Source organism: Rhodococcus sp. 14-2483-1-1 (assembly GCF_002259335.1).
Classification (GTDB): domain Bacteria; phylum Actinomycetota; class Actinomycetes; order Mycobacteriales; family Mycobacteriaceae; genus Rhodococcoides.
The window spans coordinates 1-56,933 of the sequence record NZ_NPFX01000027.1 but is presented as its reverse complement, the minus strand read 5'-3'; the positions used below and the strand labels follow the sequence as shown (position 1 = coordinate 56,933).

Sequence of the window (56,933 nt, the reverse complement as noted above, 5' to 3'; positions counted from 1 at the left end):
TGGCGGATGTCGAACTTGTTGGCGATGTGAAACAGCTCGCCTGCATGGGTTTTGTCCAGCGCGTCGGCTAGGACGTTCTTGCGGCGTGATTCGAGAACGTCGGCCAGGGATCTGGCGGCCGCGCGTTTGTCGTTTCGGGTGACACCTCGTCTGCGGAACTGTTCCACGCCGTGTTGTACGCGGTCGACGCTGGGCGTGGTCCTACTGGTGGTGGTGTCGATCAGGTCGTTGCGTGCGTCGTCCGTGGTGGTGACGAGACGGCCCTCTTCGGCGCCGTCCTCGGCAAGGCGGAGCCTGACGTCGTGTCGGTCGAGAAGCTTGTTGACGCGCCATCGATAGACGGCACGTCCGCCTGTCGAGTCGAACTGCTTTCCATGCCAACCGCATTCGTTGTGATTATGCTCCCAGCCGTCACGGGGGCGGGCGGCCGCGTCGTATAGAACTTCGACGACGTCGTAGAACAGATCACGATCTTCGATCAGCACACTCGAGTCGAGCGGCCATGCGAGATCTACAGTCAAGTGTTGATACAGGTACCGCTCAGGTTCGTGGCCGCGTTGATCGTCGACGCAGTCTTTGGTGAAGATACGGTCGAAGTAGCAGAGGGTGTCCAGGTCGTTGACCAGGTCTATATAGCGGGCAACCAATGTATCGAACGCCGCTGGAGACTCCGCAGACGTCGTGATGCCGCGGCGTTCTCGCCAAAGCGGCCGTCTGGCTGGCGGATCTTCGTTGAGCCGGTCGGCCTGCGACATGAGGTCGCGGAGAAAGCTCTGGCGGTACGAAAAGACGTTGTCATTGGGCTTGTTGCCCCATTGCCGGCCCAGAGTGCCGGGGAGCTCGTTCAAATCGTCAAGAGGCCCGCACGCCGGAAAATCCACGAACGCGTCGCGAAGCAGCATCTTGCAGCGGTCGTCCCAATTATCCTCACTAGCCCGTAGGTTGAGCAGCTTTGCTGCTTCCTGTACGAAAAGTTCTCTTGGCCAACGCAGTTGGTAGTCGGAGTCAGTTACTCGATCGATCATTTCGATTCTGCTCCTGATGCCGAATTGAGGTTGACGGGTTTCTGCGCAGCCTGCTCGAAGTGCCGATACAGCGTGCGTCTGCTGACTCCCAGCACTTCTGCGATATCTCCGATTGTTCTGCCCTGGTTGCGCATTCGGGTTGCTTCGCGCTTCTTGGTGACCGTGAGGGCGGGCGGGCGGCCGCCGACCTTCCCTCGTTCGCGGGCTGCGGCGAGACCTGCGTGTGTGCGTTCGCGGAGAAGTTGTCGCTCGAAGCTGGCGAGTGCACCGAAGATGTGGAAGACAAGTTCCCCGCCGGCGGTGGTCGTATCGATCTGTTCGGTGACTGATGCGAACGCCACTCCCCTGGCCTTGAGGTCTGCGATGAGCTCGATGAGATGGGGAAGGTTGCGGCCGAGCCGGTCGAGCCGCCAGACAGTGAGCACGTCACCGGGCAGAAGAATGCCGAGCAGTTCGGTCAGGGCCGGCCGGGTGGTTGTGGACCCGCTCGCAGTGTCGGTGAAGATGCGTTCGCAGCCGAAAGCGCTCAGAGCGTCGCTCTGCAGATCGAGGTTCTGTTCGGCGGTCGAGACCCTGGCGTACCCGTATTTGTGGCCCACAGCGACTCACTGTGCCACAACTCATCGGTCCGCCAGTTCTGACACGCCCAGGTTTAGCGTACGTTTTTGGCACTACTCGGCGACTGGTCGACGACTCGAAGTGATGTCAGTTTCAGAAGACGACTGCACTAGTTCAGAAGACGACTGCACTTACCCACCACACGGGAGCGCCGGTCAGTAGCATTCATCCCGCCGAGCTACGCGTACAACCACCATATAGAACAGCTTCTGTGATCGAAAAGTCCTCGATCTACCAGTGAACATGATTGCCCTCGACACGTCGTGTGTGTTCCCTTGGAGTCTTTGACTTTGACGTAGCTCGTCACCGGTATGTTGAGTGCGCTTGTGCGCCAGACGTTCTATGCGTTCGATTCGAAGTATCCCGATTCACTCTCGACCTACTGCAGTGGGGTTAAATTGGGTGGCGCAGTTCATGTTCGAGTGTGGTCTAGTCGACTGCGTGTCGATGCGGCGTGGCAATGAACCTCGGTTCCGAGCCTGGTGCCCGCTCTGAGTTCGACGACAATGCTGTGTTCGGCGAAATGTTCAGCGTCTTGGTGACGCCGTGTGCCACGTACCCGTGTTGAGAAGATCGCGGTGGTCGGCGGATCGGGAATACCGGGCTTGATACGCGAACACAGGTGTCCAATCCGACCCGTTGCACGGCCGGTGCCGTCGTGGCCGGTGCCGTCGTGGCCGTTAGTCGAGCTCAACAACCGGGTTCGGTTGTTGAGCTGCAGCGCTGGCACATAGACACCTCGGCCTGCTGACCGAGAATCTCGAACGTACATCGGATCTGCTTGGGTCGATCCCTGGTCAGGCTATAGTGGTGTCCGGCGATGGATCTCCGCCGAGACCGCCCCGTAGGGGGTTGTCTGAACCGCCCCAACCCTGGGGCTGATGGCTCCTTTCCCTGAGTGGAAGGAGTCTGTCCATGAACGGCCATCACGACCCGAATCCGACCCTACCGGTCGATCCCGACAGTGCGCCCCCAAGCCCGCTGCATGCGCGAGCGTCCGCGATCGCCGCCGTCGGTGTCGGTGGATTGGTCGGGGCCCCGCTCCGATACCAACTCGGACTGTGGTGTTCCTCTGCCGCGAGTGGCTGGCCGGTGACGACCTTCGCTATCAACATCGTCGGGGCGTTCCTGCTCGGAATGCTGCTGGAGGGATTGGCTCGCCTGGGCCCGGACACAGGGTGGCGGCAGCGGGTCCGGCTGTTGGTGGGCACCGGGATGCTCGGTTCGTTCACTACCTACAGCACACTGGCCGTCGATACCGATCTGTTTCTGCGCAGCCATCAGTGGTGGGCCGCCGGCAGCTACGCGGCCGGCACCGTACTGGTGGGTCTGGTCGCCACCACCGCCGGAATCGCGATCGCCGCGCGACTGCGGACACGGCCCGCGGAGGCAACACAATGACGACACTCTGGATCGCCTGCGCGGGCAGTGCAGGGGCGATCGTCCGTTTTGTGCTCGACGGGGCCATCAGGCACCGCCGGGCGTCGGATTTTCCCTGGGCGACAGCGATCATCAACGTGACCGGATCACTGCTCCTCGGATTCGTCACCGGACTGATCCTTTTCCACGGACTACCCCAGGAACTTCAGCTGATCGTGGGCATCGGTTTCTGCGGCGGGTACACCACCTTCAGCACCGCCAGTTTCGAGACGGTGCGGCTGATCCAACGTCAGAAGTACATCGCTGGCGTGTTGAACGCGGTCGGCACCCTGCTGGTGACTGTCGTCGCCGGCGGTGCCGGTCTCGTCCTGGCTTCCGTATGAGGAGAAAACAATATGAGGAGAAAACAATGACCGAGGACGATCCCAGCCACGCCTCCTGCGACGACCTAGGGGACTGGCGCGCTCCGCTACAGGTGGACGGCCCCGCCGCCTCGGTAGAACCGGTGTGCCACCTGGTCGTGGGGTTCGACCGGCACCCAGCAAGCCACGCTGCCTTGACCTACGCGATGGACCTTGCCGGTCGACTGAACGCGTTCCTGCATGTAGCGCACATCGTCGACACCGATGACCTGCCGATCGACCCGGACAGCGACGACTGGGAACAACGCATCGCCGACGCTGTCGAACAAGAGCGCCGCGAGGCATGCGCGATGCTGGCCGCCATCCCCGGGAACTGGGCGTTCTACTCGAGGCGGGGCAACCCGGCTCGACTGTTGACCACGATCGCCGACGCCAACGACGCCCTGATGATCATCATCGGTACCACCCGCGGCGGGATGATGTCACTGGTGGAGAGGGCCGTCGGCGAATCGGTGTCCGCGACACTCGCCCGCCACGCCCACCGCCCGGTCCTCCTCGTCCCCGCTACCGATAGGCAGCATAGTGACGCAGCCCAAACACGCCGGTGACCCATCCGCCGCACCGGGTTCCCGCCGCGCGCTTCCAGAAAGAAATCCACCGAACCGCCACGACCATCGATGGGGGGCGTGTCGGTTCGTTGTCGCGTTCGGGACGGTCAGCATGCTCGCGGACTTCGTCTACGAAGGTGCCCGCTCGATCACCGGCCCCCTCGCCTCGCGGGGGGCTACCGCCTTCGTCGTCGGGGTGTGGTCACCGCATCCGACGAGGTCGCAGCGCTGATGGTGCGCTCGGTCTCCGGCCCGGTGGCATACACCAAGCCGCCGCTTCTGGGCGTCGACGTTTCCGGTTACGCCCACCCCGTCATCGCCGTGCACTTCCTCTGGATCGCCGGCGCACTGGCGCGTCTGCGTTCTCGTGATCGACGAACGGAGCGGCAAAGCCATCCGTTCCCCAGCCGAAAACCGATCTGCTCTACGACATTCGATTCCCGCGTCGCTCACCGTCGTTCCCGCAATCCAGGTCATCGCAGTGGCCGCCCTACTCGCCACCGGTCGTCGCCGCACCTGGCACCCCACCGTCCATCCCACGCAACCCAACCAAGGAAAGTCACCTATGTTTCCTGCTCGTCCGTGGATTCGGCCGTTTGCCGCCGCTCTGCTCGCATTTGCCGCACTGCTCGCCGCCGGCACTCTCGCCTCCACCACTGCTGTGACAGAGGCGGGTCTGCGGTTCCACGACCGTATCGCCCTTCATCGCGCCGGCTGGGCCACTGCCCTCGCCGAATTTGTCACGGACTGCGCACAACCGGTCGTCGGAATCGTGGTGGCGATCGGTATCGCCGCATGGCTCACGTGGAGAGGCCGACGGGTCGACGCGGCATGGGCCCTGGCAGTGATGGCATCTACCCTCGTCGTGTCGACAATCGCGAAATACAGCATCCGCGAACCCCGTCCCCCGCAACGGTTCTGGCTGATTCCTCCCGACACCGTGTGGTCGTTCCCGTCTGGACATACAGCGGTGGCTGCGGCCATGATCGGGCTTGTGGTCCTGCTCACCGCTCGGGCGCACGTAATTGTCCGGCGGTTGGCCCGCACGACATCAGTGCTGTTCGCGCTCGCCGTCGCTGCCTCCCGGCTGTACCTCGGCGTACATTTCCCGCTCGACGTCGCCGCGAGCATTCTTGCCGCCAGCACTGCGCTCCTCGCACTGTGGACCATGTGGTCGATCCCTCCGGTCCGACACTGGGTCAATGTCCGGCTCGGACCGACCCCTCAGGCAGCCTCACCCGACTGATCGCGGACCCACTCCGACTCCGAGCACTACGTGACGGGAAGGTGAATACAAGTCCGCCGTCGACCGTCCGCGGCTGGTAGCGCAGGTGAGGATCGTTGCCCACAACTCGATACCCTCAGGTTGGTCAGCCGTTGAGAGCGTGCACGCCGACGGGGCCTTCATCTCGCTGAGAGGCGTCAGGTCTAGACGGATGAGCGCCCGGACGTCCGGGCGCGGTCTCGCTGGGAACATGGCCCGACGTTAGCCCCAGCACCTGCGTGGAAGGTCAAGGATTTGACCTTCCACCCGACTCGAAGGTTTATCCTCGTGCGCATGTCCGCTCTGCGCATTTCACAGCTGTCATCGGCGACCGGCGTCCCGGCGACCACGCTACGGTTCTACGAAAGCGAGGGCCTGCTCCCGGCGGACCGTTCGGCGAACGGTTACCGCGTTTACGACGACCGCGCTCGGCAACGCTTGGCGTTCATCACCGCCGCCAAGAGCCTGAACCTGTCGCTGCCGGAGATCAAACTTCTCCTTCGTGTCTGGGAGAAAGACTCCTGCGCAGCAGTCAAAGCCGAACTCGGCCCCGCCATCGAGTCCCACATCGCGCACGCCAACGAATCGATCGCTCAATTGACCGCTCTGCGTGAGAGTTTGACCGACGCGCTGGCCCGGCTCGGGGACACACCCGACGCGCCGACGCCATGCAATCCGGACTGCACCTGGCTGATCTCAGCGAACACCGCGGTGGGCACCGCATGAACATATCGAGCACCACCTCGGTGGTGGCGTGGCTGGAGAAGTTCCAGATCCCGCTCTACCTGCTGGCCCTGCTCATCGGTGGCGGTGTCGGTTTGGGTGCGCCGTCGTCGGCGCATGCGTTCGAGATTGCTATCAATCCGGTACTGATCGTGTTGCTCTACGCTACGTTCCTCGCGGTTCCGTTCTCCGCCATCGGCGCATCGCTGCGCGACGGCACATTCTTGCTCAGCGTCGTAGTACTGAATTTCGTGCTCGTTCCAATCGTCGTATTCGCTCTGACCCGGTTCGTTGCTGCTGATCAGGCGGTACTCGTCGGTGTGCTGTTGGTGTTGTTGGCTCCCTGCATCGACTACGTCATCGTCTTCAGTGGGTTGGCCGGTGCAGCGTCGGAACGGCTCCTCGCGAGCGCGCCGCTGTTGATGTTGTTGCAGATCGCGTTCCTGCCGCTCTACCTGTGGTTGTTCGTCGGGTCCGAGCTGGTGGAGATCATCGACATTGCACCGTTCGTCGAAGCGTTCGTGCTGTTGATCGTTGTTCCTCTGGTGTTGGCGGCCCTGACGCAAGCACTTGCGCGTCGTCGGCGTATCGGCACCCAGATCATGGATGTGATGGCCGCGGCGATGGTGCCGGTCATGATGGCCACTCTTGCCGTCGTCGTGGCGTCGCAGATCGACGCAGTCCGCTCCGAAGGCTCCCAGCTGTTTGCCGCGGTGCCGATCTTCGTCGCGTTCCTGGTCATCATGGCGGTTGTCGGATGGGCGACGGCCAGAGTGACCCGCCTGGACGTCCCGGACGCTCGGGCCTTGATCTTCTCCGGTGCCACCCGAAATTCGTTGGTCGTTCTGCCGCTGGCGCTCGCGCTGCCACCAGCACTGTCTCTTGCTGCCGTGGTCGTGGTGACGCAGACACTGGTGGAGCTGATCGGAATGGTCGCCTACGTCCGACTCATCCCCTGCCTTGTCCCAGCTCACGCTGCGAGAGCACCGGTGAAGTTCGAAACAACTCGCACGAACCAAGGCAATCCTGGGTGACGAGAACTGGATAAAAGCAGGTGGCGTCAGTGAGGGTGAACGAACCACGGGATCCAGTGCCGCGACCCCGTTCCACTTCCCGCGAGCATTGAGCATCGAATGGGGACTTTTCCGGCAAACGCGCCTGTGGGCTCCGCGCCCGCTACGACTGCAGTCTCTACGCTGGCACCGTGCCCCTGCCGACCCATGTGACCGACCTGATCAGCTACGAATTATTGCTGTCCGTCGCCGAGCTGGGAAGCATCGGACGCGCAGGGGAGGCGCATGACATGTCGCAGCCAGCGGCGAGCGCACGCCTGAAAGCACTCGAAAGCCGCATCGGGGTAGCACTCCTGCATCGCGGGCAGCGAGGTGCCACCCTCACCGCAACCGGCGAACTGGTCGCCGGCTGGGCCGAGCGCGTCATCGCCGAAGCCGCCGAGCTCGCCACGAGCATCGCAATGCTGCGCACCGACCGCCACAGCCACATTCGTATCGCCGCAAGCCTCACCATCGCCGAATACCTCATACCGCGATGGCTCATCACACTGCGCTCCCACGACACTTCCATCACACCGACTCTCACCTCCGGAAACTCTGTCGACGTAGCCGCATCGGTGCTCGACGGCCGCGCCGACATCGGATTCGTCGAAAGCCCCGATCTGCCCAGCGGACTCCACTCGAAGGACGTTGCCCGCGACGAACTCGTCGTCGTCGTCGCCCCCGATCATCAATGGGCTCGACGAACGATCACGGCGAGCGAACTGGCCGCGACACCGCTGGTCACCCGCGAACCCGGGTCCGGCACACGTCTCGCGCTCGAACGTGCGCTCCGGACTGCGGGCCCACTCGCCGCGCCACTGCTCGAGGTGTCCTCCACCACTGCCATCAAAGCTGCCGTCATCGGCGGCCTCGCACCGGCCGTACTCAGCTCCCTCGCGGTATCCGCCGAGATCGCCGCCGGAACGCTGGCCCGCGTTCACACAGAGGGGCTCGACCTGCGCCGGTTCCTGCGTGCCGTGTGGCCCGCGGGCCGTGAACTGCGAGGACCGTCGAGCGACCTGCTCGTCGTCGCCCTCAAATCCCCGCAGTCATAACCTGAGGTTGGGACCGGCCAGGTAATCGGTGTCTACCGGTGACGACTGTGTGCGAGGACGCTGGAAGTCATGACCACGACAGCTCTGCACCGCTCCTCCATCACGTCTCGGCGCGGCGACGATACCGAGCGGCCGCGCAAGTGGCCGGTGCTCTCCGACCTCGACCACCCGAGCCAGATCTTCGAACACATCACCCCCAACTGGTTCGCCTCGGTCATGGGCACCGGTATCGTCGCCAACGCCGCCGCCACCCTGCCCGCCCACATCCCCGGACTGCACGTGTTCGCAACGATCGTGTGGATCGCAGCGTCGGTCGCCTTGATCACACTCTCCGGTGCCTTCGCAGTGCACTGGATCCGACACCGGCAGTATGCGCGTGAGCACGCCGCGCATCCGGTGATGGTGCAGTTCTACGGCGCACCCCCCATGGCGCTGCTGACCGTCGGTGCCGGGACGATGCTGCTGGGCAAAGACGTCATCGGAGCGGCGCCCGCAACCGTGATTTTTGCCGTCCTGTGGACCGCTGGCACAGCCCTCGGGCTGATCACCAGCATTCTCGTGCCCTACCTGATGATCACCGCCCACGATCACCAGACCGCCGTCGCACTCCCGGCGTGGTTGATGCCCGTCGTACCGCCGATGGTGTCCGCCTCCACCGGTGCGCTGCTGCTCCCTCATATCGCGGATGGGCAATGGCGCCTGGCCATGCTGTCCGGTTGCTACGCGATGTTCGGGCTGTCACTGATCATCGGAATGCTGACCATGACGCTCATCTACGGACGGCTCGTCCACGGCGGAATCCCGCCGGTCCAGGCAGCACCGACGGTGTGGATCACCCTCGGCATGATCGGTCAATCGATCACCGCCGCGAACCTGCTCGGCAACGATGCACCCTTGGTGTTCACCGGCGAGACCGCCTCCGTCGCAACCGGCCTGCACGTGTTCGGCATTCTGTACGGACTGACGATGGGCGGCTTCGGCGTCTTGATGTTCACCCTCGCAACCGCCCTCACCATCCATGCCGCCCAGAAGGGACTGACATTCTCACTGACCTGGTGGTCGTTCACCTTCCCCATCGGCACCTGCGTCACCGGTGCCACTGCCCTCGGCGGCGCTCTGGGGTCGGCCGCGGTCGAGGCCCTTGCAATCGGACTGTATGCGGCCTTGCTCGCAGCCTGGGGCACAGTCGCCGCCCACACTCTCCGCGGCAGCGTGCAAGGAAAACTTTTTCAACCCAGCTGAACCGACCGCCGGGTAGTACCCACTCGGAACGCTGATACCGAACGAACAGCGTTGATCCAATCGACCACTGACCCCGGAAAGGACTCACGATCACGATGAACACACCGAATGCAGACACACCGACTTCCGATACCCCGAGACGGGGCAGCCGCGGACGCGTCTAGGCACGAGTCACCGAAAATTATCTGACCTGGCTGTTGCTGATGGCGGGAACAGCTGCTGCGGGGGCCTTTCTCACGGCCCTCGCCGGCGGGTTCGAGGGCTGGACCGTCGTCGCAGCGATCGTGACAGTGGTGCTGTTCGCGGGATGTTGGTTCTCATATCGAGACGGTGCACGCCGGGGTGCCGCCGAACCACACATCATCCAGTACCACCCCGACAGCCCGGACGAGGTGATCGACATCGACACCGACACCGGCGAACGCCAGCCCCACCAGGACTGACCGGTCGGAGGCAGCAGCAGCACGATCCGCCCTACCTCAGCACAGTGCGGGGTTCAGGTGCCTTCTCCAGGTGCGTTGCGACCGACAGTGCTGCGTTGATCAACCGCTGGCGAGCAGCCGCCGGTGCGTGTGCGTTGCGAGCCGAGGGGTGCGGTGCCGCTATCACCGGGAGGAGGCGGGTGGGAGCAGATGCAGTGATGACGCGCATGTAGCCATCGAGAGCCTTCGCACCAAGAACGAAAACCACCTCCAGTTTCGGCAGCAAGGCCATAAGCTCGCCGACATATGGGCCCGCCTCACCGAGAACGGATGCCGTCGGCGATACCGGATGACCGGCGTCATCGAGCACTGCCCACGGCACAATATTCCACTTGACGCACTGCACCCGGTCGATACCCGCGTCGGCGAACACCGATTTCAGCACGGGGTTCGTTCGATCTGGATTGTCGAACGAACACATGTTGGTCCCGCCCGGACGTATCGTTTTCGGCCCCGGAGACTCCAACAGCACCAGACAGCGAGCCGCGTCGCCGCCGTCGTCGGGATCGAACAGTGGAATGGACCGTGCAGTGTCGATCCTCCATCGCAACACCGACGCATTGAGTGAGCGGACCGGGGCATCGTGCGCTCGGGCGTGCTTTCCGGACCACACGTCATCATCTGTCATACGCCGCACTCACTGCTGACCCACGCCACACGTACTGCTGGCCATGGGGAAACGCACCGTGAGCCGTAGACGCCAGCTCTCGGTGGCTCGCCTCGACGACCACTGCTGAGCGTTTGACGACTCCGCTGCCTGAACACACCTATGAGATAACCACGACAGGCCGTGTGGTGCCTATTGCACCCGTCTTCTCATCGACTTCGATTCCAGATCAGGTCGGATACCCCCTAGGGTACTTACATACCCCCCTTGGTATATGCCACAGTGGGTACCGAACCGACCGAAAGTATGCACGACTTTTCTGGAATGAGTCCGGAAAACGAGCGACGGACCGATGCGGTGCGGCGAACGCAGAGCCAGCGCGTTCGGACTCGGATGTCGATCCGGGGTACGTCGTCAGCGTCCCGATCTCACTCGACCGCGGTCCAGCCGTTCGGGCGGCCACGCGACCGACACGCTGTCCGAGGCACCGCATCGAAACCTGCCCGTGTCCGTGACGACTCGGTCTCAGCGAGAGGCCCGCGCGATCGTGTTGCCCGCCGGATCGTCGATCACGATCGAGTGGATGTCCTCGACAGAAAGGGACGTTGCGCCGGTCACCGCTGCTGCTCGGCTCGCGGTGACCGACCATTGAGCTGCTTGTTGTCGAGTCCCGTCGTTGCCGACCACTTGCAGAGTGAGGATGCCTGCGCCGGGGAGTTGTTGAACGTCGACGTCGATCGATGTGCCCCAGGCTTTCGTGGTGAGCTCGAGGTCACCTGTGGCCCCGACGGTGCTCGACAGAACGAGCGGGCGGGCACCCGCATCGTTCACCGTTGTCGAATCGTCGGAGCGGGCGAGGGTACTGAGCGGGACGATCGCCGCAGCGACTCCCAGAACGAGGGTCGCCGACACCGCAGTCCACACTCGCCGCCGCCTCTTCTCGGAGGTCCGTTGATGCCTCATCGCGCTCAGCAGGTGGTCGAGTCGCTGGTCTGCACCGGCCGTCGAGTGCACCGGTGAGAGATCTGCTGGCTGCCTGCGACGTCGAAGCACTCCTGCGACGGGTGCCAGGACGTCGATTTCGGTTCGGCAGGCAAGGCAGTCGTCGAGGTGTCGTCGTACCGCTGCTCGGTCGTCGCGCTCGAGTCCGTCGAGTACGTACGCCCCGAGCAGTGGTCGGATCTCGTCGTGCGCTGAGCTCATGGAATCAATCCCAACTCGTCGAAGATCCGGCGTAGGGCACGCACAGCGTAATAGGAGCGGGACTTGACCGTGCCGACCGCGATATCGAGGTGCGCGGCCACTTCGGAGACGGTTCGACCCTCGTAGTAGATGAGCACGATGACTGCTCGATGCTCCTCGGACAACCGACGCAGCGACTCGTCTATGAGCCACCCGTCGAGGACCCCGCCCAATTCGTCGTCGATGCACTCGGCGGCGAGTGCGATCTGATCGTGGACGAGAGTCGGCCTGCTCGTGCTCGCCCGCCACTGATCGGTGAGTACGTTTCGCGCGATGGTCATGAGATAGGACCGCGTCGATGCTGCCGTCACATCGATGCGGTCGATCCCGCGCCACGCGCGCAACATCGTCTCCTGGACGATGTCCTCACACTGCTCGCGGGTCTGGGTGTAGCGGCTGACGAATCGAGTCACTGCGTGCTGGTGCTCGCGGAAGAGCGCCGACATGGCGACTTCGGACGCATCGACGAGCTGGTGGTTGTGCTGTGAGCCGAATTCGACACCGTCCACCTAACTGCCCGAGCCGGAAGCGGCATCGGTGAAACCGGTCGTGGCGGCGGCGACCATGTCGAGAACAGGATTGGTCGGCGAGATCGAATGCCGAGCGGCGAGTACACGGATATCGGGGTGAGCCACGTGAACGATCCCTTCGGCATCCTGCCACGCCACGTATCGGGCGGGGAGGTCGATCCCCATGGTCTGCTGCGCTCCGACCAGCGCAGTCGAGACCGCAGGATTACCGACGTAGGTGACCATGGTGGGCCTCAGAGGTGTCTCGGCAGCGGCGGACGCGAGATCGACGGTTGCGACTGTGGGCTGATTCTTGGCCGCGAACGCTGCCTCGTATCGGGCAATGGACGCTGCAACCGATGCATCACTGGTCTTCTCGACCAGGTATCCCGGCGCTGCGGACACATCGGTGCCCTCTGCGGCGGCCGCCGAGGATCCCGTCGCATCGGACGCGGTCGATGCCGAGCCGGCCCGGAGTCCGTCGAGGGCGTCGGACGAGACCGGGATGCCTGCGAGCGTCGCGATGTACTCGGCGGAGTTGTATGCCAGAAACACCGTTCCGTTGGCGGCCTGCCAGACCAGGTACTTCTGTGGAAGGTCGATCGCGGCCCGTTGGTCCGCGGCGATCAACGGCGACGCCGCTTTCGGATTCCCCCCGATCACCACGGTGGTCGGGCGGATCGTCTCACCTGCTCCCTGTGCCAACTTCTCGAAATCCACAGTGGCTGCCACAGCTCCCGCCGTCTCCAGCGCGCGCTGTACCCGAGAGACCGTGTCACTCACAGAGTAGTTACTGGCGTACACCACCAGTCCGGGTTCGGACGGTGCCACATCGGGTGTCGCAGCCTTCGCGTCCGCCGACGTGGACACCGGAGTGCTCGACACCGCCACCGAACCGGTGGGTTCGGTGGAACCGCACCCGGCGAGGGCGATCACCGCCGCCGACGCGAGCAGCGACGTTGCCATACGGAACCTTGAAGTGCTCATCACGTGTCCTGTCCTCGTGCCCACGCCAGCGGTGGGCTTCACTGTGGTGTACGCACACCGAGCCTGAGGGGTTCACCCGAACCGAAGTTCCCTCCGGCGATTGCTCCCGGAATGTCGGTGCACCGGAGGGCGACACAGTCGAGTTCACGCAAGCGGAGATCTGATCGATCGGTTCACCCCGGTCTCGTCGAGCGTCTCCACGCCACAGAAGCGGCCTGAACGGGTGCAGGGACCATCTTCGCGGCACGAACGGCCGACCTCACGGCGGCACTTCTGCCTCGACGAATTCGAGAAGCCGCTTCAACAGTGAATCCGCACGCTCTTCGACGTCGTCGAGCGTCGAATCGACGCCACCGAGTAGCTGGTGTGCGTCTCGGCGTGCCCGAGTCCCGTGTTCGTAGTAGCCGGGGTCGAGTAGCGAAGCCGAGGCGGGCTTGGGTACGAGATCTGTGCTCGGCTGCCGTGCCTGCACCGAATGGTGTCGGTGCACAGGTGCTCGTCCGTCCAGGTGCGCTCGAACGATGTCGGCGACCGCATGGGCGGTAAGTGCAGTCGCAGTCAGCGGGGTGTGACCCCACCGGTCGATTGCGGTCGACAGCGGCTGTCGACCGGCCGGATCGACGTACCGGTCGAATCCGCTGAGCCCGGTACCGCCCACGGCATCGAGAGCGTCGGCGAGCATTCGAGTGTTCGGGTACCGCGTGTGATGGCCCAGCACCTCCAACCAGCGCTGGAACACCGTCCGCGGCGAGATACCCGTCTCCATCAGTGCGAGAGGAGTGACGGTGCGAACGCCGCGGCCTGTGTCGATACGAAGGGCATCGATCCTCGGATCGGCGGTGACGTCGCAGGGCCGCAGGGCCGCGATCTGGGTGTACGGCAGACCGGTCGAGGCAAAGACCAGGACGAGGGCGTCTCGCCGCGCGAACAGTTCGGACGGCCAACCGGATTCGGGGAGGCGCGCGATGACGCCGCCGATCACGGCTGCCAGCTCGTGCAGGCGCGCCGTACGCGCCACGTCCAGCGCAGCCCGGACGACCTCCGCACGGCCCGGCTGGGGTAACAGGTGCCGGGAATGGGCGGCGTCGATCACCGCGATCCGGCGGCGCTGGGTCGTGGACGCCGCGGGGTGCGCCGAGAGGAACCGAGCAAGTGAATCCGGGGAGGCCGCCAGTGGTGTTTCGTCATGGGCGGTGCACCAGTCCTCGAACAGTGACCACGTGTGCCGATCCCGCTTCGGCACCGCCACGTTCGTGATATCCGCTGGTCGAATCGAACCGGTGCAGTCGTCGTGGTCAGCATCTACCCCGGTCGCCCTATCGGCGTTCACGGGTGAAGTCACACGCCCGGTCATAGACCGAGTTCGGTGACCGCGTTGCCGACCAGAGGGGCGTGCTCGCGGGCATATGTCTCGACCATTGCGGGTGTGGTGTGCCCGGTCTGGCGCATGATCGCATGTGCATCGGCACCGTTACGGAAGGCTTGGGTGACGAATCCTGCCCGCAGGGAATGGCCGCCGAGCTGCATGACAGTCTCGGGGTCGTACCCGGCGTGAGCTGCGCGGCGGCGGATCGCCGCATGGACCGCTGCCCCGGACAACACAGTGTCGGAGAGGTTGCCGTTCTTGCGGACAGACCGGAACAGCGGCGACCGTTTCTCGGCGGTCGGCAGGGTGCCGCGGCAGAGATGGGAGTCGAATTGTGCTGCGCGAGAAAGCAGTCGAATGACGGCGGCTCTGCCCCCGGTGTCGAACGCGGCGACGATCTGCAGCCATCGCACCCACGCGCAGACCGGGCAGGATTCGTGGCAGTCGGTGAACGGAAGCGCTTTCACCGTTCCGATGCCGGTTCCGTCCTGGTCGGTCTTCGATCTTCGGATCCGTACGTGCGCACCGTCGAGACGGTCGCGGCGCACATCGCGGCATTCCAGCGCTACGAGTTCGCTGCGTCGAAATGCGCCGGTGTATCCCATCAGCAGCAGCGCGGTGTCGCGGCGTTCGAGCACCTCCGACGCCCACCCCGCTGTAGTGCGTCGGGCGTGGTCGACGATCGTGGTGATGTCGGAGGTCAGCAGCGGTGCGCGCGGGTTGCGGGGCCGCTCCCCCGCCGACGCGTAGTCCCGCCGGATACCGGCGAGGGTGGCGCGCACCATCTCGTGCCCGCACGGGTTGTCGTGTCCGGTAGCGCGGTGGCGGTCGGCGATCGCCGCAATCCACTTGCCGAACGTCGCGGCCGCGTACGCCCGCGTCCCGTCGACGGTGAGCGTGTCGGCCGCGGCGACGAGGTAGGCCGCCACTGTCGCGGGATGCGCCGGCAACGCGTGGTGCCCGGCGACGGTGCACCAGGTCTCGAAGCGTCGCCACGCCGAGGTGTAGGCCCGGCGGGTACCGGTCGAGCGGGACGCGGCCATGGAACGCTCGATCCGAGCAGCAACCTCGGGCGGTAGGTCTGGAAACACCGCCGCGGCACCCGGCACGACAGCCGGGATCGTGGTCGGGCCGTCTACGAGCTGGCGATCTGTCATGGCTGGACTGTAGCGGGCCCTCCCGACAGACTTCTCAGGCCGAAAGCACGCTGAGCAGGCGTTTCCGCGGAGACGGTGCGGGAAGGAAAATTCTCGTCGGTCACCGCACACATAACGTTGGTGACTATGACCCCGGCGCGAAAACGGGCTTCTCGGCCGTCGCAGCGTGTGCGTCGCGGACAACCCCGCTCCATCGGGTGATAGCTACGTCGGCGGATGTTGCAGCGGGATCCCGTGGTCGAGGAACAGTTGCACCGTCTCATCCAGCGCCGCTGCGGTGCGGCACCCCCAGCGCAGGAAGTTGTACAACGAACTGGCGGATGCGGGATCGACGCGCGCTGCCGCGATGGCGGCCTCGGCCGCAGCGTGCGCGTCAGCCCACAAATCGCGCTCGGGTGCGGGATTAGACGAGCGCGTCGGAGCTGTCCCGGGATCGACCGGCTCATAGGGACGTGGGCTCAGCAGAGATGCGTGCGCACCGCCGGCGTCGACCTCACCGCTTTCGACCATCGCAATGCCGATCGCTGCGGCCTCCAGAACTTTCGCCTGCTCGTCCCAGTGCAGGTCCTCGAACGGAACCCACGCGGTCCGGAGCGGGCGAGAACGACCGGCGGCCTTCCAGATCGCAACGAGTCTTGTCGCCCACCGTCCGGTGCGAACCAGTGGTGTGGACACTTCGTCGGCGACGGTGCGCAGCAGCCGGAACCAGACTGCGGCGTGCACTCGGCCTGGGCCGAGTTCCACCCATCCGGTCGTCAGAGCCTCGGTGGTGCGCCGATCGAGTTCCGTGACCGCTGAGGGAACCGGAACGGGCGAGACCCGTTCGTCCGAACCGAACCGGACTTGGTCCCAGAAGATTGCATGACCAGGGAAAGCAGAGCAGGGTTCGAGTCGACAACGGTGGTCGAGGCAGCTGCTCAGCACCGGATATTGCTGCAGCAGAGTCATGTTGATATCAGCAGTGGATTCGAGGCTGTCGATACACGCCGGGCATGCCCGACTGCGCGGAGTGCTGGCCCACGGCAACCATGCGTCGTGCGTGGGTGTGCGGCGGCGTCGATCCTCCCTCGCGAGGTCGGCCGGTAGCAGGATCGAGAATTGGTGGACGTAGGTGTCGAAGTCGCAGTCGGCGGGGTCGGTGCTGTCGAGTAGCCACGGTGTCCACCCCGCCAACGTCATCATCCGCGCCCTCTCTACCGGGACTGCGCCGCGACCGGCCAGCTCGGCGAGGATCGGCTCCGGTGTGTAGCGGTCGAGATCCTCGACAGCACAATCGATATCGAGGTCTGCAAGCAGGTCAGAAGACTTGATGTGCGGATACAGCTCGCATATCCGGGCCAACCAGGACGAGAGGGCCTCGCCGGGCTGTGGCGGCGGGTGCAGCGGCCACGGGCGAACGTACGCATCATCGGGCATCGCCGCGAGCCGCGCGTTCACGCGAGGTGGCGTTCGAACTGGCGACGTCGCTCGGTGGGACCGAGGTACGGAGTGCGCGTGAGCACCGAGGAGGTGATCGCTTCCTCTCCGCTGTCGACGGCGGTCACTGCTGCGGCAGTGAGCAGCGTTGCCAGTTCACCGATGGTGCCCTCGGAGCGAGTGAGGAGGTAGTCGGTCATCTCCGGTGATGTCAGGTGCGAGGGTTTGCGGAGGGGGAAGCTCGTGGTGAAGCTGGCCAGCAGCGATCTGGTGTCGGCAGTGTTGGTCCAGACCGGCAAAGTCATGGGGTGGAATCGGTTCTCCAGCTGGGGATCGGTACGGATGGCGAGGTAGGCGTCACGGGTGCCGACAGCGACAAGAGGAATGCGTAGTTCGTTGCCCAGGAACCGCAGCACGTTCAAGAATTCGCGGCGGACGTTGTCGCGGCCGGCGAGAACATTGTGGAGCTCGTCGATGATCAACATCTTCACGCCGGTGGCGCGGAGCAGCATCAATGCTTGCTGTTCGAGTTCGTGGACCCGATTGCGTGGTCGGGTCGGTGTTCCCAACGCTATGAGCAGTGCGAGGTAGAACCGGCCGGGTGACGGGTCCGGGGGCATCTGCATACACAACACCGGTATCTGCTCGCGGTCGGACAAGCTGATCGGCGGATGAGTGCGCCGGAACTTTTCGATGATCATCGACTTGCCGTTGTTCGTCGGACCGAGCAACAGTAAGTTCGGCATACGCTGCCGGTCTGGCCACGACAACAACGACTCCAGATGGTCGACGACCGTACGGGCCTGCGGATACCCGATCCACCTCTCCGACCGGATCAACCGGATCCGCTCCGCGTCGTCGAGTGCGGTGAGCGGTCGAACCGACTCCCGCAGGTGCCCCAAATCCTCGATGGACGACTCGGCGGGTTCGTCGCTGCTTCCTGTCGATGCGGTCATCGCCTCACCATTCCTCGATGTCTCTGAAGACCGGCGTTGCGGTGCCGCCGCCCGCTCGAGGCTCCACCGGCGGGTGGATCGCCGAGATCGGTGCAGACGCGGCACCGTTGAGATGCATGCGGCGGGCACGGTTGCGCCGGGCTTTGCGGGTGGCTTTCTGCGAGCGGTCGGTGACCTCGCGCATCTGCTCGATCATCGAAAACAGTGCGCTCTCATCGACGTTCGACCGACCTTGTTCGCGGAGACGGGCGATAGCAGCTCTGTGCTCCCACAGTGTCACCGCGGGATGTGACATCGTCCGGTACGGCACCTCGACATAGCCGGCACCGTCTGGCTCGAGGACCCAGATTCTGCTCAGATCGCGTGGATCACGTCGTATCACGAACCGCCCCAAATCCTCTCGCCGCGCAACCCACGGTTTGAGCGCGTTCGAGAAGTAGTGCACGTGATCCAGAACGAAGCCCGTGCGCGTCAAACGTCGCCGGATGACGGGAAGAAAGTCCACCAGGAACGCGGTTTCGCCGAGCACCACACGAGGGGCATGACCAGCTGCGGCGACCCCGCCGGCCCACACGGCGGCCGGAGTGTTCCCGATCCCTGTGTGAACGCTCGCGTGATACGAGGCTATGGCCAGGACCAGCCAGCGCTCCAACTCATGCAATGTCAACGCCGCGTGCTTGTCCGAGTCGTAACTTCCTCGGTCCGCTGGGTTCGAGAAGGTGGTCCCAGGCAGCTCGTGCACCGCCGTCATCGCCGTTCCGATGATGCGTTCGACGATCCCGCCGTAGTGAGGTCGGCCCGGAGGACGGTATTCGAGTGTGATGGCGTGCTGGGCGCATCCGCGGCGCAGCGCTTCGCTTTTGAACTCGGAGGCGTTGTCGAGATACAACTGTTTTGGCTTCCCTGCCATCGGCCACTGCACCTGCTCCGCGAGCTCGCATGCCTCCAGCCATGTCTGCTTCTCGCAGCACACCCGGCCCAGGCACAACCCGACCGATACCGCTGATGGCGGCTCCAGAGTGACGACGAATCCGAGTACGGAACGGCTGAAGACATCGATGGCGATCGTCAGGTAAGGGCGACCGATCGGTTGCCGCTCGTACTCGTCAACGACCATCAGATCGACGACGGTGTGGTCGATCTGGACCTGATCGAGAATCCCCGAAACCGTCGGTGGACTGTCGCCGGCGGACTGACGCGGGCGGGCGGCATCGGGTCCTCCGCGGGACCTGGCGACCGATGCCGGATGGAGGGCGGCGATACGCGCAGTGACGGTGTTTCTGGCCGGCACCGGCAGACCCGCGCGGTGACAGGCCAGCGCGATACGTCGGTGCAGCGCAGCGACACTCGGCTTCTGGCAGTGAAGAAAATATCGAGTGAGATGGTCGCCGATCACGTCCTCGACGTCAGCCGCTACTCGGCTGCGGCCACGCCCTCCCGACGAGACCTTCGTCAGAAGATCGGTGACTGTCCCCGTCCCGTTCCTGAGCCTGCCGAGTAACGTGTAGACCTGCCGCCTGGACAATTCCAACCGCTGTGCTGCATCGTCAACCGCTTCCGAACGCACCGGATGCATCTCCAGCAAGGGAGCCAGGACAGCGAAACGGACCTCGGCCTGGGACCACCGCTCCCCCGACGCTGTCAGCACACCGGTCTCCACGACATCGAGCTTGTCGGGGTCCATCACAAGCCTCCCTGTCACCGAGAGCCGAACATGCGACCGTGCACCGCACTTCTGACATCAGAATGTCAGAAGACACGTGCACTCACCCTCGAAACGCCTGCAAAGAGTGCAGCCGTCGTCTGAAACTGACATGATCCGGCGGGACCTAAACGGCTCCGGGCCCTGTTCGGGACCGCGCCGACGGCCTGCGATCGCGCCTTCGTTCGGGCCGCACCCGTGTCTCACGGATCGGTGCCCCAGAAACGACCGTTAGCAAGACAACGCATGATCATGCATAGCCATGCACAGATCCCAACTCGTCGTTTAGCTTCCGGCGGCACAATCAGCATCGAGCTGGCGTCAAGCGTGTCAGCGGCAAACCTCTCGAATCGGGCAGCGTTAGGTAGCTACAGCTGTTTGCTGAGTTTGTAAAGATAGAAATAGGGCTCTTGATTGCGTTTGGTGATCTCGTCGAAGCGGGCCTTCGCAATACCCAACCCACTAGTGATCACGCCACCCGCCGCAGCGCTACCCAAGCCCATGGTGGCGAGGTCGGGCAGAGTGATTTGCGCGTCAGACAGCAGTAGAGATGCTTCTACGCCTACGCCGGAGACAACGGCGGCGACCGTGGTCTTCATCGCATTAGCGGCATCTAGCACGACCTTTGTCTTGGCCAGCTCGCGTTGAAAGTCACGCAACTTGGGCTCGACTTGGTCTCTGAACAGATCTTGGATGTCAGCTTCCAAATTGGAGTAGTCGAACGCATCTGACTTGATCGTTTCCGCGGCGATTTTCATCTCGGCGCGGTAGGACAGCAACGGTTCGCGCAGCTGATCTCGCGCATCGATAACGTCTTTCATTGACGCCTCGGGGAACGTGGGCAGTTGCGCAATCAACCCCGCACCCACGGCGGCTCTACGAGCTCGCGCCTGGGTGTAGTCATCCGTTAGCGGTTCGCCGGACGACTGCGCGTCCAAGACACGCCGCGACATCCTCTCGTCCAGGACCGGTTGCAAGCGACGATCTTTGAGCAGGCGGCCCAGTGCTTCGGTGTATACCGAAGCCTTGTCTTGGGTCGGGTCGAGTGCGAAACCATCCGGAGCGAGCGTCAATAGTCCGAGATCCATGACCTGCTGGAGGTCTTTCATGTGCCCTGATTCCAGTACTGAGCCGATGTCGTGAAGGTCGGGTGTCAGCTCCTGGATGGACAGCAGGTGTTCGACGGCCATCATGCTGGCATTGATTCTCCGAGCGCGCCGGCGTATCTCTTTCCGTTGCCTGCCTGTCAGGGTTGAGTCTTGTAGAACCGAAGGGTCGAGTCCGAGCCCCCGGAGTACGTCGTCAGTGTGGGCAGCTAGGTATTCCATTCGTCGCTCGTAGCCAGCGAGGTCCGCGGCACAGAAGTCTTCGAGCATGGCCGCTGAGTACGAAAAGAGAGTTACTGAATCGGCGTAGAGAAGTGAGGACTTGACCATTCGGATGTCATCCTCAATTGAGAACGCTCCTCCGCCCCCTGAATGCGCAGTGACAACAGCCATACGGAGTGCAGAGGTTCGCCCGGCCGCTTCCAACCCTGTCTCCTTCATAGGTCATGACGTAACCGAGTCGCAACGCGGCGAACAACTGCCGTGCTTCGAATACTAGGTGTCTCACCTGCGAGTGTCCCGGCAACGTTCGTTTGTGGGGCATACGTCATCGAGGACCCAACCCGCCATCGCGGTCACTCTTCAGACCAAACCGACTCAGTTGATTCTGGCCGCGCCCGTGTCTCACAGATCGGTGGCCCAGAAACGACCATTTCTGAGGCACTGCTGCAAAATCAAGTTTGTGAAATAAGCACCACAAGGGTCGATTCGAGACATACTTGCGAATTGGCCCACACGCCCGTTGACCGCTACCCCACACTCCCGTTCACTGCTACTGAGTGCAGATCGACTCCCAGTATGCGAATATTGTCGGGTGAGCCAGAGCGAAAGCGCATGACGGTCCCCTTCTCCGATGACGAGTTGATGCAAGCATTTGCCGATTATCAACTGGCCTTACCTGAGCTAGGTGAGGGTTCTTACAAGGTTGCTTACCGGGGCCGTAGCGGATCAGACGACATTGTCATCAAAATTGTAAAGGAGCCACTTCCGGAGGACGACTTTGACTCCGACGACTCCATCCCGTTTCCGACCCGCTTCGGCCGCGAGATCGAGGGTATGTCCCAGGTCGATTCGCCCCACGTGGTAAAGCTCGTCGAGCCGCCCAGAAAATGCAGGCTCTCAAGACGAGACTACATTTGGTATGCAGAGCCCTACTACCCAGGGGGGACTCTCGATCAGGCTATTAAGAATTTCGGTGGAAACGAGGATCTTTCTCGACGTCTGGTTATTGCGCTACTTCGAGCAGTCAACGCAATGTGGTCGGACGCAGGAATTGTGCATCGCGACATCAAACCCGGCAACATCGTCTTCGACGATGCAGGTTCTCCGGTTCTGCTTGATCTGGGAATTGCGTACCACAATGATCTTTCGCCGCTCACCGATGCGTACGGCGCATCGCCACGCACAGGTAGATACGCCGCACCTGAGCAATTCGAGATGAGACGGATCGCAGAAATCGACTTCAGAACAGATCTTTTTCAGATCGGGATTGTCGCATTTGAAGCGCTTGTCGGGCACCATCCATTCTGGTATGAAAAAATAGACAGTAGCGAGTACTTTCGGAGACTACAAAGCTTCGACGCCTCCTCCTTTGAGGGCGTGTCGTGCGAAGAGGACCTGCAGGTAGTCATCACGCGTCTGCTGGCTCCGCGCCCCAGCCAGCGGTATAGAAATGTGTCAATTCCGCTACGCCGACTTGGAGTTACGGTATGAGCTTCTATGTTCAGCACGGATACGGCAAGGGCAGCAAGATCTTCGACGTCTCCGATCAGGGCTCCCTCTCCGGAGTCGTGCTCAGCCCTGGTGACGAAGATGTCGCCGCACTCACCACAACGGTGACGGGACTTCGGTCGAGGGGCCTCGATGCGCTCCTCGATCCTCAATCTTATATCTACTCCTCAACCCCAGCGGGTTCGGCTCGACGCCATTCATCTCACGCTTTGAACTTCCGCCGAATCAAGTGGTCACAAAGCGCTGGCGATGTCGCCAACCAAATAGCGTCAATCGAGGCCGCCAATACTGCGGTCGGAATTCACAACCGTTTGATAGCACCCACGTGCATCCAGTCGACTTTTACAGATATCTGGACACCTCTAGCACTCCAGTACGCCCGATCTGCCGTCGACGCATGGGGAGGAGATAGAACCATTGCCAGTGTCGCCATCGATGAGGGCGCGTTAAGTAACTGGAAAGACATTGCCGACTGGCTCGACGTTGTCACAACCATAGATGTTCAGGGTTTCTACATAGTTGTCAATCGGGCAACTAAAGGTTATCCGCCCGCACCGTGGGACTCGAACCGCTTGTCCAACTTGCTCCGGCTTATCTACACCCTGTCAGAGGTCAACGAATATGAAGTACATTGGGGGTATTCGGATCTCGAAGGACTCCTAGGTCTGGCCGCTGGCGCTACCGCAATATCTTCTGGCTGGTTTTACACCTTAAGACAATTCTTCATCTCCAAATGGCAACCGTCTCCCGCCGGTGGTCAGCCCCCAACTGCGAGGGTGTATCTACCCGCTCTGTGGGCCTCATTGAAGGCACAAGAGGAACTGTCATACGTTATGAACCTCCCCTACAGCGACGACATCGTGCTCCCAGAAATCAGCGCAACCTTCGCCGCCCGTGCCTTATCGTCCTGGACACGGGCGGAGGCCCAAGTGCAGTTCATGGCGCAACTGTCCAGAAGGGCCGAGGCAGGCACCACCTCAGCGGACGTACCGACTCGACTCGACGCAGTCGAAAAGTCACTCAACGAGGCATCGAGCCTGTACAGCCGTATTGCACGAGACCGGGTAGTGCTGCCGCCCGCTTACGCTGGACGCGTCACCAACTTGCTTCACGCGGTTGAGGAAATGCGCGTTGCAGAGGGAATCTGATCGCGCTGTAGCTGTCGATGCAGGAGCTCGAGAAGCCAGAGTTTTTGCGCGTCACCAAGCGGACGCTTAGGCGCGGTACGTAGCCACGACAGCCGATCGCCCGACATTTTAATCAGACCGCTCTCGTATACACCTAACGTGGGCAGGTCGACGCGAGCCGCAACGTTCTCTGGCATCAAAATTGCAGTGCGGTGGGCCATCGGCCCGAATCGCGCCACCTGTCTCACCGCACGTCGCCAGTCCGACATCTTCGCCTCCACTGCGAGTGAGTCGTGGACGAGGTTCCTCGCATGCGCGAGCTGCGAATCTTTCCAGTTTGCGGCCTGCATCTTCGACCGCAGGTCTCGGGCGTAAGTAGCCGACACCCCTACAGGTTCGTCGACATCGCCAGAAATAACCTGCGCCTCGGTGAAGGTCGCGAGTCGATTGGCCTTACGTAGGTACGAAATAAGTCCACTTGATGAGATTGCAAGTAGGAGCACATCCGGCCGACCTCGACCGATTCGTGGTTCCAACAGCAGATGGAGGCTACGACCTGCTCCAGGAGGCATAAGGTTGTGTGCGTCTTGAGCGAACGCTTCCGTCAAGCGGGCCTCGTGGATCGGTACCCCGACAGTCCGCGTACCCTTCCCTTTCGCCACATCCGCGACGACGTCGCTATGTTGTACCAAAACGCTGGTCGATAACAAGGTGTCCACCCCTCCACAATATGACCCCTGGCCTGTCCAGGCGCATCGGACTGGAGCCCGTGCCGTAACGACGGTGTCAGTCTCATCGGTCCTGGCCTGAGTAGGAGATCCGGACGGTGGCAGGTGGGGCTGTATCGGACAACGGAATGTCGAACAGATGCCTGCCTGCGGGGGCAACATCCACCTCCAGGATCATTCGAGGAGGACGTTATCGTGGAGTCGCATGGTGGCCGCGAACCCCTGTTACAACGCCTCCACCTTTTGTGCAACGCCCGAACCGATCTTAGCTTCTCCACCCTCTACGGCCTCGGCTTTATGGCCAACGTTAGCGATTCGGCCTGAGCGGTGGCTTCCGAACGGCGCACCATGGAGAGCACTCTGCCGTCGTAAAACGCCTTCGTGGACAGGGGCAGGAAGATCCGACTAGCGCGGCCACCACCGCACGAGCGCTCGAGCTCGGTCATGCAGCTCGTTGATTGAATCAACCAGGAGCGCCAGCCAAGTTAATGCACTTTCAGGGCTAGGAACGAGCGTCGATGGTACGGCGTTCTGAGCGGCATCATCGAGTTGGTTGATGTTCGATGGGTAGTCGGTTGTCTTCCCGTCAACGACGTTCGGTGCACCGTCCAACCCGTAGGTGATAACGAAGGTGATTTCATGTCGATTTGCTTCGGTGAAGTGTGCAGACAGAGCCAGTTGACCCCAAACGGAACGGTCGTAGACAACTGCACCGGACCGAATTGCGGCCTGCAGCAACCAGTGCGGAACAATCTTGCCGTGCATCCACGCTGAACCGCAGCGACGGAAGTCGATGTCGAGCGCCCGAGCTTTCGCCTCGTCCAACGTAAGCAACGGCAGGTTCTCGATACCGAGTACGGAACTATCCACCTATGTTGCCTCCTGATCTCCGGGAATGTGTCGGTCGGCAGCTGCGTCGGACCGACTTGGTGTGCGATGTACCCGCGATAGCGGGTGAAAAGTGCAGTGGCTAGGTAATAGACCGGTCAGCGAATCCTGGGTCCACGCGCGAGCGGACCTGTCCGTTTGGGGAACGGTTTGCCGTCGTTGAACCGGAGACGCAGCGACTCGAGGTACTCCTCCACCGCTGCGTTGACCAGATCCGATGGGCCACGCGGCGCTCCCGGTGTCGCGGATAGTGCCTCCGCGGCGTTGAGGAGATCGTCGACAGTGGCCGTGTAGAGATAGTACGAGCGTTTGCACTTGCTGTGATCCACCGTTGATTCCGAGTTCTTCTGTACCAGTAGGGTTTCTGCGACAGGCTGAGACGTGTCGTTGCCCGGGTGAGGTGGGTTCACGGGGCTTTGTCCGGCCAGTGCGCTCTTCATCCGCTCGGGCCGCGCCATCACTGCTCTCCATCAATGAGGATCTCGACTGTGTCGCGGTAGATAGTCCACAGGCTCCGCGCTTGGGTTGTTCCCCAGTCCTTCAGACTGGTCTGCGATTCCATCGAGTCTTTGATGACGACTCGTTTCGGCACTGGATCACCGAGAATGTCAATGCTGGCTGCAATCTCGATGAGCTGTTCTCGGCCGGCGATGGTTTGGTTCTCGTGCAGGTTGATCACCGCACCGAGAAGGCGGAGGTCGGCGTTGTAGCTTCGTCTGACTGCGTCAATTGTCCGGCATAATCGCGCCAAGCCGTTCGCCGAGAACAGCGCAGATTGGCTGACGACAACAACTTTGCGTGCCGCGACGAGTGCGTTGATGGTCAGCAGGTCCAAGCTGGGCGGGCAGTCGATCAGGATGACGTCGTACTGATCAGCAACGGTTTCGAGTGCATCTCGAAGTCGGCGTTCGCGCCCCGCTCCCGCAACCACCAGCTGGTCTCTCACATACGCGAGTGATTCGTTCCCGGGCACTGTCGGGACCAGGAAGACACCTGGCCAGATGCAGGGTACGACTGTGTCGCCGATCGTTGCTCCCGAAGAGTCCGAAAGCACGTCTGCGACACCAAGGTCGTCGAGAGCAAGAGTCTGTGCGGCGAGGACCGTACTGAGGTTGCCTTGCGGGTCTATATCTATGACGAGAACTCGTTTGCCCGCACGCGCGGCGGCGTCGGTGAGGTGGAAGGTCTCGGTGGTTTTGCCCACGCCACCCTTCTGGTTGCAGAACGCGATGATGTCAGCGGGCATGGCGGGTCTCACTTCCATTGCAGGAGTTGCGGGTGATAAGCGAAATGGTTGCGAGGGACGCATGGCACCCCAGTCTCCTGAGGGATGTATCTGAGCCGCGGCGGGCAATGGGTGAATAGGTCGCCTTACTGGTGACGGAGGCATCACCCGAATGGGGTCTATTGCCCGACAACACATGAGAGGGAAGCATCAGCGGTGAAGGACCTGTGGTTCGAGTGGGCTCTGTCGGATCCGATACGCCTGTGGCGTGTATTGCACCTGATGCACGCGACACTGGCACTGGTGGCCAATCAGGTGATGACCGATAGACGGGCGATTCAAGCCTTGCTGGTATTCGATGTACGGCCGAATACAGCTCGCGCAGTGCGTCATTGGATTCGTTATGACTACAGCCTGGATATTCATCACGCTTGGCCGCTGATGCCAAGGCAGGCTTGGGGATTCCGGCTCGATCGCCAATCCGCACAGGCAGTGACGGGTGAAAACGACGTGCGAGCGAAAGCAAGTGAGGCTCGATTCGATGATGGTCAGGGGTTCTCATGGGTCCTCTTCAGTAGTGACTGGGTTCAAAGGCGTGGTACTTCGTCGGTCTGTCTCGGACCCCCCATGGCCCCTGAGCCAATTTCCGCACCCACGTTGTCCGCTCCACGTCCGATAGCCCCGCGTCACGATGGACGCGCGGCTGCTCGGTATCGCCACTCGTTCGATGATCAGTCGAGCGTGTGGTGCCTCGAGGCCGGTCTCAGAGGATTTACACAGGGTGCACAGGCCGGCGGCAGGCTGGTGTAACGTCGGGCTCTGCCAGAAAACGACGCTGCTGCGACACATCAGGCCTTTGCTAGACGGTTCACAGCGAAGGCTTGTTCGAGTGCGAGCAGAGGGGTTCGACCGCGCGATCGCGAATCGAAGCGTGCGTCATCGCCCGTTCGGCCCCTGACCGAAATCAGGGGCGGAGAACGGTGCGTCAGCGAAATGTCTTGAATCACTTGTCAAGACGCTTTATGATCGGTGGCGAAACTCCTTCCTCACGGGTTGTGGTTTCGACGCCCTCGGCTTCGGTGCTGGTAACACCGAGATTCTCCGGGGGCGTTTCAGTTTCCTGAGGGGCAGTTGGCCCCGGGCCTTACGCGACGCCTGAACTGGCGTCGGATTCCGCCTCGAGACCTTCGATGTACTCATCGATGGCCGTATCCGGGATGAGCCGACGCTTGCCGACCTTCACGCTCCGGATTTCTCCGGACGCGATCTTGTTGAAGAAGTTGGATCGTCCAAGTCCCGTGCAAGCCATAGCCTCCGGGACAGACAGCAGCCGTCTGGGCATCTTCAGCACCTCCACTGATTGTGTGGTAGAGCCACATTTTGGGGGACTTATCGGATCAGTCCATGTGGTTCCACCACAGAGTAGCAACTACGTACCCCACCCACAAGACCGACGTATTTTCAGCTAGACTGCGTATCCATGACGCAGTCTTGGGCGGAATCAATCGTTGCCCGGGTCGCCTCGGAAGTTCGCCGACTCCGGGGTAAAGACCACTCCGCACTGTCCGCGGCAAAGCTCGCCGACAGAACCGTCGACTTCGGGTGGGGAATCTCCCGGTCGGTGGTTGCAGACTTGGAGACAGGTCGAAAGAAGAGCCTTGACATCTCGGAACTGCTCGTATTGGCTGCGGCACTGGGAGTCTCACCTGCACAGTTGGTCTTCCCCGACCTTCCCAAAGGGAAGGTCGAAGTACTCCCTGGGCTGCCGCAAGAATCTCACGATGCCCTCCGCTGGTTTAGCGGCGAGGCCGGACTCATGCGACCGAGCTCGGAATGGACCGAAGAGCAATCAGAAACTCCTCTCGACATGTGGGTCCGAGACACCTTCGACCCGAGAAACGATCGTGTCGGAATCACTCGCGAATGGCTCGATGCACTCAAGGCCATGCGTCGCGCCCGGGTACAACTACGAAACGGATTGTCCAAGAACGAATCCGCCGAACATATCGAGTCGATGCAGTATCTGTACGAGGATGCACGACGACGCTCGGAGGAGCTCTTTCGACGGATGACAGAACTGGGCATGAACACACAGGACGAAGAGGATGGCTAGGCAGCGCACTGCCCCTGGAGAGTGGGGAAAGATCACGAACACAAAGCGCGGGTCGGCTTTCGTCGCAAAGGTTCGTATCCGAGATTCCGACGGCGTGCGCCGCTTGGTCGAGGCAAGCGGCCGGTCCCCAGAGGCCGCTCGGCGGAACTTGAACGCGAAGTTACAGAACAGGCTGGCACCAACCCGCGCAAGCGGCCTGACGAGTAGTTCGACCGTCTCAGCCCTGGCCTCGAGTTGGTTTGCCGAGCAGGAACCATCACTGGCAGCGCAGTCCTACAGCCGCTATCTCGATGTTTGGAACAAGCTGTGTGCACCGGCCATCGGTGAACTACTTGTCAGGGAAGTCCGCACAGGCACCGTAGATTCGTTCCTCCGAGAACTGGCCGCGCGAGCTCCCAGTAGCGCCCGCATTGCACGTGTGGTGTGCACAGGAGTCTTCTCCAAAGCCGTCCGATTGGACCTCATGCCACAGAACCCGGTCCGAGAAGTGGCGCTGCCGAAGAAGGCCAGGCAGCCGGTCAGGTCCGTCACTCTTGACGAGCTGAACGAGATCCGAAGCCGAGTCGCAGCTTATTGCGCTCACGAAGAGGTTCTCGCGGACGGGACGGTGAAACGGAAGCCTGGCCCCAAGCCTGGCCAAGACCTACAAGACATCATGGACCTCCTGATTGCGACTGGGGCTCGGATCGGAGAGGTGCTAGCTCTTCGCTATCCGGATCTCCGTCTCGACGTCAGCCCTGCGACCGCGACGATTCAGGCGACTTTGATAGTTCCTCGGGTTGCGGGCGAGCGCCTATGGCGTCAGGAACACAGGAAAGGCGATTCCCCGCCGTTGACATTGGTTCTGCCCGAGTTCGCAGCGACGATACTGAGGCGCCGGGCAGAATCGCCGATATTCATCAACCCTCACGAGGCAGTATTCGTGACCAGCACCGGAAACTGGCTTTCGCCATCCAACGTCAGACGATCGTGGAGGGCTGCGCTCGGCGCGGATTTCTCCTGGGTGAGACCGCATTCTTTCCGCAAGACGGTTGCCACATTGATCAAGGAAACCTATGGCATCGAGACCGCGCAAACCCAGCTGGGGCATTCATCGACGCGTGTCACCGAAGCTCATTACATCCAACGGATCAATTCTGCGCCAGATCTGACCGCAACTCTAGATCTGTACGGACCCTCGAACTACTCCGACGAGTCATCAAATCTGTAACTCGGGTGGCGTCAGGTCATGCTGGTCAGGGACGGCGTGTCTGAATCGGATCGGTAGAAGATCCTCGTCTCTCGGAGCCCACTCACTGAATACTCGCCCATGACCTGGGCTGGTCACGACATCACTCCCGTGGCGAAGCCAAGTGATACCACTGACAACGAATAGGTCGGTTGGTTGAAATTCCCGTGCGTGATTGACCTCGCCGTGGGTGAGTTCGACGGCATTGGGTTCCCCGTCGAGCCCTTCACTTCGACATGCCGCTCGCTGGCTAGGTCCCCAGAACCGAAAAGCAGGAGGTCGAAAGGCCGGGATGCGCCGACATCCTTGCACTCGTACCCGAGCGACTCGTAGTGCTGAATCGCCTGCCGCACAGCCTGCATCTCGATCGCTCGCCGGACCTTGGGGTCCGACACGTGACCTGCCTCGAGGGCTTGCCGGCGATCCGAACGCGCCGTCGACGACGTCTCCGATCCCTTGCCATCCACGCCTCGGTCGGCTGAAGAGTGGATCTGCGCGACAGCAAGTTCTGGCAGCACACCGAATAGCGCGGAGGGGAATTTGCTGAGGTACCCACCTTGTTTGGGGCGGAGGGTTCCATTCGAGAGAAATGCGAACGGAAAGTAGACGCTTCCGTCACGGCCGATCTCGAGGACATCCTGCACCGAGCGGATGGCGGGTAGGCGTTCGTTCAAATCCTGGAAGGTAACCGACGTCGAGAACTCCGTGTAGTCGCGCAACAGAGCTTCTCGGCCGCTCGCGGGGCTGTTGTCGTTGTACACGAGGTTGTCGACCTCGTACGGCTCACCGTCGACGATCGACCAACCGACGAACCTGGATGGCTTCCCATCCCGGGCTGTCGTCCAGTGGAGTACGACGTCGCCGTCCCGAACGTGGTTGACGAGCTCCCAGTACGGAGTCGAGACTCCGTTTCGCTTCGCGAACGGGACTCTGATTTCCATCGCCGAAATCGTCGCGCCTGATCGTCTCCATCCAATACCGCTCGGCAGGGTCCGTCAGCCACCACTCGTTGATCGTCACGACGCCACTGTGTCATGGTCGAGCCGTTCCAATGTTGGGACTGAGGCTGTCCGGCCCCGACACCGTGAACTCAACACTTTCGTGCCGAATTCCGACCAATGTGTTGAGTAAGTGTTGAGCCGGGCGCAACTCGGATGGTCATCGAAAATGCCCCGAACCGCATCGCTGCAGCTCCGGGGCATTTCTTCTGTGCGCCCGAAGGGATTCGAACCCCTAACCTCTTGATCCGTAGTCAAGTGCTCTATCCGTTGAGCTACGGGCGCATGTTCAGTTATCCAACTGGTCTAGCTGAACGGTAAGAATCTACCGTTCGTGGCGGAGGCGAGAGGATTTGAACCTCCGGTCCCGGTGAAAGGACAAGTCATTAGCAGTGACTCCCATTCGGCCGCTCTGGCACGCCTCCTAGGCTGCCGGCCCTCTCGGACCGCCGAGGAAAGAGATTACACACGGCAAAGGCCAGAAGGCAAAACGGCTGGTCGACGCCTCAGGTTCGCACGGCGTTCGCGTAGAAGATGCGTGTTGCTCGTCAGCGCATGAAGCTGTCGAACCAATCGAAGATTCGAGTCTGAGCATCGACCAGAGCTGCCTCGGCCGGGTCGGTGTGGTCGCTGCTGCCCGGTTGCTCCCTGGGATGGTCGGCCCGATGCTGCACACCCGAATAGCTGACGATGTTCGTGGCCACTGAGGCACGCGTGGCAGCGTCGCGAAGGGCCTCGATGTGATCCGGTGGGGTGTGCGGGTCGTCCTCGCCGTAGAGACCGAGCCAGGGTGCCTGAAGCTTGGGTGCAGCCTCGACCAACGCGATCGCATCGGAGTTGAGCGGTTCGACGATGCCCGCTGCGGCAACACTGACCGCCGCTCCGACCGGACGGCTGGTGGCCACGATCAGAGCTGCTGTGCCTGCGTCGTCGAATCCGATGACCCCGACACAATCGGGATAGACCCCGCGCTGCACCAGCCAGTCGGAGGTGGCGTCGAAGTCTGCGAAGAGGTCGTCGCCGAAGACCTCCTTGTCGTCGCTGTGACCCCGGTGAAAGAGATTCGGGGCGACGGCGAGCCAGCCTTCCATCGCCAGCGCACGCAGCAGGTCGAGCAGAGACTGTGGAATCTCACGAGCCTCGTGCAGCACGACGATTCCGCCGCGCGGTGTGCCCTCCGGCTCGATGGCCGTCAGAGGCACCTTCTCTCGCGGGGGAGATTCGTGCGCGGACGTATCCACCTCGTCGTCCGCGCCGACTGTGGGCGCGGTGGCGGACCGAAGGACTGCGACGTCGCTGAAGATTCCCGACATACTTATCGAAGATAGGACGATCGGTCCGGTCGTGCACAGCAATAACACGGACGCGTAGAAGTCAACCCCGAACCTGAGCGCATAATGGCAGCCGTGACCGCGCACATCCGCCCCGACCTCGACGCCATCCCCGCTTACATTCCCGGCCGTAGCTTTCCGGGGGCAATCAAGCTGGCGAGCAACGAAACAACGCAGGGCCCGCTGCCCAGCGTGCATGCCGCTATCGCCGAGGCCGTCGGTGGCGTCAACCGCTACCCCGACATCCGGGCGACGGCACTCGTCGAATCCCTGGCGAAGAAGCTCGGAGTAGCGACCGAAAATGTGGCCGCAGGTAACGGTTCGGTTGCACTGTGCCAAGAGGTCGTTCAGATCACGTGTGGCCCCGGCGACGAGGTGCTGTTCGCATGGCGTTCGTTCGAGGCGTACCCGATCATCGCGCGCGTTGCCGGTGCGACGCCCGTGCAGGTTCCACTGACCGCAGACCACGTGCACGATCTCGACGCGATGCTCGCGGCCATCACCGACCGCACCCGCCTGATCTTCGTGTGCAACCCCAACAATCCGACGGGAACCGTCGTCCGGCGCGCCGAGCTCGAGGCCTTCCTCGACGCGGTGCCGTCGAACATCCTCGTCGTACTGGACGAGGCCTACTTCGAGTACACCCGTCCCGACGCTGACGGCGATCACGTCGATGGCGTGGAACTCGCGCGTGGACGACGCAACGTGATCGTGCTGCGCACCTTCTCGAAGGCGTACGGTCTCGCCGGCTTGCGGGTGGGCTATGCGGTAGCCGACCCGGACGTGATCACAGCATTGTCCAAGGTGCGCATCGCCTTCGCGGTCAGCACGATCGCGCAGCAGGCAGCGTTGTCGTCGCTCGAGGCCTCGGCGGAGCTACTGGCCCGCACCGACGCCCTCATCGTCGAACGCGACCGCGTACGCGACGCTCTGGTCGGAGGAGGCTTCGACGTCAACGCATCGCAGTCCAACTTCGTGTGGCTGCCGTTGGCCGAGAGGTCCGGTGCATTCGCGTCGGCTGCAGCCGAACAGGGTTTGCTGCTGCGCGCCTACGGAAACGACGGCGTGCGGGTCACCATCGGCGACCCGCACGAGAACGACGCATTTCTGAAGTACGCCCTACAGGCCTAGCGCGCGTTCGAGCGTCGGCCAGGATTCACGCAGGTCGTCCTGCCAGTACGGCCAGCCGTGAATTCCGTAGGGGCGATAGACGGTTGTCGCAGGGATGTCCAACGCGCGCAGTCTCGTATCGAACACTGTCGTGCAGTACAACGCGGCGGCCTCGAGCGGCCCGCCCATGAGCGCACTCTCCGGTCCGCTACCGCCGGGACCGAGTTCGTACGGGCCGGGCAAACCGGTACCGACGGAGATGTAGACGTCTTTGCCGCGGAGGGCCTCGGCGTTGGCGGATGGGTCGTGCTGCACCCACAGAGGGTCGGTGTTCTCGCCCCACATGTTGGACGCGTTTCCGCCGTTGGTCGCGACGGTAGCGCGCACCGCGTCCTTGAAGTTGGTCTGCGAGTTGTCGTAGCAACCGCTCAGCCCGGCGACGCCGGTGTAGAGCTTGGGGTGACGCGTGATCAGATCCATCGCGGCCTGCGCGCCCATCGAGACACCCGCGATCGCGTTGGTGCCGTTACCGGAGAAGCGCGCATCGATCAGCGGCGGCAGCTCCGACGTCAGGAACGTCTCCCACTTGTTCACACCGAGCACTGGATCCGGAACATTCCAGTCGGTGTAGTAGCTGCTCGATCCACCGACCGGGAGCACAACGTTGACCTGCTTGTCCGCGAAGAAATCGACGATGTCGGTCTTCTGCGTCCAGGTGCTTTCCTTGTAATCGGATTCCTTGCCTGCACTCACACCGTCGAGCATGTAGAGCGTCGGGCGGGACACGGCCTGCGCGGCCGGAAGAAGAACCTGGACCTGAATGGCGCGGCCCATGGCGGGCGACTCGACCCACACCGCGGCGCGGCGATCGGTCAGCATGTCGACACGATCGATCCGCGCCGACGCCGACGGCAAGGACTGGGCCTCCATGCTGGGCACTGCACCGCCACCATCGGAACTGCCGGTACCGGGCAGCGGCTGCGCCCCGGCGAGACCCGACCCCAGCAGGGAAACTGCCAGAGCAGTTCCCGCTACTGCCAACACACGACGGTGCATCTGATCTGCCATCCTCCCCAGGCGCACCCTCGCGGGCGCAACACAAACAACATCCGTTACACAACGTACCCACCGCTACGCAGACACGCCGAAGCCTGTGGGTCCGCTCACAGTAGCCGCGAAACAACGCGTACAAAAGTCTGCGTAATCCTTTGTTACATCTACTGAAGATGTAACGGTCTACCTGGTCCGATGTACCGAATCTTGCGGTCGTTCGGGAGGCACTCGATGTGACATTCGGTGGACTTTTCGGGGGTCGATGTCACATCGAGTGGACTTCCGTGGTGTCGACTCAGCCGCGGCCGGTCTCGCCCTGCAACTTGTCGATCATTTCCGACGCCTGAGCCTTGTTCAGATCATCGGGGACTTCCTGCCCGGCTTCCTGAGCGAGGGTGCTCAAGTAGCTCTTCTGCGGCCCGGTCATCGGCTCGTCGCCGGTGACCCAATCGTCGGGATCCTTCTCGGGGTTCTGGTTGACCTGCTCGTTTTCGCTCATACGTTCGTAAGTACGCCGAATCGGCGGGTTCCAAACACGTTCGTGATTCAGGAGGCGCGTCCGTAGGTCGTGCGAATGACTTCATTGACAGTTCAATGACCGCCCGGCAATGCTCCACGTCACACCCCCCTCGATTGGAACCCTCATGAAGACGAAGAACCTGCTGGTCAAGATCGGCATCTCTGGTGTCATTGCAGCGTCAGCCGCGATCGCCGCCCCTGCTGTCGCGTCCGCCGACCCGATCACCGATTTCCTGTGCGGAGCCGGCTCGGCTCAGTTCTGCATCCTGCCTCCGCCGCCCGCCTTCGCACCCCCGCCGACGCCGCAGGGAGCACCCGCGCCCGCACCTCAACCCAGCGGATTCCAGTACAAGAACTGCGACGCCGCACGTGACGCTGGCGCCGCTCCCGTCTACCGCGACGAGTACGGCTACGGCCCCCACCTCGACCGCGACAACGACGGCATCGGCTGCGAGTAGCGAATTCGCACTTATGCGGGCAGATCATCGCGAAATGCCTGCATAAGTGCGATCTCGGCGGGCGGATACGCTCATTCGGTGAGACGACGCCAGCAACCTCCCCTGGCGAAGCGACACGGACTGGACCCCGCGCGTATCCGAATGCCCGAGGACGGCGCATGGCGCACCGTCCGCGACTTCCTGACGGCGACCGAGTTACGAATCCCTGCACACCGGATCGACGCCATGTTCGACGCCGGCGAGATCGTCGACATGGCCGGTCCCCTCTCCTCCGACGCGCCGTACGTGGCCGGCGAAGCCGTCTGGTTCCACCGCGACCTTCCGACGGAAACCGTTGTGCCGTTCGATATCTCGATCGTGCACCGCGACGACGCGCTGCTGGTGATCGACAAGCCGCACTTTCTGCCGACCATCCCCCGCGGCGGACACATCCTGCAGACCGCGCTGGTGCGACTGCGCCTGGAACTCGATCTGCCGCAACTGGTGCCCGCGCACCGACTCGACCGCGTCACCGCGGGTCTGGTCTTGTTCGTCGTCGATCCGGCACTTCGTGGCGCGTATCAGACGCTGTTCCAGGATCGAAAGGTTCACAAGGAGTACGAGGCGATCGCTCCGTACGACCCCGCGCTGACCTTGCCCACCATTGTCCGCAGTCGAATCGTTACGGAGAGAGGGCAATTCACGGCCCACGAGGTGCCCGGAGAACCCAACGCGCACACCACCGTCGAACTCTTGGACCATCGGGCCGGACTCGGCCGCTATCGACTGACACCGTTGACCGGCCGCACTCATCAACTGCGACTGCACATGAATTCGCTCGGGGTGCCGATCCTCGGCGACGACCTCTACCCGACGGCCACCAACCGGGCCGTCGACGATTTCACCGCTCCTCTTCAATTACTCGCCAGCGCAATCGAATTCATCGATCCCATTTCCAAATCCGTGCGACGCTTCGAGACCGGATCGAGCCTGGAGCGTTGGGTGTCGGATGGCAGACCCTGACTGCCGTCGCCGCTGACTACTCGGGATTCCGGTCACGCTCGGACTTCACCAGCTCCTTCGTGCGCACCAAGCGCAGCGCGGTGACCAACACGACGCCCCCAATGATGTTGAACAGCACTGTGTATCCGAACCATTCGATCCAGGCGACGTAGCTCACGTCCGCACCCGCGTGGATGGCCCCGAAGATCAGCAGGGAATCGAGAATCGAGTGGAACAACTGCAGACCGGCCAGAAGGAAACCAGCCGCCATCGCCGCGATGATCCGTGCGACGTCGGAGGTTGTTCCCTGCTGCATGCGGGTCAGCAGGGTCATCGTGCTGCCACCGAGAACAGCCAGGCAGATCGACTGAAGATTCAGTGGCGCGTCGACGAAATGATGTGCCGACTCGGACAACACCTCGAGCCACTGCGGAAACGCGTGCGCGATCAACCACATCACGAACCAACCGCCCAGCAAGTTCGCCAGTAGTGTCCCGATCCACAGCCTTGCCAGCTGCAGAGGTGTTCCGTTGCGGGCCACCACCGCTGCGATCGGCATCAGGAAGTCCTCGGTGAACAGCTCACCATGGGCGAGATAGATAGCCACCAGGCCGATTCCGAACGCCAGGCCTGCCAGTAGATGACTGTCGGTCTCCTCCAGAACCGCGAGATACGCCATCACACCCAGAGCGACTTCGAGCCCGCCGAAGAATCCGGTGATCAGGACTGTGCGCACGGTGCGGTGCAATCGCTCGGCACCCTCCGACACAACGGCGTCGAAACTTTCCTCGAGTTCCTCTTCCAGAGGTCCCTCGTTGTCGCCGTCGTTGCGCCGCGCTTCTTCGCTCATTCGCAGGTAGTACCCACTGAGCTGGGATCGATACCAGCCGGCGCTGTCTGTGTCGGCGCCGATCGTCCACAGACACAAACCGGCCCACCCTTGCGGGTGGACCGGGGTTCGACAGCGAACATGTGGCGGAAGCGGAGGGATTTGAACCCCCGGACGCTTTTACACGTCTCTCGCTTTCAAGGCGAGTGCATTGGGCCGCTCTGCCACGCTTCCGTGTGCGATCTTAAACGGCTGGGCGGCCCGAGTCCCAATCGCCCCTCATCGTCGCGGTGCCGCGGCAGAGGTGTCCATCGCTGCGTCGACCTTCTCGAAGATGGTGCCGAGCACCTCGAGTTCCTCTGGAGAAAGCAGATCGACGAGATGTCGGCGCACACTGCGCACATGGGTGGGTGCCGCCTCCGCCAATCGTCGACGGCCCTCCTCGGTGATCACCGCGAGTACGCCTCTGCCGTCGTCGACGCAGGTACTGCGAGTGACCATGTCCTGAACTTCCATTCGCCTGATCTGATGCGTCAGGCGACTTCTCGAAGACAGGACACCGTCGGCCAGCTCGCTCATTCGAACCGAGCCGTCGACCGATTCGGACAACATCACCAGGATGCGGTATTCCGCCATCGACAGATCGTGGCCATCCTGCAGATCCTTGTTCAGTACCCCCATCAATCGTTGCCCGCCGTCCATGTAGGCGCGCCATGCTTTCATTTCCGCAGTGTCGAGCCACTGCGGGTCCCCCCCGGAACCAATGGCTAGTTCGGCCGTCACCCGTGACATCTTAGGCAAGAAATCTACCGACGAGTAGCTTGCACTGGTTGAATGTTCGATTCGAGTCCGAGACCTATGGTCGAGTTATGACAGATCCCAACATCGAACCGCCGTACGTTGCCGCAGCCGACAGATACGAGTCCATGCACTTCCGGCAAGTGGGATCACGCGGACCGAAGCTCCCGGCGATCTCGTTGGGACTGTGGCACAACTTCGGCGACGACGTTCCAGTGATGAACCAGCGCGCGATCCTGCGTCGCGCCTTCGATCTGGGGATCACGCACTTCGATCTGGCCAACAACTACGGCCCGCCCTACGGCAGTGCGGAGAAGAATTTCGGTCGCATCTTCTCGGAGGATTTCGCCGGCTATCGCGACGAGCTGATCATTTCGAGCAAAGCCGGCTGGGACATGTGGCCAGGCCCGTACGGCTTCGGTGGTTCTCGGAAATATCTGCTCTCTTCGCTGGACCAATCGTTGACGCGCATGCGCCTGGACCACGTCGACATCTTCTACAGCCACCGTCCCGACCACGACACCCCGATCGAGGAAACCGCGGGCGCGCTGATCAGCGCGGTTCAGCAGGGCAAGGCCCTGTACGCGGGCATCAGCTCCTACAAGCCCGAGGGGACGCAGAAGATGGCGGACCTGCTCGCCGACGCGGGTGTTCCCCTGCTGATTCACCAACCCAGCTACTCGATGGTCAACCGCTGGATCGAGCCCGAACTACTCGGCACTCTCGACGCGATCGGCGCAGGCGTCATCGCGTTCTCTCCCTTGGCGCAGGGCATGCTCACCGACAGGTACCTCGACGGTATTCCTGCGGATTCGCGCGCAGCACAGGGTAAGTCGTTGAACCCGGATTGGCTCACCGACGACCACATCGGACACCTTCGGGCTTTGAACGACATCGCCGCCGCCCGCGGTCAATCCCTCGCACAGCTCGCACTGAGCTGGGCCCTGCGCGACCCGCGGGTGACGTCCGTCCTGATCGGCGCATCGAGCGTCGAACAGCTGGAGAACAACGTGGCCGCGCTGGACAACCTCGACTTCACCGACGACGAGCTGGCCCAGATCGACCAGCACGCCGAGGACTTCGGAATCAACCTCTGGGACCTGTAGGAGTGCCTGCGGCAGTGGTGCGGTTGAGTACCTCCTGGGGCACTCGACCGCACCACTGCGCCAGAGGCGCACTATGGAGACATGCGTGCCATCACACTCAAAGAATTCGGCGACCCCGACGTCATGGAATGGACCGAGGTTCCCGACCCACGTCCGAGCCGCGGGCAGGTGATCGTCGACGTCTCGGCCACTGCCATCAACCGTGCCGATCTGATGCAGCGTCAAGGCAACTATCCGCCGCCCCCTGGTGCCAGCGACATTCTCGGCCTCGAATGCTCGGGCATCATCTCCGAACTCGGCGAAGGCGTCAGCGGTTGGAGCGTGGGCGACAGAGTCTGCGCACTGTTGGCCGGCGGGGGCTATGCGGAGCAGGTCGCAGTACCCGCCACTCAGCTGTTTCCGATTCCGCAAGGGCTCGATCTGCATGTGGCAGCGGCACTTCCGGAGGTCGCATCCACAGTGTGGTCCAACCTGGTGATGGATGGACACATGCGCTCGGGCCAGGTATTGCTCATCCACGGTGGTGGTAGCGGAATCGGTACGCACGCAATCCAAGTGGCCAAGCAGATGGGCGTCACCGTCGCGGTCACCGCCGGCTCGAAGTACAAGCTGGACATGTGCGCCGATCTCGGTGCGGACATCCTCATCGACTACAAGAACCAGGACTTCGTCACCGAGATTCGTTCACAGACAAAGGATCACGGAGCCGACCTGATCCTGGACAACATGGGAGCGAAGTACCTCGATCGAAATCTCGACGCCCTGGCCATGGACGGCACCGTCGTCACCATCGGGATGCAGGGCGGCGTGAAGGGAGAGCTGAACTTCGGCAAACTCCTCGCCAAGCGCGGCTCGGTACACGCAGCCGGGTTGCGCGGGCGCCCCGAAACCGGACCGTCGAGCAAGGCCAACATCGTCGCGGACATGACGGAGCACCTGTGGCCGCTGATCTCCGAGGGACGCGTCACTGCCGTCGTGCACGCCGAAATCCCGATAACCGAAGCGGCGCAGGGACATCGAATGCTCGACGAGGCCGAGACGATCGGGAAAGTGATCCTGCGAGTCCAGTGATGTGCGCCTGAGGTCGTGAGCGGAACCTCGTAGTGGGCTACGAGGTTTCGTGCACGTGCGGCGAAGCCGCTCTACAGGGCGAGCGCAGTGAGCGCTTTGACGAGCTGATCGATCTCGTAGCGGGTGGTGTACGGAGCCAGACCGATGGAGACGGCACCACCCTCGTCGTTGACTCCGAGTGCGTCGAGCAGACGACTGCCGCCGTGGACTCCGCTGACGCTGCCGATTCCGGCCTGCGCGAGTTGCTCGGACACCTTCACTGCAGGCACACCCTCGACCGTGAAACTCACGGTGGGAACACGCGTGGGTGCATTGCCCAGCACCATGACGTGATCCAGTGAATTCAGCGCCTTCATCAAGTAGTCGAACAGCCCGTCGTGGTAGTACTGCAGCGATCCGATCGAGAGCTCGAGACGCTCACGACGGGTTCCTGTCGCGGCGTCGTCGAGATTGGCCAGGTAGTCGATGGAGGCCACCACACCGGCCAACAACGCGTACTGGTGACTGCTGACCTCGAGCCGCGCGGGCCCCTTGGCCGACGGGTTGAGCGACATCGACGGAAGTTGTTCCAGCAGGGTCGGATCGCGGAAGATCAGCGCGCCGACGGACGGGCCACCCCACGCAGCGGCATCGATCGCAACGACGTCGGCTCCGAGTTCCTTGATGTCGACGTGAGCGTACGGAGCAGCTCCGGCTGCGTCGACGACGATCAGTCCGCCCACCTCGTGCACCAGATCTGCTGCAACCCGGACATCGGGTGCGCTGCCGACGATCGGCGACGCCGCAGTGACCGCGACGAGCCTGGTGGTGGAGGTGATGAGTTCGTCGAACTGCCACGTGGGCAGCTCGCAGGTATCGATTTCGACTTCGGCCCATTTGACGTGCGCGCCGGTTCGGCTGGCCACCCGCAGCCACGGCGCAACATTGGCTTCCTCGTCCAAGCGCGAGAGCACCAGCCCGGTTCCCAGACCGAGCCGTGAGCTCATCGACTCGGCGAGCCACGACAGCAGCGTCGCGCGGTCCGGTCCGATGACGACCCCGGACGGATACGCACCCACCAGATCGGCAATCGCCACACGCGCAGATTCGAGCAGAGCTGCACTCCGCTTGGCTGCGGTGTTACCGGCCGAGTGGTTGGACGCGCTGTGCCTAAACGCCGTGGACACCGCGGTCGACACCCGATCCGGTATCAACATCCCCAGCTGAGGGTCCAGATGAATCCACCCGTCGCCGAGGGAGGGAATGGACCCTCTTACCCGCGCGACGTCGTACCCCATGCCGGACACTCTAAGCGCCGACCGGTGAAGCATGTGTTCCACGTCCCGTTTCGCCAGGGAACGGTTGCCCACTTCGCACGCTCGATCCCTCCCTGCTTCCACATTTGTCCGACGAGCCCCGGGCTGTTTTCTCGACGAACTACTGTTCCCGACGACCGAACCAGGATAATCGCCCCGGACGATCGCGCAACGACGAGCGACGCGTAAAGATGGATACATGACCCAATCCGAGTCGAACAGTGCCCCCGATGACCACGTCGTTGTGATCGGCCCCAACGGAGAACCGCTCGCCCTGAGCCGCGAGGAAGCGACGGCCGCAGCCGCCCGCGCCGCCGGATCGTCGGCGAACGAAGATTCGGACGACGGGTCGGGCCTGTCGGAGATGGTCGAGCAGCCCGCGAAGGTCATGCGCATCGGCACGATGATCAAGCAGCTGCTCGAGGAAGTGCGCGCCGCTCCGCTCGACGACGCGAGCCGGACGCGTCTGAAGGAAATCCACAAGTCGTCGATCCACGAACTCGAACAGGGACTCGCGCCGGAACTGCGCGACGAGCTCGAGCGTCTGGTGCTGCCCTTCGGAGACGACGTCATCCCCACCGACGCAGAACTGCGGATCGCACAGGCGCAGCTCGTCGGCTGGCTCGAAGGACTGTTCCATGGCATCCAGACGGCACTGTTCGCGCAGCAGATGGCCGCCCGCGCCCAACTCGAGCAGATGCGGCAGGGTGCGTTGCCTCCCGGTGTGATGGGCACCCCGGGTAGCGGCCACAGTGGAAGCGGTACCGGCCAGTACCTGTAGAAGGTGCGAGTGAAGCCTGCGGAATGAGCCAGGGCGTTTCGACGGGTAGTGTCGACCGTCGTGTCGGCACCAGCGAAGGATCCCGAGAGCGAGGCAGGAGAACAGATGCCTGCTCCGGTTTCGGACTCACAGACTTATCGGCGCGCGTTCGGCGATCTGCGAACCGGTTTCAATCAGCGCGAACTGTGGCTTCATCTCGGCTGGCAGGACATCAAACAGCGTTATCGACGGTCGGTGATCGGCCCGTTCTGGATCACCATCGCCACCGGCGTGCAGGCCATCGCCATGGGCCTGTTGTATTCGGTACTGCTGGACATCGACCTGCGCTCGTTCCTGCCGCACGTCACCGTCGGTCTGATCATCTGGAACCTGATCAGTGCCGCGATTCTCGAAGGCGGAGACGTCTTCGTCGCGAACGAGGGTCTGATCAAGCAGCTGCCGAGCGCGCTCAGTGTGCACGTGTATCGCCTGGTGTGGCGTCAACTGCTGCTGCTCGGCCACAACATGCTGATCTACGTGATCATCATCGCGATCTTCTGGCCCGAGGGTGGGCTGCACTGGACCGTGATCTTCGCGATCCCGGCGCTGGTGCTGATCCTGCTCAACGCCGTGTGGGTGTCCATCCTGTTCGGCATCATCGCCACCCGCTACCGCGATATCGCCCCGATTCTCGGCAGCTTCGTGACGCTGATGTTCTTCATGACGCCGATCGTGTGGACCACATCGGGCCTGCAGCAAATGGGCGGCGAGGCCGCGAACCGCGCCAAGCTCGTCGAGATCAACCCACTGTTCCACTACCTCGACATCATCCGCGCCCCGCTGATCGGCGAGGATCAGCAGGCGTACCACTGGTACATCGTGCTCGGCTTCACCGTCGTCGGCTGGGCGCTGGCCATTCTCGCTCTCAAGAAGTACCGGGCCCGCGTGCCCTACTGGGTTTAGGGGTCAGCAGTTGTCCATCAGCATCAGTACCCATGACGCATGCGTCGACTTTCCGATCTTCGACGCCAAGACGCGGTCGCTGAAGAAGGCATTCCTCGGTAAAGCCGGCGGTGCCATCGACCGCAACTCCTCCGACGTCGTCGTCGTCGAAGCACTCAAGAACATCACGATGAACCTGAAGGACGGCGATCGCGTCGGACTGGTGGGTCACAACGGCGCGGGCAAGTCGACTCTGCTGCGACTGCTCTCGGGCATCTACGAGCCGACGCGTGGCAGCGCCACCATCCGCGGCCGCGTCGCGCCGGTGTTCGATCTGGGCGTCGGTATGGACCCGGAGATCTCCGGCTACGAGAACATCATCATTCGTGGCCTGTTCCTCGGCCAGACGCGCAAGCAGATGCTCGCGAAGATGGACGAGATCGCCGACTTCACCGAACTCGGCGACTACCTCGACATGCCGCTGCGTACCTACTCGACGGGTATGCGGGTGCGCGTTGCGATGGGTGTGGTCACCAGCATCGACCCTGAGATCCTGCTGCTCGACGAGGGCATCGGGGCCGTGGACGCCGAATTCATGAAGAAGGCGCGTCATCGGCTGCAGCAGTTGGTGAAGCGCTCGGGAATCCTGGTGTTCGCCAGCCACTCCAACGAATTCCTGGCTCAGTTGTGCGATACCGCGATGTGGATCGATCACGGCCAGGTACGGCAGCAGGGCGGCATCGAGGAAGTGGTGCGGGCATACGACGGCGACGACGCGGGAGACCACGTCGCGCAGATCTTGAAAGAGATCGAGCGGGAAGATGCAGCCGGTGCCTGACAAGATTGTCGGGGTCATCGTCACGCACAAGCGTCGTGAGTTGCTGGCTTTGTCGTTGGACGTGATCGGTGCTCAGACCCGTCCGCTCGATCACCTGGTCGTCGTCGACAACGCCGACGAGCCCGCTGTCCGCGAGTTGGTGGAGTCGACGGCCCTGCCGACGACGTACCTCGGCTCGCAGCACAATCTCGGCGGCGCGGGCGGGTTTGCCCTCGGCATTCTGTACGCGCTCTCGCTCGGTGCGGATTGGGTGTTTCTCGCCGACGACGACGGCCGCCCCGAGGGCCCGAAGGTGCTCGAGACTCTGTACGACTGCGCCCTCGCCCACGGCCTCGACGAGGTCTCCCCCGTTGTGTGCGACATCGACGATCCGGATCGGCTGGCGTTTCCGCTCCGCCGCGGCGTCGAGTGGCGTCGGCTGCGGTCGGAGTTGATCGACCCGGAGAATCCGGACGACGATCTCCTGGAGGGCATTGCGTCGCTGTTCAACGGCGCGCTGTTCAAGGCGTCGACGATCGATGCGGTGGGCGTGCCCGATCTGCGGCTGTTCGTGCGCGGCGACGAGGTGGAAGTGCATCGTCGGCTGCAACGCTCGGGCCTGAAGTTCGGCACGTGCCTCACCACCGCCTACGTCCACCCCAACGGGGCCGAGGAGTTCAAGCCGATCCTCGGTGGTCGGATGCACACGCAGTACCCGGAGGATGCGACCAAGCGCTATTTCACCTACCGCAACCGCGGTTACCTGATGTCGCAACCCGGCATGCGAAAGCTGTTGCCGCAGGAGTGGATTCGGTTCACCTGGTTCTTCCTGATCACCACACGCAATCCCAAGGGACTGGCCGAGTGGTTCCGGCTGCGCGGGCTGGGGCGTCGGGAACACTTCCGCCGACCCTGACGCTGCCTCCAAGGGGTGCGCGCACCCACGTGATACCGCTACCGTGTGCCCATGACGGAACCTCGGAAGCTCGCGGATCGCATCAAGTCGTCGGCACGGGAGAAGCTGCAGCGGGCAATCGGCGAGGTTCTGGAGAAGCAGACGGCGCAGCTGGCCGAGCAGACGAGTGACCAGCAGGCGAAATTGCTCGAGGTGGTCGAGCGGCAACGTCGCGAGATCGCCGAACTGCACACGTTCGTCCGCGGGCTCGAACATCGCACGCGCCGCGATCTTTTCTACGCCTCCGAGGTGGAAGCGGCTGCGCAGAGCGCCGAGTTCGCCGAGGAGATGATGCCGCTGACACCGACGTTTCTCGGGCCGCACGCGACGCTGCGTTTCGCACTCGGCGAGGTCTCCATCCGCGGCATGGCCCTCGAGTTCGGCGTTGCCAGCGGCACGACCCTCGAGATCATCGCCGAGGAGTTGGCACCGCGCAAGGACATCACCGTCGTCGCCGGCTTCGATGTCTTCTCCGGTCTACCCGAGACGTGGCGTACCGGTTTTCCGAAGGGACTGTTCGAGCAGGAGAGCATCCCCGAAGTGCCGGGCGCGCAGATCGTCCCCGGACTGTTCGAGGAGTCTCTGCCGGGCTTCCTGAAGGGTCACCACGAGAAGCTGGCCTTCCTGCACCTCGACGCCGACCTGTACTCCTCGACGGTCACCGTGCTGGATCTGGTGGCCGATCGACTCGCCGTGGGCACCGTCATCGTGTTCGACGAGTACTTCAATTTCCCCGGCTGGCGCAACCACGAGTACCGGGCGTGGACGGAATTCGTCGCACGCACCGGCACCGAGTTCGACTACCTCGGCTACACCGCCGACAACGAACAGGTCGTCGTACGGATTCGCACGGCACCCAGGCTTCGATCGAACTAGCTACTGCCCGTAGAGGCGAGCCCAGTTCTCTCGGCTCGTCAGCTTCGGCACGGCGGCACGGTACAACGCGGCAACCGTCGGCGTCTCGGTGCGCAGACGCTTGAGTGCGGTCACCCCGCGCTTGAGCAGCTCGGACGCATGGGCCTTGTTGCGCTTGCGAACTCGGACGCCTTCTTGCGAGCGATCGGTGACGATCGCGTGCGAGAACAGCGAGACGTGCCACCAGTGCGCGTCGTCGGCCGAGATGGCTACGGGGCCGGGGTTCACCGTCCCGCGCCACTGATTGAGCACTCGCTTGGCAAGCACGGCGAATTCCATGCTCTTCTTCGGATGCGGGCCCGCAGGAGTGATGAACATGTCGGCCGGACGCACCCCGGGAACGTCGTTCGCGTTGTGCCGCTTCGTTTCTCCGTAGGCAGCACGTTCGCGTCGGATGGAACCGGCGGCGTCCATACCGCCGTCGAGCAGATTGTCCGGGCCTGCCAAGAAGTCTTCGACGGCCTTGATCAGCGTGTACGCCATGCCGTACTGCATCGACACCAGGTAGCGGAGCAGGTCGGTGAAGAGTTGCTTCGCGAGCGTCTTACCGTCGAGTTCGATGTGCAGGGCGGCGGTGATCATGCCGTTGCGCAGGTTGAAGTAGCGATGCCACTCGTCCCAGTCCTTCCACGCGAAGTCAGCGTGCCAGACGGCCGCACCCGGGAGCGTGACGGTGGCGAATCCGTTTGCGCGAGAGCGGTATCCGTACTCGATGTCGTCCCACTGGAAGAACAGTGGCAACGGGTACCCCACCTGTCCGACGATCTCGGACGGGATGAGGCACGACCACCAGCCGTTGTATCCGGCGTCGACGCGGACATCCTGCTGACGCTTGCGCTTGAACGCACTCTTGTCCGAGATCGCGTTCTTGACGTGGATTCCGGCTTCGAGCTTCTGCAGGTTCGCCACCTCGGCACCGACGTGCACACGGTCGGGGTGGAGCAGGTACAGCATCTGCGCGCCGATGATGGCGGGCTCGATGGTCATGTTGGCGAACGAGTTCATGCGGACGATCGCCTCGGGCTCGCACAGCACGTCGTCGTCCATGAAGATCACGTTGGCCGGATCGCCGCCCTTGCCCTGCACCTCGTACAGGCCACGGGTGAACCCGCCTGCGCCGCCGAGATTGGGCTGGGTGATGTAGACGAGTTTGTCGCCGAGCTCGGCCGCCACGCGTTGGAACTTCTCCCGCGTCTGCACCTGATCGGTGCCCTGATCGATCACGTAGACGTTGTCGACACCGAGCAGCGCAATCGGGTCGTCCGCCATCGCGGCAACGGTGTTGGCGCAGTCGTCGGCGCGGTTGAACGTGCAGATCACTACCGAGGTGGGTCGCAGCTTCTCGGGAGCGGCGACGGTCCACTCCGCGTCCTGCACCGACAACTCACTCGACGTCGTGGTGAAGCGGACGTACAGCGCGCCGCCGTCGAGGAACTGCGTGGTGGCCACCGGAACGGCCAACTGAGTCGACGCGTTCGCGGAGTCCACCGTCGTGCTGGCCATCGTGCGCTCGTGGCCCTTGTAGTCGGTCGCAACCAGATCGACTCGGCCGGCACCGGAGACGTTCGCCTGGAAGACCACCTCGGTGACCGAGGTCCACCGCTGCCAGTAGCTGGCCGGGAACCGTCCGAAATAGCTGTTCGTGTGCAGCACGCTGCGCTTGGCGATCCGCGCGCCGGTGCGGGTGCGCTCGGCATTGCCCTTGCCGACGGAGCTGTACATATCGGCGCTGACCAGTGGCGACGGCCCGTCGAACAGAAGTCTCTGAACAGTCAGCTCGGACCGGCTGTCACCGCCGGAAGAAGCGGACACATCCGATGCGGAGCCGAGACGATCGAGAGCAGTGCCGTCCATACCGAGAAATACCCCATCCAGTTCGAGTAGTGGCTCTGTGCGGCCGTGGAGAGAAGAAGACCACTGACCATGGTTGCACAGCCCGCGGCCGAACCGTCCGACGCTCGCCGTCTACTCCGCTTCCTGCACCCTGGCCATCAGCACGCGAGCAGCATCGACCGGGTGTGTGTACGGCCACCAGTGGCCTGCGTCGACCCGGACGACGCGCAGGTCGGGGATCCATCGATCCAGACCGTCGGTGAGGTTCGGCGACAGCATGCGGTCGTGTGTAGGAGCCACCACGGTGGTCGGGACGGTGCACAACGGAGCAGGCCCGCGGAGCACACGCCGCAGCACGTTGGCCCGGTACAGGGCGATGCCGCGCTGCTGGTCCACCACCGTCGGGGTCGGGTCGCCCTCGGCGCCCAGTCGCGCCAACAAAGCCGGTACCCGGGTGCCGACCACGGGCACGTGAAACCCGAAGACGTACCAGGACCGAGCCAGCTGCCCGATGAGCGAGGGCCAACGCTGTGGCCGGACCAGCTGCGTTCGCGCGACCTGCCGCAGATGATCCAGGCTGGGCCCCGACACCGACGTGTACGACGCGAAGGCGGTGGCAGCCCGAGGAGCGGCCATCGCCTCCCACATCTGAACCGACCCCCAGTCGTGGGCGAAGACGTGAACCTTGCCGGTGAGCCCAGGAATCGACTCGACCACCGCGAAGGCGTCTCGCGCCAGCTGCTCGATGGCAACGTCCGCCGCAGGCCCCAACACGGACGCTCCGCTGCCTCGCGTGTCGTAGGCGATCACCCGAACCGTGTCGGCGAGCTCGGCGATCAGCGGATCGAACACGTGATGGTTGTCGGGATAGCCGTGCACCAGCAGCACCGTCGAGCGCGCGGACGGGTTTCCGTATTCGAATACGGGAAGCTCGGCACCGGACGTGCGTACCGTCCAGCCGGTCATCCCGCGTCCGTCAGGGCGTGCAGAGTGCCACCACGCAGCAGGTGAGCAATCATTCTCAGCCGCATGGCCTCCTGCTCGGGCTGCGGATGGACCACGGCCGCCAACGCCTCACCGTCGAGTAGGTGCACCACGGTGAAGATCACCGTTTCCAGATGCCGTGGATCGATCACGCCGGCGACGGGCAGCGCTCGTGCTAGTTCGCCTATCTGCTCGTGATATCGAACGGTGAACGGCTGCAGCCTCTCTCGTAGCTCCTCGTCACTGCGGGCGGCGGTCAGCAGCTCGTACCAGGCCCCGTTGATCGGGGCGCGGCACGCAGCCCTGAGCAGTTCGAGGCAGTGCTCGATCGATGCGCTCCCGAAACCGGACAGGCCACGGCGAAACTCGACGAACTGACGTCGGCGAACCTCGTCGGCCGCGGCGACGATCAGATCCAGCCTGGTGTCGAAGTGCCGAAACATGGCCCCGGACGACACCCCCGCGCGGCTGACTATCTCACTGACACTGGTTGCGGCGTAGCCCTTCTCGCACAACGATGCGATCGTCGCGTCCAGCAATTTTCCGATGGTCTCGGTGCGGCGCTGCTGTTGACTCGGACTCACACACGCTCCCGGCGTCGAGGAGCCGTGGCAGTGCCTGCCCGCAGGAAGCTACCCGCACGCTCCGACACGCCGAACCACGGCGCAAAGGTGCCGCTGGAGAACACCACTCGGCCCGCGACCAGGGTGGCGGTGACAGCACGGTCGTTGCGATTGACCATTCGACTCAGGCCACCGAACTCCGGCATTGTCTCCTCGCGATAGGCCAGGACCTCCTCGTTCAGACCCTCCGGGTCGATCACGACGATGTCGGCACGATCGCCCACCCGAAGGTGTCCGGCGTCGACACCGTAGAAGTCGGCCAACTCGCCGCTGAGCTTGTGCACCGCCTTCTCGACGGTCATGAACGGCCGTCGATCGTTGCGTGCGTCGTGCACGCGGTGCAGCAACCGGATACCGAAGTTGTAGAACGCCATGTTCCGCAGATGAGCACCGGCATCGGAGAATCCCACAGTGACCCCGGGCTGGTTGATCAGCTTGTCCATCTGCCGCTTGCGATGATTGGCAACCGTTGTGTGCCAGCGCAGCTTTCGGCCGTGCTCGACCACCAGATCGAGGAACGCGTCGACTACGTGCACACCACGCTCGGCCGCGACCTCAGCGATGTTCTTTCCGACGACCGACACGTCGGGACACTCGGTGATCTCGGCGTCGGCGAAGTCTCGATGCCAGACGCGTGAGCTGAACTTCTTCTCGAAATCGGCACGGAACCAGCGGCGGTAGGCCTCGTCCGAGAGCAACTCGTTGCGGCCCAACTCTTCTCGTAGATGAAGAGCTGCGCGGCCGGAGCCGAACTCCTCGAACACCACGAGGTCGATGCCGTCGGAGTAGACGTCGAACGTGGTGGGCAGGTGCTGCCAGCGGAACTGACCCTTGCCCGGCCCGTTGACCATCCGAGCCAGTGGACCGAAGACACGATGAATCCAGGGCGACGCCTTCGCGTCCGCCGCGGCGAGCAGCGAGATCTTGAGCGGAGTGCGGCCGATCCCGGTGGCCGAGGCGAGGAAGAACAGCATGTCGTACTTGGTGTTCAGGTTCGGGATGCTCTGCAACAGCCGCCCGCGTCGACGCAGAATCTTGTGGAGTGCACGGAACTCGCTCCACCGCGCGTACGAGGACGGCAACGACCGAGACCGGTACCGATCCCCGTCCAACTTGTCCCACGGGTTCGTCATGGTCGACATTCCGAGCAGCCCGGCATCGAGTGCATGCTTGAGCGCGTCGGACATTGCACGCCATTCCTCACGGGTGGGCCTCTGACTGCGATCGGTCGAGCGGTCCAGGCCCATCACGTGCGCGCGCAGATCCGAATGACCCACCAGCGCTGCGATATTGGGGCCGAGAGGCAGTCGCTCGAGCGCTGCGATGTACTCGTCGGGGCTGTTCCACGTCTTGTGCGTATCGACCGCTTTGAGCACATGATCGCGCGGCAGCGCCTCGACCCGACTGAACAGGTCTGCGATGTCGACCGGGGTGGAGTAGAGCGTCGACAACGAACAGTTCCCCAGCAGAACCGTCGTGACCCCGTGCCGGACGGACTCTTCGAGGCCCGGCCCGACGAGCACCTCGGCGTCGTAATGGGTGTGTACGTCCACGAAGCCCGGCGTGACCCACTTGCCGGTGGCATCGACCACCTCGGTCGTCGCGCCCGCCTCGAGCGGTGTGGCCGACACGGCCCGCACGACGCCGTCGACGATGCCCACATCGGCTCGCACTCCCGGGCCGCCGGATCCGTCGTACACGGTGCCGCCGGTGATGACGACGTCGAAAGGAATGTTCGCGTTCATGTGACCTCCGTCATAGGATGACGAAACTCTAACTTAGAGAGTGATCACTCGCAATAGCCGCATTGCCGCAGACACCGGCGTCGTGGAGGACTCGACGTTTCGGTTACCGGGCACCTCGAGAGCTAGAGTCGGGTGTCTTTGCCCGAACTCACGGAGTTGACTTTGCCCACCACGGATACCCAGATGACGAGCGGCTCTCTGCCCGACGGCAAACGAGAGCGCCTCGTATGGGGCGCGGCGATCGCCGCAGTCGTCGTGTTGGGCTATCTCTTGATTCTCAGCGTCGACCCGCGCTTCTTCTACATCGACGACACCGAATCCGGAGCCATTCCCAACTGGCTTCAGCTCGGGCGCATCATACGCGACGGCCACTTTCCGTCCCTCGTGCTCGATCAGTGGATGGCGGGCAACTATCCCGTCGAAGGCCAGGGCGGCCTGTGGAACCCGGTGCAGATGGCGATCAACTACATCTCGCCGTCCGTCGACAACCTGGTACTGCTCGCAACGGTGGTCAAACTCGGCTTCTCGATCCTGCTGGCCTGGGGCGTCTATCGCGTCGCACTCACCTACGGAGCGCGCGCCAACTGGGCCGCCGTCGCGGGCGCGAGTGCACCGTTCGTCGGCTTCACCCTGTTCTTCGAGAACACCTCGTGGGTGACCGCACTCATCGGCACCGCGTACATCACCAACGCGTGGGCGAGCTCGGTGAAATACGCCCGCGGCCGCAGCGGCCCCATCGTGCCGTTCGTGTTCCTCTACCTGGCCATCAGCGTGGGTTACGTACACGCTGCGGTGATGGCCGGCGTGATGATCGGCTCCGTCGCGATCGGCGAACGCCTGTTCCAGCGCCTGTGGCGACCCGCTCTGAAGGTGTGCAGTGTCGGCATCGCAGCGGCCGCGTGTGGGGCTGTGACCTTCCTCCCTGGAGTACTGACCTCGGCGGTCACCTGGCGCAGCGGCGACGAGGGAACGTTCAACGACAACTTCCTGACGGCACCGTGGTCGGAATCGCTGACCGCAAGCATCCCCACGGCCGTGACGAGTATCGAATCGTGGGCGGGCGAGACCACCGAGTCGCCGGTCACCTACATCGCCTGGTTCGTCGTCCCCGCGCTCGCGTTCATCGCGTGGCGTCGGGTGCCCGCGGCCTTGCGTGAGCTGGCCGCACCGCTGATCCTGTTGACGTTCGCACTGGTCTTCACAGCCGGGCCGAGCGACATCGGCCCCATCCGCTGGCCTGCGCGCATCCTTCCCTTCGTCGCCATCGTCGCGCTGATTCTCGTGGTCACCCTGATCAGTCGATACGGAACTCTCGACAAGCTGCGGCCCCGGCTGCTCGCGGCCGGTCTGTTGACACTGGTGCTGTTGCTACGCGCCGGCTCCTCGGGACCGGAGTTCTTCGGCCGCCACATCCTCGCCGCGCTGGCGATCCTGCTCGTCGGCGCACTCGCGCTGCTGCTGGCCCACCGCTTCTCCACCCGGGCGACGGCAGCGCTGCTCCTCGTCACGATCGCGCCGGTTGCGATGTACCAGGTGGCCACCTACGAGCCGCCGTTCGACAAATGGTGGCTGCCCGCATCTCAGTCCGAAGCGAAGGCGCAGTTCCCACAATGGCAGGGCTCGACGTTGCAACTCGGCAGCCGCGCTCTGACCGAAACTCAGGCCAACGGGCCGGACGACCCCCAGCTTCCGTGGCACTCCCAGGTGTACGGCAACTCCGCCAAGGTCATGGGCCTGGACTACGTCAACGCCTATACCCCCGTCGGCTACCTCGATTTCGCCAATCTGCTGTGCTTCGAGCACGAAGGATCGACCTGCACGGATGCCTTCGGCCGACTGTTCGAGATCGAGCCGTACACCGGCAAGACCTACGCGGACCTGATGCAACTGGACCGCGTCGTTCTGCAGAAGCTGCAGTATCCGTTCGCGGATTCCCAACCCGCGCCCGCAGGCTGGCAGTGGGTGACCGCACCCACTCCCGAGGCGGCTCGCCAGGTCTTCGTCCTCGAACGTGTCGACGGGCTGATTCCCTCGACGTCCGGACGCGTCGTCGCGACGGTCGACGCCACAGCCGAACCCCGCAGCTCCGACGCCGACTCCGAGCACGTCGACGTCAGTGCACCCGACGGCGGCAGCGTCGTTTTCTCGCGGTTGGCCTGGCCCGGGTACACCGCCACGCTGAACGGTGAAGAACTGCAGACGAAGGGCTTGGCCGACATCTTCCTGTACGTCGACCTGCCGCCCGGCACCGACAACGCGGACCTCGAGATCACCTTCCGGCCGCCGGGCGAACGCCTCGGACTGGCCGCGATGGCAGGCGGAGTGCTGGTGCTGATCGGCCTGGTGGTGCTCGATGTGCGACGGCGCAGAAGCTCGAGTTCTCCGGAGCTCGGCAGTACGACGTCCAGCAGATAAGGACGGGAGTAGAGCCTGCGGAACGACCCAGATAGGGTAAGCCCTCGTGATGTCCGACGACGCTGCTGCTGATCCGCACCGCATTTCCATTGTGGTTCCGGTCTATCAGGGCGAGCGGACACTCAGCGCGTTGATGGACGAGATCATTCCGTTGACCGAAGTGGTGCACACTCCCCTCGGCCGGCCGATGATCGTCGAAGAGGTTCTGCTCGTCTTCGATCACGGACCCGACAACTCCGCTGCCGTCATTCGGCAGCTCACCGCCGCGCACACGTTCGTTCGCGGCGTATGGCTCAGTCGCAACTTCGGCCAACACCCAGCCACGCTGGCCGGTATGGCATCGAGTGGCGGCGAGTGGATCGTCACGATGGACGAGGACGGTCAACACGACCCGGCGGCCATCGGCGGCATGCTCGATACCGCCCTCGACCGGCAGTCCACCGTGGTCTACGCCAAGCCCACCAATGTCGCGCCGCACGGATTGTGGCGTAACGCCGCCTCCCGCGGTTCGAAGTGGCTGATTGCCAAAGCTCTGGCCGGGGACAACACCGTCGACTACCAGAGCTACCGCCTGGTGCTCGGTGAAGTCGGTCGTTCCGTCGCCGCGTATGCCGGTTCCGAGGCCTACCTCGACATTGCTCTCGGGTGGATCGCAGGCGACGTCTCGACGAGTCCGGTGGCATTGCGGGAGGAAGTGGATCGTCGATCGGGTTACCGACTGCGGACACTGCTCTCGCACTTCTGGCGGATGGTGCTCTCGAGCGGCACCAAGGGACTGCGGATGGTCAGCTTCATCGGCCTCGCCTTCGCCCTGCTCGGCCTGATTCTGGTGGCCTACGTGCTGATCTCGTACTTCGTGTTCGATTCGGGTGCCGAGGTGCGAGGCTGGGCATCGACGATGGTGATCCTGCTGTTCGGCTTCGGGGCAACCCTGTTCTCACTCGGAGTAGTGGCCGAATACGTCGGCGTCAACGTCAAGACCGCCATGGGTAAGCCGCCGTACCTCATCGTCACCGATCCCGGAAACGGCCCACTCGGGCGCACCGCGCCTGCAGAATCAGTCGAGAATTCACAGTCGACCGACAACACACCGTCGACGTGACCGCGACGCACACCTGGATCGTCGGCAGCGGCGGCCTACTCGGCGCAGCAGCGACCCGGGAGGTGCAACGCCGCGGGCATCACGTGCACACCAGTACGATCCCCTGGACGAACAGGGCGTTGGCCGAAGAAGCTCTGCTGCAACGCTGTTCGGAATTCTTCGACTCGTTCGACGACGGTGCGTGGAACGTGATCTGGGCCGCGGGCGCGGGTGTGAACGGCACCAGCGCAGCGCAATTCGCTCAGGAGAACGAGCTGATTCGCACAGTCCTCTCGCGCATCGAAGCAGTAGCCGCCGATCGCGCCGACACCGGAACGGTCTTCCTCGCCTCGTCCGCAGGGGGCGTGTACGCGGGCGCACTCGGAGCGCCGCATCATGAAGGAACGCAGCCGGTTCCGTTGGGCGACTACGGCTTCGCGAAGCTGCAGTCCGAGTCGATCGCCACCGACTTCGGGGTGCGCACCGGCATCAATGTGGTGATCGGCCGCTTCGCGAACCTCTACGGCCCGGGACAGAATCTCGCGAAACCGCAAGGCCTGATCTCGCACCTGTGTCGCGGATACCTGATGGCGTCGCCCGTATCCATCTTTGTACCGATGGATACGCTGCGCGACTATCTCTACGTGTCCGACGCGGCCGAAATGGTGGCCGACACCCTCGAGATGTCTGCCGAGCAACAACTTTCGCCGACGGTCAAGATCTTCGCCTCGGGCGAGGCCGTCACGATCGGTTCGATCCTCGGAGCGTGCCGAACAGTCTTTCGCCGACGGCCGAACGTGGTGCTCGCGGCATCTCCCCTCGCCGCCTTCCAAGGTCGCGATCTGCGACTGCGGTCTACGGTCTGGCCGGAAATCGATCGTCGCACCCATCGAACGTTGCCCGCAGGCATCGCGTCGACCTTGTTCGCGACGCGTCAAGCATTGGCGGTCGGTCGATGACCGAGCCGCAGACTCCCGCTCCCCCGGCCGGCATGAGCGGTGCGCCCGGGCCGCTGATGCGCATCGTCAAGAATCAGAAGATCGCATTCCTGCTCGTCGGCGGCGTCAACACCGGGTTGGGCACCGCGTGGTTCATCCTGTGGCAGTTGCTCATCGGTGAGCAGTACGGCTACCACGCCGCCATCGTCCTCGGCTATCTGTGCAACGTGCTGTGCGCGTTCGCGATGTACCGCTACCTGGTGTTCCGCGTGCGCGGGCACTTCCTGCGCGATCTGCTGCGGTTCTTCGTCGTCAACTTCGGCGCGTTCCTCGCGAACATATCGTTGATGACCATCGCCGTATCCGTGCTCCACTTCCCGCCCATCCCTTCACAATTGGTCGTCACAGCAGTGATGGCAGTCGTCAGCTTCTTCGGCTACCGCGACTTCTCGTTCCGCAGAAAGAGCCAGGCCCCCACACCATGACCCCCCGTGTTTCCGTCGTCGTCCCGGCGTACAACAACGCCGAATACCTGGCCGAGACCATCGATTCGATTCTCGCCCAGACGTTCACCGACTTCGAGCTAGTCATCGCCGACCACTCGTCGACCGACGACACCCTCGCCGTCGCGCAGAAGTTCGACGACCCCCGCATCCGTGTTCTGACGACCCCGGCCGGTGGTGGCGCACAGGCCAACTGGAACCGCGTCACCGAGGAGGCCACGGGCGATCTGATCAAACTGGTGTGCGGCGACGACACCATCGCGCCCACCGCGCTGGCCATCCAGGTGCAGGCATTCGACGACAACCCGGCCGCCGTTCTGGTCGCCTCGCAGCGCACCCTCATCGACGCCTACGGCAAGACGGTCATCGCCGCCCGCGGGCTCGGCGGACTGCAGGGAAGGGTGTCGGGGCGAGTAGCGGCCAGAACTGCAGTTCGAGCCGGCGCCAACATCTTCGGTGAGCCCGGCGGCGTGATGATGAAGCTGTCGGAGCTACGCGACATCGGACTGTGGGACAACAGCCACCCCTACCTGATCGACCAGGCCACCTTCATCGCGGTCGCCCTGCGCGGCGACATCGTCGCCATCCCACAGCCACTGGCGTCGTTCCGCATCAACTCGGGACAGTGGAGCGTCGAGCTGGCCACCCAGCAGGCCCGTCAGGCTGCGGACTTCCACCGCTCACTGCAGGCAAGCGATCCGACGTTGCTGTCCAACGGCGACGTACGCATCGGAAACGCCAAGGCTCTGATGACGTCGTTCATGCGCCGCGCGGTGTATCTGCTTCTGCGCCACCGAATGTCACGCAGCAGCTAGTCCATGTTTCAGGGCAGTACGGACTCTTTCGCCGCATAGACGGCTTCGGTAGCGTCCTTCTGCGGTCGCCACCACTGCTCGTTGTCGCGGTACCAGTCGACGGTTGCCTTCAAGCCGGCCCGGAAGTCGACATAGGTTGGTGTCCAACCCAATTCG

The 56,933-nt window shown here is 63.2% G+C and carries 55 protein-coding genes, 3 tRNA genes, 1 pseudogene and 1 riboswitch (1 of these 60 running past the window's edge); of the genes and pseudogenes, 27 read left to right on the top strand and 32 right to left on the bottom strand.

From position 1 onward, the window contains the following. Positions 1-1,025 carry the 5' portion of a hypothetical protein gene (locus CH294_RS26575; protein WP_094739364.1) on the bottom strand. It extends 124 nt beyond the left edge of the window, so only the first 1,025 of its 1,149 coding nucleotides appear in the window; it begins with the start codon at positions 1,023-1,025; the stop codon falls past the left edge of the window. Beyond that, positions 1,022-1,624: a recombinase family protein gene (locus CH294_RS26570; protein ID WP_048320406.1), complete on the bottom strand. Its 603-nt coding sequence runs from the start codon at positions 1,622-1,624 to the stop codon at positions 1,022-1,024. Before CH294_RS26570 ends, CH294_RS26575 begins: the two co-directional genes overlap by 4 nt. Positions 1,625-2,450: 826 nt before the next feature. Continuing rightward, positions 2,451-2,541, top strand: a riboswitch (Fluoride riboswitch). 17 nt (positions 2,542-2,558) lie between these two features. On the opposite strand from CH294_RS26570, the gene CH294_RS26560 reads away from it, so the two are divergent. The 9 genes from CH294_RS26560 (at position 2,559) to CH294_RS26515 (ending at position 9,775) form a co-directional block, all read left to right on the top strand. Next, positions 2,559-3,044 (top strand): CrcB family protein, encoded by a 486-nt coding sequence (locus tag CH294_RS26560; RefSeq protein ID WP_027494245.1) that lies wholly within the window; start codon positions 2,559-2,561, stop codon positions 3,042-3,044. After that, the gene (gene crcB / locus CH294_RS26555; protein ID WP_027494244.1) at positions 3,041-3,406 is read left to right on the top strand and encodes a fluoride efflux transporter CrcB; all 366 of its coding nucleotides are present in this window, start codon (positions 3,041-3,043) and stop codon (positions 3,404-3,406) included. Before CH294_RS26560 ends, crcB begins: the two co-directional genes overlap by 4 nt. Before the next feature lie 26 nt (positions 3,407-3,432). Further along, positions 3,433-3,993 carry a universal stress protein gene (locus CH294_RS26550; protein WP_027494243.1) on the top strand — a complete coding sequence of 187 codons (561 nt, stop codon included), beginning with the start codon at positions 3,433-3,435 and terminating at the stop codon, positions 3,991-3,993. A gap of 367 nt (positions 3,994-4,360) precedes the next feature. Next, positions 4,361-5,239 carry a phosphatase PAP2 family protein gene (locus CH294_RS26540; RefSeq protein ID WP_051364869.1) on the top strand — a complete coding sequence of 293 codons (879 nt, stop codon included), beginning with the start codon at positions 4,361-4,363 and terminating at the stop codon, positions 5,237-5,239. 312 nt (positions 5,240-5,551) lie between these two features. Continuing rightward, complete coding sequence (locus tag CH294_RS26535; RefSeq protein WP_027494242.1) at positions 5,552-5,983, top strand: MerR family transcriptional regulator; 432 nt, start codon at positions 5,552-5,554, stop codon at positions 5,981-5,983. A 20-nt stretch (positions 5,984-6,003) separates the two neighbouring features. Then, complete coding sequence (locus CH294_RS26530; protein WP_027494241.1) at positions 6,004-7,014, top strand: bile acid:sodium symporter; 1,011 nt, start codon at positions 6,004-6,006, stop codon at positions 7,012-7,014. 170 nt (positions 7,015-7,184) lie between these two features. Next, on the top strand, positions 7,185-8,090 hold the full coding sequence (locus tag CH294_RS26525) for a LysR family transcriptional regulator (protein WP_230074817.1): 906 nt from the start codon (positions 7,185-7,187) through the stop codon (positions 8,088-8,090). A 69-nt stretch (positions 8,091-8,159) separates the two neighbouring features. Further along, positions 8,160-9,332 carry a TDT family transporter gene (locus CH294_RS26520; protein WP_080729195.1) on the top strand — a complete coding sequence of 391 codons (1,173 nt, stop codon included), beginning with the start codon at positions 8,160-8,162 and terminating at the stop codon, positions 9,330-9,332. 203 nt (positions 9,333-9,535) lie between these two features. Next, complete coding sequence (locus CH294_RS26515) at positions 9,536-9,775, top strand: hypothetical protein (protein ID WP_094739363.1); 240 nt, start codon at positions 9,536-9,538, stop codon at positions 9,773-9,775. A gap of 31 nt (positions 9,776-9,806) precedes the next feature. Here CH294_RS26515 and CH294_RS26510 read toward each other — a convergent pair whose 3' ends face one another. The 10 genes from CH294_RS26510 to CH294_RS26465 all read right to left on the bottom strand — a co-directional run bounded on the left by CH294_RS26510 (position 9,807) and on the right by CH294_RS26465 (position 20,949). Beyond that, positions 9,807-10,442, bottom strand: coding sequence for a uracil-DNA glycosylase (locus CH294_RS26510; protein ID WP_051364861.1), 636 nt, complete (start codon positions 10,440-10,442; stop codon positions 9,807-9,809). 504 nt (positions 10,443-10,946) lie between these two features. Then, on the bottom strand, positions 10,947-11,624 hold the full coding sequence (locus tag CH294_RS26505; protein WP_027494239.1) for a zf-HC2 domain-containing protein: 678 nt from the start codon (positions 11,622-11,624) through the stop codon (positions 10,947-10,949). After that, entirely contained in the window at positions 11,621-12,172 is a 552-nt protein-coding gene (locus CH294_RS26500) for a sigma-70 family RNA polymerase sigma factor (protein WP_094739362.1), read from the bottom strand. The genes CH294_RS26505 and CH294_RS26500 overlap by 4 nt, the downstream gene beginning before the upstream one ends. Next, on the bottom strand, positions 12,173-13,159 hold the full coding sequence (locus CH294_RS26495; RefSeq protein WP_080729192.1) for a DUF302 domain-containing protein: 987 nt from the start codon (positions 13,157-13,159) through the stop codon (positions 12,173-12,175). A gap of 259 nt (positions 13,160-13,418) precedes the next feature. Then, positions 13,419-14,408: a hypothetical protein gene (locus CH294_RS26490; protein WP_052059180.1), complete on the bottom strand. Its 990-nt coding sequence runs from the start codon at positions 14,406-14,408 to the stop codon at positions 13,419-13,421. Positions 14,409-14,509: 101 nt separating this feature from the next. Continuing rightward, positions 14,510-15,682: a site-specific integrase gene (locus tag CH294_RS26485; protein WP_027494235.1), complete on the bottom strand. Its 1,173-nt coding sequence runs from the start codon at positions 15,680-15,682 to the stop codon at positions 14,510-14,512. 204 nt (positions 15,683-15,886) lie between these two features. Next, positions 15,887-17,119, bottom strand: a complete 1,233-nt coding sequence (locus CH294_RS26480; RefSeq protein ID WP_170944869.1) for a TniQ family protein — start codon at positions 17,117-17,119, stop codon at positions 15,887-15,889. After that, positions 17,116-18,054, bottom strand: coding sequence for a TniB family NTP-binding protein (locus CH294_RS26475; RefSeq protein WP_094681421.1), 939 nt, complete (start codon positions 18,052-18,054; stop codon positions 17,116-17,118). The genes CH294_RS26480 and CH294_RS26475 overlap by 4 nt, the downstream gene beginning before the upstream one ends. 4 nt (positions 18,055-18,058) lie before the next feature. Then, positions 18,059-19,738, bottom strand: a complete 1,680-nt coding sequence (locus CH294_RS26470) for a Mu transposase C-terminal domain-containing protein (RefSeq protein WP_094681422.1) — start codon at positions 19,736-19,738, stop codon at positions 18,059-18,061. A 386-nt stretch (positions 19,739-20,124) separates the two neighbouring features. Further along, a complete protein-coding gene (locus CH294_RS26465; protein WP_141216547.1) occupies positions 20,125-20,949 on the bottom strand; it encodes a hypothetical protein in 825 nt (274 codons plus the stop codon). A 747-nt stretch (positions 20,950-21,696) separates the two neighbouring features. On the opposite strand from CH294_RS26465, the gene CH294_RS26460 reads away from it, so the two are divergent. Next, a complete protein-coding gene (locus CH294_RS26460) occupies positions 21,697-22,575 on the top strand; it encodes a serine/threonine-protein kinase (protein WP_170944868.1) in 879 nt (292 codons plus the stop codon). Continuing rightward, complete coding sequence (locus CH294_RS26455) at positions 22,572-23,741, top strand: hypothetical protein (RefSeq protein ID WP_094681423.1); 1,170 nt, start codon at positions 22,572-22,574, stop codon at positions 23,739-23,741. Before CH294_RS26460 ends, CH294_RS26455 begins: the two co-directional genes overlap by 4 nt. A gap of 1,112 nt (positions 23,742-24,853) precedes the next feature. Here the strand turns inward: CH294_RS26455 and CH294_RS26450 are convergent. The 4 genes from CH294_RS26450 to CH294_RS26435 form a co-directional block, all read right to left on the bottom strand. Further along, a complete protein-coding gene (locus CH294_RS26450) occupies positions 24,854-25,318 on the bottom strand; it encodes a hypothetical protein (protein ID WP_094634710.1) in 465 nt (154 codons plus the stop codon). Between the two features lie 116 nt (positions 25,319-25,434). After that, positions 25,435-25,665 (bottom strand): hypothetical protein, encoded by a 231-nt coding sequence (locus CH294_RS27950; RefSeq protein WP_249305506.1) that lies wholly within the window; start codon positions 25,663-25,665, stop codon positions 25,435-25,437. Between the two features lie 128 nt (positions 25,666-25,793). Then, the gene (locus CH294_RS26440; protein WP_094634734.1) at positions 25,794-26,582 is read right to left on the bottom strand and encodes an AAA family ATPase; all 789 of its coding nucleotides are present in this window, start codon (positions 26,580-26,582) and stop codon (positions 25,794-25,796) included. Positions 26,583-27,705: 1,123 nt separating this feature from the next. Next, positions 27,706-27,918 (bottom strand): excisionase family DNA-binding protein, encoded by a 213-nt coding sequence (locus CH294_RS26435; protein ID WP_230595287.1) that lies wholly within the window; start codon positions 27,916-27,918, stop codon positions 27,706-27,708. 123 nt (positions 27,919-28,041) lie between these two features. On the opposite strand from CH294_RS26435, the gene CH294_RS26430 reads away from it, so the two are divergent. Beyond that, complete coding sequence (locus tag CH294_RS26430) at positions 28,042-28,674, top strand: helix-turn-helix transcriptional regulator (protein ID WP_094634712.1); 633 nt, start codon at positions 28,042-28,044, stop codon at positions 28,672-28,674. A 1,323-nt stretch (positions 28,675-29,997) separates the two neighbouring features. Here CH294_RS26430 and CH294_RS26420 read toward each other — a convergent pair. The 5 genes from CH294_RS26420 to CH294_RS26405 form a co-directional block, all read right to left on the bottom strand. After that, positions 29,998-30,663 (bottom strand): hypothetical protein, encoded by a 666-nt coding sequence (locus tag CH294_RS26420; protein WP_141216546.1) that lies wholly within the window; start codon positions 30,661-30,663, stop codon positions 29,998-30,000. A 22-nt stretch (positions 30,664-30,685) separates the two neighbouring features. Further along, entirely contained in the window at positions 30,686-30,922 is a 237-nt protein-coding gene (locus tag CH294_RS27320) for a hypothetical protein (RefSeq protein WP_141216545.1), read from the bottom strand. 190 nt (positions 30,923-31,112) lie between these two features. Continuing rightward, a tRNA-Arg gene (locus CH294_RS26415) sits at positions 31,113-31,185 on the bottom strand. Between the two features lie 50 nt (positions 31,186-31,235). Further along, positions 31,236-31,325: transfer RNA gene (locus CH294_RS26410), tRNA-Ser, on the bottom strand. A 123-nt stretch (positions 31,326-31,448) separates the two neighbouring features. Beyond that, positions 31,449-32,213, bottom strand: coding sequence for a dienelactone hydrolase family protein (locus CH294_RS26405; RefSeq protein WP_032405142.1), 765 nt, complete (start codon positions 32,211-32,213; stop codon positions 31,449-31,451). 93 nt (positions 32,214-32,306) lie between these two features. Between CH294_RS26405 and hisC the strand changes: the two genes are divergently transcribed. Then, entirely contained in the window at positions 32,307-33,362 is a 1,056-nt protein-coding gene (gene hisC, locus CH294_RS26400; RefSeq protein WP_094739399.1) for a histidinol-phosphate transaminase, read from the top strand. Here hisC and CH294_RS26395 read toward each other — a convergent pair. Both CH294_RS26395 and CH294_RS26390 read right to left on the bottom strand, forming a co-directional pair. Next, the gene (locus CH294_RS26395; RefSeq protein ID WP_037152970.1) at positions 33,351-34,397 is read right to left on the bottom strand and encodes an alpha/beta hydrolase family protein; all 1,047 of its coding nucleotides are present in this window, start codon (positions 34,395-34,397) and stop codon (positions 33,351-33,353) included. The genes hisC and CH294_RS26395 overlap by 12 nt on opposite strands. A 292-nt stretch (positions 34,398-34,689) precedes the next feature. Next, entirely contained in the window at positions 34,690-34,893 is a 204-nt protein-coding gene (locus CH294_RS26390) for a DUF3072 domain-containing protein (protein WP_032381115.1), read from the bottom strand. A 145-nt stretch (positions 34,894-35,038) separates the two neighbouring features. Between CH294_RS26390 and CH294_RS26385 the strand changes: the two genes are divergently transcribed. Together CH294_RS26385 and CH294_RS26380 are read left to right on the top strand one after the other, a co-directional pair. Then, the gene (locus CH294_RS26385; protein WP_094609072.1) at positions 35,039-35,371 is read left to right on the top strand and encodes an excalibur calcium-binding domain-containing protein; all 333 of its coding nucleotides are present in this window, start codon (positions 35,039-35,041) and stop codon (positions 35,369-35,371) included. A 78-nt stretch (positions 35,372-35,449) separates the two neighbouring features. After that, positions 35,450-36,373 (top strand): RluA family pseudouridine synthase, encoded by a 924-nt coding sequence (locus tag CH294_RS26380; RefSeq protein ID WP_170944866.1) that lies wholly within the window; start codon positions 35,450-35,452, stop codon positions 36,371-36,373. A gap of 16 nt (positions 36,374-36,389) precedes the next feature. On the opposite strand, the gene CH294_RS26375 is transcribed toward CH294_RS26380, so the two are convergent. From CH294_RS26375 to CH294_RS26365, 3 genes are all read right to left on the bottom strand, one after another. Next, complete coding sequence (locus tag CH294_RS26375; RefSeq protein WP_094739398.1) at positions 36,390-37,202, bottom strand: formate/nitrite transporter family protein; 813 nt, start codon at positions 37,200-37,202, stop codon at positions 36,390-36,392. Positions 37,203-37,325: 123 nt separating this feature from the next. Further along, positions 37,326-37,415, bottom strand: a tRNA-Ser gene (locus CH294_RS26370). Between the two features lie 45 nt (positions 37,416-37,460). After that, complete coding sequence (locus CH294_RS26365) at positions 37,461-37,904, bottom strand: MarR family transcriptional regulator (RefSeq protein WP_052065233.1); 444 nt, start codon at positions 37,902-37,904, stop codon at positions 37,461-37,463. A 146-nt stretch (positions 37,905-38,050) separates the two neighbouring features. Between CH294_RS26365 and mgrA the strand changes: the two genes are divergently transcribed. Together mgrA and CH294_RS26355 are read left to right on the top strand one after the other, a co-directional pair. Further along, a complete protein-coding gene (mgrA, locus tag CH294_RS26360; RefSeq protein WP_094739359.1) occupies positions 38,051-39,085 on the top strand; it encodes an L-glyceraldehyde 3-phosphate reductase in 1,035 nt (344 codons plus the stop codon). An 81-nt stretch (positions 39,086-39,166) separates the two neighbouring features. After that, positions 39,167-40,156 (top strand): NAD(P)H-quinone oxidoreductase, encoded by a 990-nt coding sequence (locus CH294_RS26355; RefSeq protein WP_094739358.1) that lies wholly within the window; start codon positions 39,167-39,169, stop codon positions 40,154-40,156. A gap of 71 nt (positions 40,157-40,227) precedes the next feature. On the opposite strand, the gene CH294_RS26350 is transcribed toward CH294_RS26355, so the two are convergent. Then, complete coding sequence (locus tag CH294_RS26350) at positions 40,228-41,433, bottom strand: cysteine desulfurase-like protein (protein WP_032381109.1); 1,206 nt, start codon at positions 41,431-41,433, stop codon at positions 40,228-40,230. Between the two features lie 217 nt (positions 41,434-41,650). Between CH294_RS26350 and CH294_RS26345 the strand changes: the two genes are divergently transcribed. The 5 genes from CH294_RS26345 (at position 41,651) to CH294_RS26325 (ending at position 45,801) form a co-directional block, all read left to right on the top strand. Then, positions 41,651-42,232, top strand: coding sequence for a bacterial proteasome activator family protein (locus tag CH294_RS26345; RefSeq protein WP_037152883.1), 582 nt, complete (start codon positions 41,651-41,653; stop codon positions 42,230-42,232). 105 nt (positions 42,233-42,337) lie between these two features. Further along, the gene (locus CH294_RS26340) at positions 42,338-43,174 is read left to right on the top strand and encodes an ABC transporter permease (RefSeq protein WP_165430239.1); all 837 of its coding nucleotides are present in this window, start codon (positions 42,338-42,340) and stop codon (positions 43,172-43,174) included. 16 nt (positions 43,175-43,190) lie between these two features. Further along, positions 43,191-43,991: an ABC transporter ATP-binding protein gene (locus CH294_RS26335; protein WP_170944878.1), complete on the top strand. Its 801-nt coding sequence runs from the start codon at positions 43,191-43,193 to the stop codon at positions 43,989-43,991. Beyond that, positions 43,975-44,886 carry a glycosyltransferase family 2 protein gene (locus CH294_RS26330; RefSeq protein ID WP_170944865.1) on the top strand — a complete coding sequence of 304 codons (912 nt, stop codon included), beginning with the start codon at positions 43,975-43,977 and terminating at the stop codon, positions 44,884-44,886. Before CH294_RS26335 ends, CH294_RS26330 begins: the two co-directional genes overlap by 17 nt. A gap of 51 nt (positions 44,887-44,937) precedes the next feature. Further along, the gene (locus tag CH294_RS26325; RefSeq protein ID WP_094739357.1) at positions 44,938-45,801 is read left to right on the top strand and encodes a TylF/MycF/NovP-related O-methyltransferase; all 864 of its coding nucleotides are present in this window, start codon (positions 44,938-44,940) and stop codon (positions 45,799-45,801) included. Here CH294_RS26325 and CH294_RS26320 read toward each other — a convergent pair whose 3' ends face one another. From CH294_RS26320 to CH294_RS26305, 4 genes are all read right to left on the bottom strand, one after another. Further along, entirely contained in the window at positions 45,802-47,694 is a 1,893-nt protein-coding gene (locus CH294_RS26320; protein ID WP_094739356.1) for a glycosyltransferase, read from the bottom strand. 111 nt (positions 47,695-47,805) lie between these two features. Then, on the bottom strand, positions 47,806-48,639 hold the full coding sequence (locus CH294_RS26315; RefSeq protein WP_094739355.1) for an alpha/beta fold hydrolase: 834 nt from the start codon (positions 48,637-48,639) through the stop codon (positions 47,806-47,808). After that, on the bottom strand, positions 48,636-49,241 hold the full coding sequence (locus tag CH294_RS26310) for a TetR/AcrR family transcriptional regulator (protein ID WP_032381102.1): 606 nt from the start codon (positions 49,239-49,241) through the stop codon (positions 48,636-48,638). The genes CH294_RS26315 and CH294_RS26310 overlap by 4 nt, the downstream gene beginning before the upstream one ends. Continuing rightward, positions 49,238-51,025 carry an amidohydrolase family protein gene (locus CH294_RS26305; RefSeq protein WP_094739354.1) on the bottom strand — a complete coding sequence of 596 codons (1,788 nt, stop codon included), beginning with the start codon at positions 51,023-51,025 and terminating at the stop codon, positions 49,238-49,240. The genes CH294_RS26310 and CH294_RS26305 overlap by 4 nt, the downstream gene beginning before the upstream one ends. Positions 51,026-51,208: 183 nt before the next feature. On the opposite strand from CH294_RS26305, the gene CH294_RS26300 reads away from it, so the two are divergent. Genes CH294_RS26300 through CH294_RS26280 form a run of 5 tightly spaced genes read left to right on the top strand, consistent with a single transcriptional unit; the run spans position 51,209 to position 56,777 of the window. Then, on the top strand, positions 51,209-53,440 hold the full coding sequence (locus CH294_RS26300; protein ID WP_094739396.1) for a hypothetical protein: 2,232 nt from the start codon (positions 51,209-51,211) through the stop codon (positions 53,438-53,440). Between the two features lie 49 nt (positions 53,441-53,489). Then, positions 53,490-54,542 (top strand): glycosyltransferase, encoded by a 1,053-nt coding sequence (locus CH294_RS26295; RefSeq protein ID WP_170944877.1) that lies wholly within the window; start codon positions 53,490-53,492, stop codon positions 54,540-54,542. Further along, the gene (locus CH294_RS26290; RefSeq protein WP_094703547.1) at positions 54,539-55,480 is read left to right on the top strand and encodes an SDR family oxidoreductase; all 942 of its coding nucleotides are present in this window, start codon (positions 54,539-54,541) and stop codon (positions 55,478-55,480) included. Before CH294_RS26295 ends, CH294_RS26290 begins: the two co-directional genes overlap by 4 nt. Continuing rightward, complete coding sequence (locus CH294_RS26285) at positions 55,477-55,944, top strand: GtrA family protein (RefSeq protein WP_032381099.1); 468 nt, start codon at positions 55,477-55,479, stop codon at positions 55,942-55,944. The genes CH294_RS26290 and CH294_RS26285 overlap by 4 nt, the downstream gene beginning before the upstream one ends. Further along, positions 55,941-56,777: a glycosyltransferase family A protein gene (locus CH294_RS26280; protein ID WP_094609065.1), complete on the top strand. Its 837-nt coding sequence runs from the start codon at positions 55,941-55,943 to the stop codon at positions 56,775-56,777. The genes CH294_RS26285 and CH294_RS26280 overlap by 4 nt, the downstream gene beginning before the upstream one ends. An 8-nt stretch (positions 56,778-56,785) precedes the next feature. On the opposite strand, the pseudogene CH294_RS27945 reads toward CH294_RS26280, so the two are convergent. Further along, a pseudogene (locus tag CH294_RS27945) lies at positions 56,786-56,933 on the bottom strand (dTDP-glucose 4,6-dehydratase); the annotation flags it as partial.

What these genes read in the sequence shown, in the direction of transcription:
- CH294_RS26350 (WP_032381109.1), bottom strand. Translation starts at nt 41,433, where the DNA reads ATGGGGTACGACGTCGCGCGGGTAAGAGGGTCCATTCCCTCCCTCGGC.
- CH294_RS26455 (WP_094681423.1), top strand. Translation starts at nt 22,572, where the DNA reads ATGAGCTTCTATGTTCAGCACGGATACGGCAAGGGCAGCAAGATCTTC.
- CH294_RS26375 (WP_094739398.1), bottom strand. Translation starts at nt 37,202, where the DNA reads ATGAGCGAAGAAGCGCGGCGCAACGACGGCGACAACGAGGGACCTCTG.
- CH294_RS26305 (WP_094739354.1), bottom strand. Translation starts at nt 51,025, where the DNA reads ATGAACGCGAACATTCCTTTCGACGTCGTCATCACCGGCGGCACCGTG.
- CH294_RS26470 (WP_094681422.1), bottom strand. Translation starts at nt 19,738, where the DNA reads ATGGACCCCGACAAGCTCGATGTCGTGGAGACCGGTGTGCTGACAGCG.
- CH294_RS26385 (WP_094609072.1), top strand. Translation starts at nt 35,039, where the DNA reads ATGAAGACGAAGAACCTGCTGGTCAAGATCGGCATCTCTGGTGTCATT.
- CH294_RS26550 (WP_027494243.1), top strand. Translation starts at nt 3,433, where the DNA reads ATGACCGAGGACGATCCCAGCCACGCCTCCTGCGACGACCTAGGGGAC.
- CH294_RS26320 (WP_094739356.1), bottom strand. Translation starts at nt 47,694, where the DNA reads ATGGACGGCACTGCTCTCGATCGTCTCGGCTCCGCATCGGATGTGTCC.
- CH294_RS26285 (WP_032381099.1), top strand. Translation starts at nt 55,477, where the DNA reads ATGACCGAGCCGCAGACTCCCGCTCCCCCGGCCGGCATGAGCGGTGCG.
- CH294_RS26520 (WP_080729195.1), top strand. Translation starts at nt 8,160, where the DNA reads ATGACCACGACAGCTCTGCACCGCTCCTCCATCACGTCTCGGCGCGGC.
- crcB (WP_027494244.1), top strand. Translation starts at nt 3,041, where the DNA reads ATGACGACACTCTGGATCGCCTGCGCGGGCAGTGCAGGGGCGATCGTC.
- CH294_RS26475 (WP_094681421.1), bottom strand. Translation starts at nt 18,054, where the DNA reads ATGACCGCATCGACAGGAAGCAGCGACGAACCCGCCGAGTCGTCCATC.
- CH294_RS26315 (WP_094739355.1), bottom strand. Translation starts at nt 48,639, where the DNA reads ATGACCGGCTGGACGGTACGCACGTCCGGTGCCGAGCTTCCCGTATTC.
- mgrA (WP_094739359.1), top strand. Translation starts at nt 38,051, where the DNA reads ATGACAGATCCCAACATCGAACCGCCGTACGTTGCCGCAGCCGACAGA.
- CH294_RS26390 (WP_032381115.1), bottom strand. Translation starts at nt 34,893, where the DNA reads ATGAGCGAAAACGAGCAGGTCAACCAGAACCCCGAGAAGGATCCCGAC.
- CH294_RS26365 (WP_052065233.1), bottom strand. Translation starts at nt 37,904, where the DNA reads ATGAAAGCATGGCGCGCCTACATGGACGGCGGGCAACGATTGATGGGG.
- CH294_RS26560 (WP_027494245.1), top strand. Translation starts at nt 2,559, where the DNA reads ATGAACGGCCATCACGACCCGAATCCGACCCTACCGGTCGATCCCGAC.
- CH294_RS26440 (WP_094634734.1), bottom strand. Translation starts at nt 26,582, where the DNA reads ATGCCCGCTGACATCATCGCGTTCTGCAACCAGAAGGGTGGCGTGGGC.
- CH294_RS26325 (WP_094739357.1), top strand. Translation starts at nt 44,938, where the DNA reads ATGACGGAACCTCGGAAGCTCGCGGATCGCATCAAGTCGTCGGCACGG.
- CH294_RS26460 (WP_170944868.1), top strand. Translation starts at nt 21,697, where the DNA reads ATGACGGTCCCCTTCTCCGATGACGAGTTGATGCAAGCATTTGCCGAT.
- CH294_RS26345 (WP_037152883.1), top strand. Translation starts at nt 41,651, where the DNA reads ATGACCCAATCCGAGTCGAACAGTGCCCCCGATGACCACGTCGTTGTG.
- CH294_RS26340 (WP_165430239.1), top strand. Translation starts at nt 42,338, where the DNA reads ATGCCTGCTCCGGTTTCGGACTCACAGACTTATCGGCGCGCGTTCGGC.
- CH294_RS26395 (WP_037152970.1), bottom strand. Translation starts at nt 34,397, where the DNA reads ATGCACCGTCGTGTGTTGGCAGTAGCGGGAACTGCTCTGGCAGTTTCC.
- CH294_RS26465 (WP_141216547.1), bottom strand. Translation starts at nt 20,949, where the DNA reads ATGATGGCCGTCGAACACCTGCTGTCCATCCAGGAGCTGACACCCGAC.
- CH294_RS26485 (WP_027494235.1), bottom strand. Translation starts at nt 15,682, where the DNA reads ATGACAGATCGCCAGCTCGTAGACGGCCCGACCACGATCCCGGCTGTC.
- CH294_RS26300 (WP_094739396.1), top strand. Translation starts at nt 51,209, where the DNA reads ATGACGAGCGGCTCTCTGCCCGACGGCAAACGAGAGCGCCTCGTATGG.
- CH294_RS26495 (WP_080729192.1), bottom strand. Translation starts at nt 13,159, where the DNA reads ATGAGCACTTCAAGGTTCCGTATGGCAACGTCGCTGCTCGCGTCGGCG.
- CH294_RS26295 (WP_170944877.1), top strand. Translation starts at nt 53,490, where the DNA reads ATGTCCGACGACGCTGCTGCTGATCCGCACCGCATTTCCATTGTGGTT.
- CH294_RS26280 (WP_094609065.1), top strand. Translation starts at nt 55,941, where the DNA reads ATGACCCCCCGTGTTTCCGTCGTCGTCCCGGCGTACAACAACGCCGAA.
- CH294_RS26430 (WP_094634712.1), top strand. Translation starts at nt 28,042, where the DNA reads ATGACGCAGTCTTGGGCGGAATCAATCGTTGCCCGGGTCGCCTCGGAA.
- CH294_RS26355 (WP_094739358.1), top strand. Translation starts at nt 39,167, where the DNA reads ATGCGTGCCATCACACTCAAAGAATTCGGCGACCCCGACGTCATGGAA.
- CH294_RS26405 (WP_032405142.1), bottom strand. Translation starts at nt 32,213, where the DNA reads ATGTCGGGAATCTTCAGCGACGTCGCAGTCCTTCGGTCCGCCACCGCG.
- CH294_RS26505 (WP_027494239.1), bottom strand. Translation starts at nt 11,624, where the DNA reads ATGAGCTCAGCGCACGACGAGATCCGACCACTGCTCGGGGCGTACGTA.
- CH294_RS26330 (WP_170944865.1), top strand. Translation starts at nt 43,975, where the DNA reads ATGCAGCCGGTGCCTGACAAGATTGTCGGGGTCATCGTCACGCACAAG.
- CH294_RS26510 (WP_051364861.1), bottom strand. Translation starts at nt 10,442, where the DNA reads ATGACAGATGATGACGTGTGGTCCGGAAAGCACGCCCGAGCGCACGAT.
- CH294_RS26515 (WP_094739363.1), top strand. Translation starts at nt 9,536, where the DNA reads ATGGCGGGAACAGCTGCTGCGGGGGCCTTTCTCACGGCCCTCGCCGGC.
- CH294_RS26535 (WP_027494242.1), top strand. Translation starts at nt 5,552, where the DNA reads ATGTCCGCTCTGCGCATTTCACAGCTGTCATCGGCGACCGGCGTCCCG.